Origin of the sequence: Nonomuraea sp. NPDC050383 (assembly GCF_044459125.1) — a bacterium.
In the GTDB taxonomy this organism is placed as follows: domain Bacteria; phylum Actinomycetota; class Actinomycetes; order Streptosporangiales; family Streptosporangiaceae; genus Nonomuraea.
Map to the genome: position 1 here is coordinate 1 of NZ_JBITIP010000008.1, position 55,509 is coordinate 55,509.

The 55,509-nt window shown below is 72.3% G+C and carries 54 protein-coding genes and 1 pseudogene (1 of these 55 only partly in view); 38 read left to right on the plus strand and 17 right to left on the minus strand.

Features of this window, described 5'->3' with window-relative positions:
• Positions 1-90: 90 nt before the first annotated feature.
• Genes ACIBG4_RS20575 through ACIBG4_RS20590 form a run of 4 tightly spaced genes read right to left on the minus strand, consistent with a single transcriptional unit; the run spans position 91 to position 2,795 of the window.
• Positions 91-561 carry a nuclear transport factor 2 family protein gene (locus ACIBG4_RS20575; RefSeq protein WP_397203140.1) on the minus strand — a complete coding sequence of 157 codons (471 nt, stop codon included), beginning with the start codon at positions 559-561 and terminating at the stop codon, positions 91-93.
• Between the two features lie 52 nt (positions 562-613).
• A complete protein-coding gene (locus tag ACIBG4_RS20580; RefSeq protein WP_310707190.1) occupies positions 614-970 on the minus strand; it encodes a VOC family protein in 357 nt (118 codons plus the stop codon).
• Between the two features lie 21 nt (positions 971-991).
• The gene (locus ACIBG4_RS20585; RefSeq protein WP_397203141.1) at positions 992-1,693 is read right to left on the minus strand and encodes a TMEM175 family protein; all 702 of its coding nucleotides are present in this window, start codon (positions 1,691-1,693) and stop codon (positions 992-994) included.
• Between the two features lie 52 nt (positions 1,694-1,745).
• On the minus strand, positions 1,746-2,795 hold the full coding sequence (locus ACIBG4_RS20590; RefSeq protein ID WP_397203142.1) for an ion channel: 1,050 nt from the start codon (positions 2,793-2,795) through the stop codon (positions 1,746-1,748).
• 213 nt (positions 2,796-3,008) lie between these two features.
• On the opposite strand from ACIBG4_RS20590, the gene ACIBG4_RS20595 reads away from it, so the two are divergent.
• Both ACIBG4_RS20595 and ACIBG4_RS20600 read left to right on the plus strand, forming a co-directional pair.
• Positions 3,009-4,106 (plus strand): helix-turn-helix domain-containing protein, encoded by a 1,098-nt coding sequence (locus ACIBG4_RS20595; RefSeq protein ID WP_397203143.1) that lies wholly within the window; start codon positions 3,009-3,011, stop codon positions 4,104-4,106.
• Positions 4,103-4,684: a hypothetical protein gene (locus tag ACIBG4_RS20600; protein ID WP_397203144.1), complete on the plus strand. Its 582-nt coding sequence runs from the start codon at positions 4,103-4,105 to the stop codon at positions 4,682-4,684. Before ACIBG4_RS20595 ends, ACIBG4_RS20600 begins: the two co-directional genes overlap by 4 nt.
• On the opposite strand, the gene ACIBG4_RS20605 is transcribed toward ACIBG4_RS20600, so the two are convergent.
• Positions 4,654-5,232, minus strand: coding sequence for a helix-turn-helix domain-containing protein (locus ACIBG4_RS20605; protein ID WP_310707186.1), 579 nt, complete (start codon positions 5,230-5,232; stop codon positions 4,654-4,656). The two genes, ACIBG4_RS20600 and ACIBG4_RS20605, sit on opposite strands and share 31 nt — an antisense overlap.
• A gap of 80 nt (positions 5,233-5,312) precedes the next feature.
• Between ACIBG4_RS20605 and ACIBG4_RS20610 the strand changes: the two genes are divergently transcribed.
• The gene (locus ACIBG4_RS20610) at positions 5,313-6,752 is read left to right on the plus strand and encodes an alpha/beta hydrolase family protein (protein WP_397203145.1); all 1,440 of its coding nucleotides are present in this window, start codon (positions 5,313-5,315) and stop codon (positions 6,750-6,752) included.
• A 17-nt stretch (positions 6,753-6,769) separates the two neighbouring features.
• On the opposite strand, the gene ACIBG4_RS20615 is transcribed toward ACIBG4_RS20610, so the two are convergent.
• The gene (locus ACIBG4_RS20615; RefSeq protein WP_397203146.1) at positions 6,770-7,762 is read right to left on the minus strand and encodes a hypothetical protein; all 993 of its coding nucleotides are present in this window, start codon (positions 7,760-7,762) and stop codon (positions 6,770-6,772) included.
• Positions 7,763-7,878: 116 nt separating this feature from the next.
• Here ACIBG4_RS20615 and ACIBG4_RS20620 point away from each other — a divergent pair, with 116 nt between their 5' ends.
• From ACIBG4_RS20620 to ACIBG4_RS20645, 6 genes are all read left to right on the plus strand, one after another.
• Positions 7,879-8,235 carry an MmcQ/YjbR family DNA-binding protein gene (locus ACIBG4_RS20620; protein ID WP_310707183.1) on the plus strand — a complete coding sequence of 119 codons (357 nt, stop codon included), beginning with the start codon at positions 7,879-7,881 and terminating at the stop codon, positions 8,233-8,235.
• A 10-nt stretch (positions 8,236-8,245) separates the two neighbouring features.
• The gene (locus tag ACIBG4_RS20625; protein ID WP_310707182.1) at positions 8,246-8,737 is read left to right on the plus strand and encodes a GNAT family protein; all 492 of its coding nucleotides are present in this window, start codon (positions 8,246-8,248) and stop codon (positions 8,735-8,737) included.
• Between the two features lie 127 nt (positions 8,738-8,864).
• A complete protein-coding gene (locus ACIBG4_RS20630; protein WP_397203147.1) occupies positions 8,865-9,242 on the plus strand; it encodes a hypothetical protein in 378 nt (125 codons plus the stop codon).
• Between the two features lie 53 nt (positions 9,243-9,295).
• Complete coding sequence (locus ACIBG4_RS20635) at positions 9,296-10,198, plus strand: DMT family transporter (RefSeq protein WP_397203148.1); 903 nt, start codon at positions 9,296-9,298, stop codon at positions 10,196-10,198.
• A 10-nt stretch (positions 10,199-10,208) separates the two neighbouring features.
• Positions 10,209-10,859 (plus strand): GntR family transcriptional regulator, encoded by a 651-nt coding sequence (locus ACIBG4_RS20640; RefSeq protein WP_397203149.1) that lies wholly within the window; start codon positions 10,209-10,211, stop codon positions 10,857-10,859.
• Between the two features lie 53 nt (positions 10,860-10,912).
• Positions 10,913-11,263 carry a hypothetical protein gene (locus ACIBG4_RS20645; protein WP_397203150.1) on the plus strand — a complete coding sequence of 117 codons (351 nt, stop codon included), beginning with the start codon at positions 10,913-10,915 and terminating at the stop codon, positions 11,261-11,263.
• On the opposite strand, the gene ACIBG4_RS20650 is transcribed toward ACIBG4_RS20645, so the two are convergent.
• Complete coding sequence (locus ACIBG4_RS20650; protein ID WP_397203151.1) at positions 11,260-14,802, minus strand: protein kinase; 3,543 nt, start codon at positions 14,800-14,802, stop codon at positions 11,260-11,262. The two genes, ACIBG4_RS20645 and ACIBG4_RS20650, sit on opposite strands and share 4 nt — an antisense overlap.
• Before the next feature lie 347 nt (positions 14,803-15,149).
• Between ACIBG4_RS20650 and ACIBG4_RS20655 the strand changes: the two genes are divergently transcribed.
• From ACIBG4_RS20655 to rfbD, 4 genes are read left to right on the plus strand one after another with little or no spacing between them, the layout of a single operon-like run.
• Positions 15,150-16,604, plus strand: coding sequence for a sugar transferase (locus ACIBG4_RS20655; protein ID WP_397203152.1), 1,455 nt, complete (start codon positions 15,150-15,152; stop codon positions 16,602-16,604).
• A gap of 2 nt (positions 16,605-16,606) precedes the next feature.
• Complete coding sequence (locus ACIBG4_RS20660; protein WP_397203153.1) at positions 16,607-17,674, plus strand: glucose-1-phosphate thymidylyltransferase; 1,068 nt, start codon at positions 16,607-16,609, stop codon at positions 17,672-17,674.
• Positions 17,671-18,615: a dTDP-glucose 4,6-dehydratase gene (gene rfbB / locus ACIBG4_RS20665; protein ID WP_397203154.1), complete on the plus strand. Its 945-nt coding sequence runs from the start codon at positions 17,671-17,673 to the stop codon at positions 18,613-18,615. Before ACIBG4_RS20660 ends, rfbB begins: the two co-directional genes overlap by 4 nt.
• Complete coding sequence (gene rfbD / locus ACIBG4_RS20670) at positions 18,612-19,496, plus strand: dTDP-4-dehydrorhamnose reductase (protein WP_397203155.1); 885 nt, start codon at positions 18,612-18,614, stop codon at positions 19,494-19,496. The genes rfbB and rfbD overlap by 4 nt, the downstream gene beginning before the upstream one ends.
• Here rfbD and ACIBG4_RS20675 read toward each other — a convergent pair.
• On the minus strand, positions 19,478-20,056 hold the full coding sequence (locus ACIBG4_RS20675; protein WP_397203156.1) for a dTDP-4-dehydrorhamnose 3,5-epimerase family protein: 579 nt from the start codon (positions 20,054-20,056) through the stop codon (positions 19,478-19,480). The two genes, rfbD and ACIBG4_RS20675, sit on opposite strands and share 19 nt — an antisense overlap.
• A 59-nt stretch (positions 20,057-20,115) precedes the next feature.
• Between ACIBG4_RS20675 and ACIBG4_RS20680 the strand changes: the two genes are divergently transcribed.
• From ACIBG4_RS20680 to ACIBG4_RS20720, 9 genes are read left to right on the plus strand one after another with little or no spacing between them, the layout of a single operon-like run.
• Positions 20,116-21,024 (plus strand): hypothetical protein, encoded by a 909-nt coding sequence (locus tag ACIBG4_RS20680; protein WP_310707171.1) that lies wholly within the window; start codon positions 20,116-20,118, stop codon positions 21,022-21,024.
• Position 21,025: 1 nt separating this feature from the next.
• Positions 21,026-22,240: a methyltransferase domain-containing protein gene (locus tag ACIBG4_RS20685; protein WP_397203157.1), complete on the plus strand. Its 1,215-nt coding sequence runs from the start codon at positions 21,026-21,028 to the stop codon at positions 22,238-22,240.
• Entirely contained in the window at positions 22,237-23,013 is a 777-nt protein-coding gene (locus ACIBG4_RS20690; RefSeq protein WP_310707169.1) for a glucose-1-phosphate cytidylyltransferase, read from the plus strand. The genes ACIBG4_RS20685 and ACIBG4_RS20690 overlap by 4 nt, the downstream gene beginning before the upstream one ends.
• Positions 23,010-23,666 carry a PIG-L deacetylase family protein gene (locus ACIBG4_RS20695; RefSeq protein WP_355437667.1) on the plus strand — a complete coding sequence of 219 codons (657 nt, stop codon included), beginning with the start codon at positions 23,010-23,012 and terminating at the stop codon, positions 23,664-23,666. The genes ACIBG4_RS20690 and ACIBG4_RS20695 overlap by 4 nt, the downstream gene beginning before the upstream one ends.
• A gap of 2 nt (positions 23,667-23,668) precedes the next feature.
• Positions 23,669-24,688, plus strand: a complete 1,020-nt coding sequence (locus ACIBG4_RS20700) for an NAD-dependent epimerase/dehydratase family protein (protein WP_397203158.1) — start codon at positions 23,669-23,671, stop codon at positions 24,686-24,688.
• Positions 24,685-25,956 (plus strand): DUF4910 domain-containing protein, encoded by a 1,272-nt coding sequence (locus ACIBG4_RS20705; protein WP_397203159.1) that lies wholly within the window; start codon positions 24,685-24,687, stop codon positions 25,954-25,956. The genes ACIBG4_RS20700 and ACIBG4_RS20705 overlap by 4 nt, the downstream gene beginning before the upstream one ends.
• Complete coding sequence (locus ACIBG4_RS20710; RefSeq protein WP_397203160.1) at positions 25,953-26,918, plus strand: hypothetical protein; 966 nt, start codon at positions 25,953-25,955, stop codon at positions 26,916-26,918. The genes ACIBG4_RS20705 and ACIBG4_RS20710 overlap by 4 nt, the downstream gene beginning before the upstream one ends.
• 24 nt (positions 26,919-26,942) lie before the next feature.
• The gene (locus tag ACIBG4_RS20715) at positions 26,943-28,391 is read left to right on the plus strand and encodes an oligosaccharide flippase family protein (protein WP_397203161.1); all 1,449 of its coding nucleotides are present in this window, start codon (positions 26,943-26,945) and stop codon (positions 28,389-28,391) included.
• Positions 28,391-29,281: a glycosyltransferase family 2 protein gene (locus ACIBG4_RS20720; RefSeq protein WP_397203162.1), complete on the plus strand. Its 891-nt coding sequence runs from the start codon at positions 28,391-28,393 to the stop codon at positions 29,279-29,281. The genes ACIBG4_RS20715 and ACIBG4_RS20720 overlap by 1 nt, the downstream gene beginning before the upstream one ends.
• Before the next feature lie 6 nt (positions 29,282-29,287).
• Here the strand turns inward: ACIBG4_RS20720 and ACIBG4_RS20725 are convergent, their stop codons facing one another.
• On the minus strand, positions 29,288-30,454 hold the full coding sequence (locus ACIBG4_RS20725; protein WP_397203163.1) for an acyltransferase family protein: 1,167 nt from the start codon (positions 30,452-30,454) through the stop codon (positions 29,288-29,290).
• 172 nt (positions 30,455-30,626) lie between these two features.
• Between ACIBG4_RS20725 and ACIBG4_RS20730 the strand changes: the two genes are divergently transcribed.
• Positions 30,627-31,421, plus strand: coding sequence for a hypothetical protein (locus ACIBG4_RS20730; protein WP_397203164.1), 795 nt, complete (start codon positions 30,627-30,629; stop codon positions 31,419-31,421).
• Between the two features lie 18 nt (positions 31,422-31,439).
• Here the strand turns inward: ACIBG4_RS20730 and ACIBG4_RS20735 are convergent, their stop codons facing one another.
• On the minus strand, positions 31,440-32,243 hold the full coding sequence (locus tag ACIBG4_RS20735) for a 2OG-Fe(II) oxygenase (RefSeq protein WP_397203165.1): 804 nt from the start codon (positions 32,241-32,243) through the stop codon (positions 31,440-31,442).
• A 156-nt stretch (positions 32,244-32,399) separates the two neighbouring features.
• On the opposite strand from ACIBG4_RS20735, the gene ACIBG4_RS20740 reads away from it, so the two are divergent.
• Both ACIBG4_RS20740 and ACIBG4_RS20745 read left to right on the plus strand, forming a co-directional pair.
• On the plus strand, positions 32,400-33,062 hold the full coding sequence (locus ACIBG4_RS20740; RefSeq protein ID WP_397203166.1) for a hypothetical protein: 663 nt from the start codon (positions 32,400-32,402) through the stop codon (positions 33,060-33,062).
• A complete protein-coding gene (locus ACIBG4_RS20745) occupies positions 33,059-34,489 on the plus strand; it encodes an O-antigen ligase family protein (RefSeq protein ID WP_397203167.1) in 1,431 nt (476 codons plus the stop codon). Before ACIBG4_RS20740 ends, ACIBG4_RS20745 begins: the two co-directional genes overlap by 4 nt.
• Here the strand turns inward: ACIBG4_RS20745 and ACIBG4_RS20750 are convergent.
• Positions 34,428-34,976 carry a dTDP-4-dehydrorhamnose 3,5-epimerase family protein gene (locus ACIBG4_RS20750; protein ID WP_310707157.1) on the minus strand — a complete coding sequence of 183 codons (549 nt, stop codon included), beginning with the start codon at positions 34,974-34,976 and terminating at the stop codon, positions 34,428-34,430. The two genes, ACIBG4_RS20745 and ACIBG4_RS20750, sit on opposite strands and share 62 nt — an antisense overlap.
• 228 nt (positions 34,977-35,204) lie before the next feature.
• Here ACIBG4_RS20750 and ACIBG4_RS20755 point away from each other — a divergent pair, with 228 nt between their 5' ends.
• The 3 genes from ACIBG4_RS20755 to ACIBG4_RS20765 are packed head-to-tail and all read left to right on the plus strand — an operon-like array spanning position 35,205 to position 39,370.
• The gene (locus ACIBG4_RS20755; protein ID WP_355437686.1) at positions 35,205-35,957 is read left to right on the plus strand and encodes a WecB/TagA/CpsF family glycosyltransferase; all 753 of its coding nucleotides are present in this window, start codon (positions 35,205-35,207) and stop codon (positions 35,955-35,957) included.
• Positions 35,958-35,999: 42 nt separating this feature from the next.
• Positions 36,000-38,042 carry a glycosyltransferase gene (locus ACIBG4_RS20760; protein ID WP_397203168.1) on the plus strand — a complete coding sequence of 681 codons (2,043 nt, stop codon included), beginning with the start codon at positions 36,000-36,002 and terminating at the stop codon, positions 38,040-38,042.
• Entirely contained in the window at positions 38,042-39,370 is a 1,329-nt protein-coding gene (locus ACIBG4_RS20765; protein ID WP_397203169.1) for a hypothetical protein, read from the plus strand. Before ACIBG4_RS20760 ends, ACIBG4_RS20765 begins: the two co-directional genes overlap by 1 nt.
• Here the strand turns inward: ACIBG4_RS20765 and ACIBG4_RS20770 are convergent.
• The 5 genes from ACIBG4_RS20770 to ACIBG4_RS20790 form a co-directional block, all read right to left on the minus strand.
• Positions 39,352-40,248 (minus strand): NAD-dependent epimerase/dehydratase family protein, encoded by an 897-nt coding sequence (locus ACIBG4_RS20770; RefSeq protein WP_397203170.1) that lies wholly within the window; start codon positions 40,246-40,248, stop codon positions 39,352-39,354. The genes ACIBG4_RS20765 and ACIBG4_RS20770 overlap by 19 nt on opposite strands.
• 64 nt (positions 40,249-40,312) lie before the next feature.
• The gene (locus tag ACIBG4_RS20775; protein WP_310707152.1) at positions 40,313-41,359 is read right to left on the minus strand and encodes a 2-oxoacid:ferredoxin oxidoreductase subunit beta; all 1,047 of its coding nucleotides are present in this window, start codon (positions 41,357-41,359) and stop codon (positions 40,313-40,315) included.
• Positions 41,352-43,196: a 2-oxoacid:acceptor oxidoreductase subunit alpha gene (locus ACIBG4_RS20780; protein WP_397203171.1), complete on the minus strand. Its 1,845-nt coding sequence runs from the start codon at positions 43,194-43,196 to the stop codon at positions 41,352-41,354. Before ACIBG4_RS20780 ends, ACIBG4_RS20775 begins: the two co-directional genes overlap by 8 nt.
• A gap of 144 nt (positions 43,197-43,340) precedes the next feature.
• The gene (locus ACIBG4_RS20785; protein ID WP_355437855.1) at positions 43,341-43,415 is read right to left on the minus strand and encodes a putative leader peptide; all 75 of its coding nucleotides are present in this window, start codon (positions 43,413-43,415) and stop codon (positions 43,341-43,343) included.
• Positions 43,416-43,453: 38 nt separating this feature from the next.
• The gene (locus ACIBG4_RS20790) at positions 43,454-45,097 is read right to left on the minus strand and encodes a polysaccharide deacetylase family protein (RefSeq protein ID WP_397203172.1); all 1,644 of its coding nucleotides are present in this window, start codon (positions 45,095-45,097) and stop codon (positions 43,454-43,456) included.
• Between the two features lie 85 nt (positions 45,098-45,182).
• Here ACIBG4_RS20790 and ACIBG4_RS20795 point away from each other — a divergent pair, with 85 nt between their 5' ends.
• The 6 genes from ACIBG4_RS20795 to ACIBG4_RS20820 all read left to right on the plus strand — a co-directional run bounded on the left by ACIBG4_RS20795 (position 45,183) and on the right by ACIBG4_RS20820 (position 49,794).
• On the plus strand, positions 45,183-45,554 hold the full coding sequence (locus ACIBG4_RS20795) for an NADH-quinone oxidoreductase subunit A (RefSeq protein ID WP_355437698.1): 372 nt from the start codon (positions 45,183-45,185) through the stop codon (positions 45,552-45,554).
• An 85-nt stretch (positions 45,555-45,639) separates the two neighbouring features.
• The gene (locus tag ACIBG4_RS20800; RefSeq protein ID WP_310707525.1) at positions 45,640-46,158 is read left to right on the plus strand and encodes an NADH-quinone oxidoreductase subunit B family protein; all 519 of its coding nucleotides are present in this window, start codon (positions 45,640-45,642) and stop codon (positions 46,156-46,158) included.
• A complete protein-coding gene (locus ACIBG4_RS20805; protein WP_397203173.1) occupies positions 46,155-46,709 on the plus strand; it encodes an NADH-quinone oxidoreductase subunit C in 555 nt (184 codons plus the stop codon). Before ACIBG4_RS20800 ends, ACIBG4_RS20805 begins: the two co-directional genes overlap by 4 nt.
• Entirely contained in the window at positions 46,702-47,643 is a 942-nt protein-coding gene (nuoH, locus tag ACIBG4_RS20810) for an NADH-quinone oxidoreductase subunit NuoH (protein WP_310707147.1), read from the plus strand. Before ACIBG4_RS20805 ends, nuoH begins: the two co-directional genes overlap by 8 nt.
• Positions 47,644-47,734: 91 nt before the next feature.
• Positions 47,735-48,742, plus strand: coding sequence for a hypothetical protein (locus ACIBG4_RS20815; protein WP_397203174.1), 1,008 nt, complete (start codon positions 47,735-47,737; stop codon positions 48,740-48,742).
• A gap of 68 nt (positions 48,743-48,810) precedes the next feature.
• Positions 48,811-49,794, plus strand: a complete 984-nt coding sequence (locus tag ACIBG4_RS20820) for a GNAT family N-acetyltransferase (protein ID WP_397203175.1) — start codon at positions 48,811-48,813, stop codon at positions 49,792-49,794.
• Positions 49,795-49,861: 67 nt separating this feature from the next.
• Here ACIBG4_RS20820 and ACIBG4_RS20825 read toward each other — a convergent pair whose 3' ends face one another.
• Positions 49,862-51,052 carry a serine/threonine-protein kinase gene (locus ACIBG4_RS20825; RefSeq protein ID WP_397203176.1) on the minus strand — a complete coding sequence of 397 codons (1,191 nt, stop codon included), beginning with the start codon at positions 51,050-51,052 and terminating at the stop codon, positions 49,862-49,864.
• A 208-nt stretch (positions 51,053-51,260) separates the two neighbouring features.
• Between ACIBG4_RS20825 and ACIBG4_RS20830 the strand changes: the two genes are divergently transcribed.
• From ACIBG4_RS20830 to ACIBG4_RS20845, 4 genes and pseudogenes are all read left to right on the plus strand, one after another.
• A complete protein-coding gene (locus ACIBG4_RS20830) occupies positions 51,261-52,631 on the plus strand; it encodes a 4Fe-4S binding protein (RefSeq protein ID WP_397203177.1) in 1,371 nt (456 codons plus the stop codon).
• Positions 52,631-53,320, plus strand: a complete 690-nt coding sequence (locus tag ACIBG4_RS20835; protein ID WP_397203178.1) for an NADH-quinone oxidoreductase subunit J — start codon at positions 52,631-52,633, stop codon at positions 53,318-53,320. Before ACIBG4_RS20830 ends, ACIBG4_RS20835 begins: the two co-directional genes overlap by 1 nt.
• A pseudogene (nuoK, locus tag ACIBG4_RS20840) lies at positions 53,320-53,622 on the plus strand (NADH-quinone oxidoreductase subunit NuoK); the annotation flags it as partial. The gene ACIBG4_RS20835 and the pseudogene nuoK, both read left to right, overlap by 1 nt.
• Positions 53,623-53,732: 110 nt before the next feature.
• Positions 53,733-55,509, plus strand: the 5' portion of a protein-coding gene (locus ACIBG4_RS20845; protein WP_397203179.1) for an NADH-quinone oxidoreductase subunit L. It continues 143 nt past the right edge of the window; only the first 1,777 of its 1,920 coding nucleotides appear in the window; its start codon is at positions 53,733-53,735; its stop codon lies beyond the right edge, outside the window.

The window sequence follows — 55,509 nt, forward strand, 5'->3', positions numbered from 1 at the left end:
TGTACCCATCGAGCCACGCCCGAGCTCACCGCGCTGCCCGAATCGGCGAATCAGGCGGCTAAACACTCCTTCTGATCCACAAAACACTGCCTAGGCCGAGGTGGACGACGGGGGAGTGCACGCCCGGGTGACGGCCGACGGGTCCCAGTAGAAGGGACGGCATTCGAGCATGCGCCCGTCCCGTACCCGGATGAGCTGCAGGATCTCCGTCTCCACGTCCTGGCCGGTGGCGCGGGCACGGAACCGCACCCGGTTGCGCACCACGACCGTGTCCCCGTCGCCCCAGTGCTCCTGCTCCAGGAACTCCATCGACTCCCAGACGTCGCTGAAGGCCGCCAGGAACCGCTCCATGCCGTCATGGCCGCGCCACGTCCCCGTCCCCGTGAAGGGCAGACCGGGCGCCTGGTGCAGGACGACCTCGGGGTCCAGGTGGGCGGCGACCTCGTCGTAACGGGCCTTGCCGTACCCGCCGGCCGCCACGTACGCGGTCTCCGCGGCGTAGAAGCGCTCCATCACCGCCCAGGCGCCGTCTTTGGTCACATCGTTCACCGAAAGCGTCATGGGCGCCATCCTCACAGGGGCGCCGGCTCCTGGCTGGCGGGATTCGGACGCGTCACGGGCCGAGGGGCTCCAGGAACTCCAGGCGGTTGCCGTGCGGGTCCTCGCTGTAGAAGCGCCGCATGCCGGGGAAGTCGTCGTCGAACGTGACCGGGTACCCGGCCCGGCGCAGGCGGCCGGCCCACTCGTCGAGGCCTGAGACGAGCAGGCCGGGGTGGGCCTTGCGGGCCGGCCGGAAGTCGGTCTCGACGCCGAGGTGCAGCTCGATGCCGTGGCCGCGGAACCAGCAGCCGCCGCGCGCCGCCAGGACCGGGGGCTTGGGGATCTCGGTCAGGCCGAGGACACCCTCGTAGAAGTCGCGCAGCGCCTGCTCGCTTCCGGGCGGGCAGGCGAGCTGGACGTGGTGGATCATGTCGCTCCTCTCGGGAGGGTGTCAGGCCGTACCGGCGGGCTCCGGGACGAGGCGGCGGCCTACGCGGACGGCGGCCACCGCCACCGCCGGGGTCAGCAGCCAGAGCAGCGGCACGTTCTCCATCACCCATGTCAGAGCCGCCGTGAGCAGCCAGAACCCGCCGACCGCCCACAGGGAGACCGCGAGGACGCGGAGCCGCCGTATGTCCGTGCCGGCCTTGATGGGGCCGCGCAGCGCCGAGGTGATCAGGGCGGCCTGGCACAGCAGCAGGACCGCCTCGGAGCCGGCGAAGAGGGTGACGGACAGCGGGTTGGCGGAGTTGTCGCCGATGAGCGCGGTCGGGTACGGCAGCAGGGCCACGAAGATCAGCATCGGCAGGTGGAGCAGCATCATGCCGCGCGACAGGTACGTGATCCGGTCGAACAGCCGGTGGTGCTGCCGCCAGGCCGTCCACAACATCATGAACGCGATGAAGAACGCCAGGAACGTCCCGGAATGCTGGCTTAGGTACTGCCAGAGCTCGGCGGCCATGGCCAGCCGGTCCCCGTGGGGCTCCGCGGCCTCGCCCTCGGGGCGGGGGAGCTCGATGGCGAGCAGCGTCATGGCGATGGCGAAGACCGCGTCGGTGAACATCCCCACGCGCTCGTGCGTCAGGCCCGCGGGCGGAGCCGCCTCGTGAGCGTCCTGGCCGCCGTGCTTGCCGGATGGGTCGTCGATGGCCACGTATCCTCCGCCGGGGGGTTACCTGAAAAGGTGCAGATCGGGCCGATCATACTCATCTGTCCGTACGCGAATCCTCCGCGTGCAGGGCGGCGGTGAGCTCCTCGGGGGTGAGGCGGTGGGAGCCCACGTAGTACAGCACGGAGCCCGCCGGCAGCTGGGTCTGCCAGCCGGGGTTCACCAGCAGCTCGTCACCGGTCCGGGCGGCGAGCAGCGTGGCGCCGCACCGGCGGCCGAGCGAGGTCTGGCAGCGGTCCACCAGCACCGGCCCGAGGGCCTCGGGCAGCCGCACGGAGTACGTCTCGGCGTCGCCGTGCGTCATGAGCTGCGTGTAGACCTCGCTGATGCCCGGGTCGCGCAGCTCCTCGGTGATCATGTACGGGCTGTGCCACTGGACGCAGCGCAGCGTCTCCCGGACGTACCGCAGCTGCCGGACCCTGCCGACGTCCCGCAGCGCGACGACGAGGTGCGCCCCGTGCGCGACGTGGTCGGCGGTGATCGCGATCGCCAGCGCCTCGTTGTCGTCGCGCGCGTCCACGAGCACGCTGTACGCCCGGTCGACGCCGGCCCGGCGCAGCACGCCGTCGTCGGTCAGGTCGCCGCGCACGAACGTCACCTCGCGGTCCGGCATCGGATGCGTCGGGACGTCGTCCCACGCGCACAGCACGATGCGGCTCGAACCGTCGGCCGTCAGCTCGTCCACCATCTGCTCGGTACGGCCGGGGGTGTAGCCGAGCAGCACGATGTGGCCGGACATGTCCACGGTGACGGCACCTCGCATCCTTCGTCCCTTGGCCCGTTCCAGAGCCGCCGCGAACCTGGTGAAGACGGTCGTCAAGGTCGCGATGCCGCCGGCGATGACGTACACGCCCACCGCGTGGCCGCCGGCCGTCTCCGGGTACAGGTCGCCGTAGCCCACGGTCGAGGCGGTGACGACGAAGTACCACCAGTAGTTGGCCGGCGCAACGATCTCGCTGCCCGCCGGCTCCGCGAGCGCCATCAGCGGCCAGCTCGTCAGGAACACCGCCGCGAAGACGAGCACCGGGGTCCACCAGGTCCCGAGCATGCCGAGCCGGGCCAGCAGGCGGGCCAGGAAGATGGGCACGCTTGTCCTCCCGCCTGACGCCGCCTGTACTGCGGTCACCATAACTGGACAAACGCCACAAAGCATCCCCCTATCTCTGGGGTATCAGGGGCAATGCGTCATGGCGGGACAGCACGGCGACATCCGGTAAAGGCGCTTTCCTGAGAGGTAACGATTACTTCCAGATGCGCCGGAGGTCTCCCTTGGCCGCTACGGGTGTGCGATTATCGCACCATGAAGGATCCAGGAGGCTGGGCCGAGATAGGGGAACGCGTGCGCGAATGTCGCATCGCGGCCAATATGTCACAGGAACAGCTGGCATCGGCACTTCGCCTGGACCGCACCATGATCGCCAAGATCGAGATGGGCGTGCGCCGCGTCGACGCGCTGGAATTGGCCAAACTGTCCACGGTGCTCAAAGTCCCGTTGAGCCATTTCCTGACCCCTGCTCCCGCCGTGGTGTCCCGCCGTGCCGAACTGGCCGAGGACGGCGCCGCCGACGGCACGCGGCAGTCGTATCGAATGGAGTTCGCGCTCACGACCTGGCTCGCCGATGTCCGCCAGCTCATGGAGAGCGGAGAATTCACACCGCCTCCGATAGCGCGATTTCCGGGCCGGATCACCGATATCGCAGACGCGCGCAAGGCCGCCTTGTGGGCCCGGCAGAAGATCGATCTGGGTGCTGAGCCGATCAGTTCCCTGATGAGCGTGTGCGAAGCGCTCGGACAGCTCGTGGCGGTCGTCGAGGTGCCGGGCGAGGGCGCCTCGCTGGTCGAGGACGAGATCGCTGTGGCGGTCGTCAGCGACCAGGGAGATCCCGGGCGCCGTCGCGCCACGGCCGCGCACGAGCTCGGACACCTCGTCGTGGGTGACGAGTACTCCAGTGACGTGAGCGTCCACACCTCCCGTGGCGACAGGGAGCTCGTGGTCGAGGCGTTCGCGGCGGAGCTGTTGCTGCCGGCCCAGGCGTTGCTGGCGCGTTTCGAGGCACGGGAGGGAGCTCCCCGGGAGCGGCTGGTCGTACTGGCCGCCCATTACCGGACCTCCTGGTCGCTCACGCTGAGGCAGGCGGTCGCGGCCGGTGTCATCGACAAGGCGACGGCCAAGGAGTTGCGCCAGCGCAATCCCACGCGTGCCGAGTTGATGGAGGCGGTCGGGTGGGCGCCGCAGCCGGACCTGGAGAGGGTCCGCGTTCCTCCCGCGTACGCGCACGCGGTGGTCCAGGCCTATCTCAAGGGCGGCATCACGGTCTCGCGCGCCGTCGAGCTGATGCGCGGCCAGATCGAGCCGGCGGACCTGCCCGCGCGTGACGACACGGAGCCCGAGCTTTGAGCGATGTCGGCGGTGACCCCGGCCGCGGTCCCGTCTATGTGTTCGACGCCATGTGCCTCAACCATTTCTGCCGCGCCGAGCGCCTCGACGTGCTCCGTGATCTGCTGGTCGGAGTCACCTGCCAGACGACGCACGTGGTGCGGGAAGAGATACGCGCCGGTGTGCGGGACCACCCGTGCCTGCTGGGGGTGCTCGACGCGGACTGGCTGGAAGTCGCGCGCCTGGACACTCTGGAAGAGATCGGCTGCTTCACGAAGTGGACGCAGCGCATCGGCTCGGAGAGCCGGAATCTGGGGGAAGCCAGCGTCTTCTCCGCGGCCGAGCTGTCCGGCGGGATCGCGATCACGGACGACCGTGAAGCCGTCACCGTGGGCCGGCACTACGGGCTGGAGGTACACGGCACGATATGGCTCCTCGCCATCGCGTGCCGTGACGGGAAGTTGAGCGAGGTCGCCGCGGGCAACATCGTGGACTCGCTCATCGAGACGGGGATGCGGTTACCCTGCACCGGCTCGACGTTCGGATCGTACGCGCGGCGCAGCAGGATCTACTCGGGGTCGTCGGCGGGGAAGGCGTAGAGGCGGAGGTACATGGGGCGGGCGCCGGGTGGGGCCTCGGTCCGGGGGCGGCTGTGCTGGAGCAGCAGCCGCATGTACGCCTCGAAGAACGCCTCGAACTCCTCGTCCGTCATCCAGCCCAGCCCTCGTGACGACTTCACGTGCTCCGGGTCGCGCTCGTACAGGTGGGGGAGACCTTCCAGGAGGCGCAGGTCCTCCTCCAGGCCGAGGCGGTGGAACTCGGCCAGGATCGGGCGGTCCTCCGGCGCCAGCCGGTCGGGCGTGGGCAGGCGCATGTCGCGCGGCGCCGGGGCCTTGCGCCACCAGCGCTCCCTGCCGGTCGAGCGCTCCGGGATCTCCTCGATGAAGCCGTACTTCTCCAGCTGGCGCAGGTGGTAGCTGGTCGTGCCGGTCTTGGCGCCGAGCAGCTCGCCGAGCGTGGTCGAGGTGGCCGGGCCGTGGACGCCGAGGTGGCGCAGCATGAGGCGGCGCATGGGGTGGGCCAGGGCCTTGAGCCGGGCCGGGTCGTCGAGGAGGAAGGACTCGGGGGTCGCGGCCTCATCCGTCATGAGGACGAGTCTAGTCCTGCAGAGGGATTTCTGCCGAGATCTGTTTGCCGAGAACTCTCTGCAGAGTATGGTCGGCGGACATGAGACGAGTTCTGGTGGCCGGGTTGGCCGCCCTCCTGTGGTGTCTGCTCGCCGCTCCCGGTGCGTGGGCGGCGACCGTACGCGACGACGAGCCCGCGCCGGTCGTGCCGGGGGATCTGAAGGCGGTGGAGGTGAGCTTCCGCGGTGACGGGGGGCTGGTCATGCACGGCACCGTCCTGTCACCCGCCAAGGGCGGCGACGGGCGGCCGGGCATCGTGCTGATTCACGGAGCCGGCACGGGGACGCCGCGGACCAAGCTCATGGGCGAGGCCGTCGAGTTCGCCCGCAGGGGGCTGTCGGTGCTGGTCTACGACAAGCGGTCCGTGGGCTACTCGCTGTTCGAGCGCTCGTACGCGCAGCTCGCCCGGGACGCGCTGGGGGGCGTGGCGGAGCTGCGCCGGCAGCCGGGCGTCGATCCGGCGAAGGTGGGTGTCTGGGGCCTCAGCGAGGGCGGCTGGGTGGCGCCGATGGCCGCCGCCCGCTCCCGGGACGTCGCGTTCGTCGTGGTCGTCGGCGGCAACAGCCAGCAGCCGCTGGTCCAGCAGACGTGGGCGGTGCACGCGGGCATGAGGGCCGCCGGGATGTCGGGACGGCTGGTGGACCGCACGGAGCCCGATCTGTACCGGGTGCTGGCCGACGGCGACCTGTTCCCCGAGCCGTACTACGACCCGGCTCCGACCATCGCCGCGGTGCGCCGGCCGGTGCTCGCCGTCTGGGGCGTCCACGACCTGCTGACCCCGGCCCGGGAGAGCGCGCGGGGCTTCGCCGAGGCGCTGCGGCGCGGCGGCAACGACCACGTCACGGTCCGGTACTTCGCCGACGCCGACCACGCCGCCCACCGGACCCCCGACCGCGGCGTCACCCGGCTGCCCGAGCTGGCCCCCGGCTACGCGGACCTGGTCGGCGCCTGGGTGGCCGACGCGACCTCCGGCCGGGCGCCCGCCACGAGCACGTCGGGTCCGGAGCCGGTGCAGGCCGTGCCGACCGTGCCGGTCCCGCCGGTGGACTGGTGGGAGTCGGCCGATGTGCAGCTCGCGGCGCTGGTGGTGATGCTGGTGGCGTTCGCCGGGTATCCGGTGGTGGCGCTGGTCCGGCGGGTCCGGGGACGAACCGGCACACCGGTGAGCGCGGCGGCGCGGGTGCTCAGTGCGGGCGGGCTGACGGTGGTGCTGGGGTCGTTCGGGTACCTGATGTACGCGGTGATGACGGGGGCCAAGCTGGCGAGCCCGGGGCCGCTCCTGGCGGGCCGGCCGGTGGCGTGGCTGGCGCTCCAGGCACTCGCGGTGGCCTGCGTGGTGGCCGCCGCCGTCACCGGGCTGGCGTGGTGGCGGGGACGCGGGGACGTCGCGGGAGGCGAGCGGGTACGGCTGGCGGTGCTGCTGGCCGGTGGCCTGGTGCTCGTTCCGTGGGGGCTGTACTGGGGGCTGCTGCTGCCGTGACGCGCAGGCCGCCCACGTCATCGGGTGGCGGCGACCGGTGTACGGGCCGGCGCGCGGCGCGACGCGGCGAGGAGGACACCGGCGGCGGCCAGCGCCACCGCCCCGAGCAGGGTCGCGGCAGCGGTCAGCGTCGTCGCGTCCGGGCTGGTCAGCGGCTGGCCGCGCTGCGCCTGCCAGACCAGCAGCAAGGTGAGCCCGCCGTACCCGATGGCCGCCACGACGACCAGCGCCGTCCGTACGGTGAGGTCGCGCAGGACGGACACCCGGCGGGCGAGCAGGCGCAGGCCCACCGCGACCAGCGGCAGCGCCTGGAGGGCGTGCAGGCCGACGAAGTGGCCCACCCGCAGGTCGCCGGCTCCCGTCTCCCAGCCGGTCAGCGGCATCCCGGCGCTCGCGTCGGGGGCGCCCACGCTGTGCGCGCCGATCGTGGCCAGCTTGAGGCCGGCGTCCAGGGCCTGGGCCTGCTCCGGGGTCGGGGCGGTCATGAGGTAGCCGACGGACATGCCGGCCAGGGACACGGCGATCCCGAGCGGCACCGCCCAGGCCATCGGCCGCTCCAGGGTCCGCTTCTGCCACAGCAGGAACACGCCCATGGCGAACGTCATCAGCCAGCCCAGGTAGGCCGCCCCGCCCATGACGGCGAAGACGGTCGAGTCGAGCCCCGTCTCGAAGTTGAAGTGGCTGCGCACCCCCCGCCCCGCCTGGAACGTGATGGCCGAGATCTCGGGCAGCACGAACCCGGCGGCGGCCACCGTGCCGAGCCACCAGAGGGTCCGCCGCCACCGCCGGGCCTGGCCGATCATCCAGGACAGCGTCCCGGCGTACAGGGCGAACGACAGCGCGAACTTGAACGGCTTGAGCCAGACCGGCTCGCCCAGCACGGTCCGCCCGTCGACGGCCAGTCCGGTGGCGGCGGCCAGCGCGAGGACGGCCATGGCGGCGGCGCACAGGGCGAGCGGGAGGTGGGCGCCGGGCGTCCCGCCCGGACGGCGGGTGAAGGGGTTCGTCATGCCCTCTACCCTGCCGACCTGGGGAAACGCGGACCAGAGAGTGGATCACCTGTCCGATGTGATCTCGTCATGAACCGGACACCCGTTCTGTCGGTGGCGGCTGGTACACAGGGGCCATGGGTGTGAGCGTCGAAGAGTTCCTCAAGCTGGTGGAGGGTCTGCCCGAGGTCCGCATGGACCGCATGGCCACCTGGGTCAGCCTCAAGGTCCGGGGCAAGGGCTTCGGCTACCTGTGGGAGGAGACCGAGACCGTGGGCGTCAAGGCGACCGTCGAGGAGCAGATCGCGCTGGTGACCGAGCGGCCCGAGGTGTTCGAGCCGCAGTTCACCGCCGGGCGGTTCGGGTGGGTGGTGATCCGGCTGGACCGGATCGACTACGACGAGCTGTTCGAGCTGGTCGCCGAGGCGTGGTGCCTGACCGCTCCCAAGCAGCTCGTGACGGCCTTCGAGGACGCCCACCAGATCGGGCGATAATCTGGCATCAATGCTGATAACGAACATCCGGCTGCGCGAGTGGCGTGCGGACGACGCCCCGGCCGTGCTGGCCGCCTTCCAGGACCCCGAGCTGTCCCGGCAGGCGCCCTGGCCGGTCGTCACGGTGCGGGACGCGCTCGGGTGGATCGCGGCGTGGGACGGGGTGGGGCACGCGTTCGCGGTGACGCTCGACGGGCGCGTCGTCGGCAACGTGGCCGTCGCCCGCATCGACGACCACGCCAACGGCTGGGTCTCCTACTGGACGGTGCGCGAGGCGCGCGGCCGGGGCGTCGCGTCGGCGGCGGTGGAGGAGCTGGCGCGGTGGGCGTTCCGGGAGCGGGGGCTCTTCCGGCTGGAGCTGGGGCATCGCGTCGACAACCCCGCCTCGTGCCGGGTGGCGACCAAGGCCGGCTTCCTCGCCGAGGGGATCGAGCGGGGCAAGCTCCGCTACGACGGGGTCCGCTACGACGTCGAGCGCCACGCGCGCCTGGCCACCGACTGAGACGCCGACTGAGACACCGACTGAGACACCGACTGGGACAGCGACTGAGACGGCTACTGAGACAGCCGGGACAGGTGCGGCGGAAGGCGGCTGGCGGGTGGTCGTGAGGGTGATCTACCCTCGGGGTGTGGACAGCGAGAGCCTGGCGGCGGCCGGTCTGCTGGCGGCCATGAGCCGGGCGGCGGTGAGCCTCGCCGAGTTACATCACCCCTTCGTCCGCAGCGTGCCCTTCTCCTACTTCTTCCCGCCCGCCGGCGCCCGCGCGGGCACCGCGTTCACCCTGCCCGACGGCCGCGAGGTGAGCTTCACGGTCTCCATCGCCGCCGCCGACGGGGCGTTCCGGGTGGACGGCGCCGCCTCGGTCGAGGGCGAGGCGCTGCTCACCCTGTCGCCCCGTACGGCCGAGAGCATCGGCGACGGCGTCGCCGTCCTGGACGACTACGCGGCGGAGCTGGTCTCCTGCGCCGCCCGGCTCATCGACCGGCTCCTGGACGAGCTCGTGTGACGCCCGGCTGATCCAACTGGACGAGATTGTCTGATTGTCAGACAATGACGTCCATGAAGAACGGACCTCTGGCAGTCGTGGGCGCCTCCGTGCTCTGGGGCACGGCCGGCACCGCGGGCCTGCTCGTCTCCGCCGACTCGGTCGCCCTGGCCGCGGCCCGCCTGGTCATCGGCGGCGCCGTCCTCGCGCTCTTCGCGGGCAAGGGCCTGCGGCGGGCGGTGAGCCCCGGCACGCTGCTCGCGGCCGCCGCGGTGGCCGCGTACCAGCTCTGCTTCTTCGCGGCGGTCGGCCGCACGGGCGTGGCCGTCGGCACGGTGGTGGCGATCGGCAGCGGCCCGGTCTTCACCGGGCTGCTGTCGTGGGCGCTGCACCGCGAACGGCCGAGCGGGCGCTGGGCGGTGGCCACGGCGGCGGCGATCGCCGGGTGCGCCGCGCTGATCGTCGGCGGCGGCGCGGAAGCCGGCGGGCACGGCGGCCAGATGGTGTCCGGGGTCCTGATCGCGCTGCTGGGCGGCCTCATCTATGCCTTCTACGCCGTCACCGCGGCCCGCGCCATCTCCGGGGGCGCGCCGTCCGGGGCGGTGATGGGCGTGCTCTTCGGCGGCGCGGCCGTGATCATGCTGCCGGTGCTGGTCTGGCGCGGCGTGGAGTGGCTGGCCGAGCCGCGCGCCCTGCTCGCCGCCCTCTACCTGGGGCTCGCCTCCACGGCGCTGTCCTACTTCCTGTACGGCAGGGGCCTGCGGACCACGCCGGTGGCCACGGCCGCCACGCTGGCCCTGGCCGAGCCCGCGGTCGCCGCCCTGCTCGGCCTCGTGGTGCTGCACGAGCGGCTGGCCCCGGTGTCGGTGGCGGGGCTCGCCCTGCTGGCGGTCAGCCTGGCCGTCGTGGCCGTTCCGGAGCGCCCTCCCGCGCCCGGCCCGGCCGAGCGGGCCGTCCCCGAGAGGGCGGGGCGTTAGAGTCTCAGCCGTGACATCGCCCCTCAGACCCGTGTCCGCCGTCGACGCCCTGGCCGGCGAGCTGCGCCGCCGGGTGCTGTCCGGTGAGGTCGCACCGGGCACGCCCCTGCCCGAGCAGGAGATCGCCGCCACCTACGGCGTGGCCAGGCCCACGGTCCGCGAGGCGCTGGCCACGCTCGTCCACGAGGGTCTGCTGCGCCGCGAGCGCAACCGCAGCGCGTACGTCCCCGAGGTGACGCCGGCCGACCTCGACGACCTCATGTACGTGCGCCGCCCGCTGGAGGACCTGATGGCCACGGCCGTGGCCGGGCGGCGGGTCCCGGAGGCCGACGCGGCGCTGGCCCGCCTGGAGGCGCTGCCCGCCGAGGCGCCCTGGTCCGACACCGTGGCCGAGCACATGGCGTTGCACGGGGCGCTGATCGTGGCGGTGGGCAGCCCGCGCCTGGAGCGTCTGTACGGCGTGCTGGCCGCGGAGACCAGGCTCGGGCTGGTCCGGCTGCGCGAGGTCTACGAGGACCGCGAGGTGCTCGTGCGCGAGCACCGGGAGCTGCTGGACACGATCGCGGACGGCCCGGTGGAGGCGGCACGGGCCGCGGTGGCCGCCCATCTCGGGCACACCTGGGGCGTCGATCCCGCCGAACGAGGACCGTCCCGAAGCTGAGGCCGGGCACGAGCCCTTGCGGTACGCCCCTCCGACTCGCGAGAATCGCGGCCATGCACGGCAACGCGATGCCGGACTCCTACGTGTACGTCACGGAGGAGGGCGTGACCCGTCACTACGCCGACGGAAGCGTCGAAGCTCTCGCCTGGGAGGACGTCGTCGAGGTCCGCGTCGCAGCCGAGACGGACGCCGAGGTCCTGTACATCCTGCTCGCCCGCGACGGCGAGGGCTGTGTGGTGCCGAGGTCGGCCACCGACGCGACGTTCCTCGCCCGCCTGCGTTACCTGCCGGACTTCGACCTGGAGCGGCTCCAGCACGCCGGCGAGTCGGCGCGGGACGGGGCCGTGGTCGTCTGGCGCAGCCCCGACCCGCCGTCCACGCTGCCGGACCTGGAGTACGACTAACGCGCCCCGCAGACCTGGACCGGCGGGACGTCCGGAAGGCTGGCCGTCCACTCCTGCTCGGTGAGCGTCCGGTCGAAGCGGGCGCACAGTGCCTCCGCCACGGCCAAGGGCGCGACGGGATACTCGTGCCGGAGGCCGTCCTGGTCGAAGGTGATCAGACGGGCGCCGTCGGGGGTGAAGGCCACCTGCTGGATGCTCCCTCGATCGTCGTCCAGCAGCGCGCCGACGGACTGGCCGCGAGCCAGGTCGTAGAGGCGCGCCTTGCCGTCGGCGCCCACCACGGCGGCGAGATCCTCCTTCGGCGACACCGCGAGCTGCGCCCCAGGCTTGCCGGCCGTGCCTCTGATGACCGTCCGGGGCGAGCCGTCCCCGTTCCAGACCGTGAGGCGCCCGTGGTTGTCCGCCGTGACGAGGTCTCCGGCCCGGGTGAACGCGGCGTAGGCCAGGCTGGTCGTGCGACCGCCGGCGCGCAGGCCGGCGCCGGCGGGCTTGCCGGTGGCGGTGTCCAGCAGGCCGGGCTCCTGCGCCAGCACGGCGAGCCGGGATCCGTCGGGGCTGAAGGCGACGTTCGTCAGCCTGGTCAGCTTGGCCGACCACAGGGCGCGGCCCGCCTTCCAGTCCCACAGCTGGAGCGTGGACTTCGTCGAGTCGTCAGACAGGGAGAGCTGTACCGCGACCTTGCTGCCGTCGGGGCTGAAGCCCAGCAGGAACCCTTCGCCGACGTCACTCAGGGTGATCCGTTTGATCTCCTTCCGGGTGGCGGTGTCGTGGATCCGCAGGCGGGTCGTGTTCGTGACGTCGTCGGCCCCCTCTTCGGAGATCTCGAAACTGCTCAGGGCGATCATCTTGCCGTCCGGGCTGAAGGCAGCACCGGTGAGGTCGAACTGACCGTCGAGACCGCCGCGCAGCAGCAGGTCGCGCCCCTTGGCACCGCGCACGTAGGCGTTGTAGCCCCGTTCGCCGCCGCGGTTCTCCACGCTCAGCGTGCCGTCCGGGCTGATCGCCATCGTGGTGGCCTCGGCGTCGGCCGGTCCGGTGAGCGCCGAGATGTCGAGGGAGAACACGCGGTCCTCACTGAGGTAGCGCAGCACCTTCCCGCCGGGGTCGAATCTCGGCTGCGGCGACATCGCCTCGGCCGCCCACTCGGTGACGTCGGACGCGGAGCCGACGGTGAGCGTGGTCAGGAGCGTTCCGCCGCCCCAGAGCTGGATCCGCTTCTCCGTCGCCGAGGCGAGCAGCTTGTCGTCGTGGCTGAGGACCACGCGTCCCTGGTTCCAGGCGGTGGGGCCGATGTCGATCACTGCGGTGGTGGTGAAGTTCTCCTGGTCCGCCAGATCGGCCGCGCCGAGTCGCCAGCCCGGCAGCACCTCCAGCAGCCAGCCCTTCTTGGTGACCGCGAGCGGACCGGGGCAGTACTTGCACGGTTCCTGCGCCGGTCTCGTACCGGTGAGCTTCAGACCGGGCAGCGCGAATCTGCCGATCGTCTTGGTGTCGCGGTACTGCATGAAGATCGCCGACCCGTCGGGCGTCATCGCGCCGCCCCAGACACCGGGGATCTTCGCGTCCCGGCCGGTCTTCAGGTCCCAGAGGGTGTCGTCGGCGCTCGCCCCGCGCACCATGACATAGCGGTCGACCGTGCCGAACCTGATGGCCGCCCCGTCGGAATCGTCGCCGCCGATGGGCTTGTCGAACCGCCAGGCGCCCCTCGCCTTGCCGGTCTTCACGTCCCAGGCGTACGCGCCCTTGCCGGTCAGGATCGCGAGCACCGCGCCGGACGGGCTCAGCGCCACGTCGATCGGCGTGCCCGTGACGTCCAGCTTCAGCTTCCCGACCTGGGCGCGGCGGACCACGTCCCACAGCCGGGCCTCGCCGTCGCCGACGCTGACCAGGATCCTGCTGTCGGCGCTGAGCGTGCGGAGCGTGTCCGGGCCGGTCACCGGGTCCTGGAACACGGCGGTCTCGCGCTTGGCGAGGGAGTCGTTCATGGCCTTGCGGGTCTGCGGGGTCGGGTCGAGCCGCCAGGCGGCGACGCTGAGCAGGTCGCCGAGGCGCGGGTCGGTGGCGCGGATGGTCCCGGCGGCGGCCGCGATCCTGGCCGCCTCGGACATGCGGAACCGGTCGTTGGCCACCCGGCTCTGCCAGACCGCCACCCCCGTCGCGGCCAGCGAGACCACCAGGAGCACGGCCATGGCCAGCGACACCATCCGGGTCCTGCGGGCCCTGCGGCGGCCCAGCGCGGCCCCCGCGTCCAGGAAGTCGCGCTCGAAGCGGACCAGCGTGATGTCCCGCCGGCCGGTGGCCGCCCACTGCAGCGCGTTCTCCAGCGAGCGCCCGGCGAGCAGGTCGCCGTCCCGCCGGCCGCCGTCGTCCCACCGCCGGGCGGCGCTCAGGATGTCGCGGTGGACGGCCAGGCCGTCCCGGTTGGCCTCGATCCAGTCGCGCAGCCGGGGCCAGGCGTGGGGCAGGGCCGGACGGGTCAGCCGCACCTCGTCGCCGTCGACCTCCAGGAGGTAGGCGAACACCCGCAGCACGCCCCGCGCCTCCGGGAACTCGCTCAGGCGGGCCCGCCGCAGGGACAGCTCGCCGTCCTCGTCCACCGTGACCAGGCGCAGGAACACCTGCGCGGCCAGCTCCCGATCGGCGGGGCTGAGCAGGCCGTAGGCCTCCTCGGCGAGCGGGCCGAGGCCGGGGTCGTGCGCCTGCGTGGCGAGATGCGACGCCCGGCCGCCCTCCGCGAGCAGCCGGGCCGTGTCGAGCCGCCCGTCGCCGCGGATCAGCGCCAGCAGCAGGGCGCGGGCCGTCGGCCTCTGCAGGGGGTCCTTGCGCAGCGCGGCGTGGACCAGCGGGCGGAGCTGCTCCGGCAGGCAGGTGAGGTCGGGCTCGACCGACATGACCTGGTGCATGACCGCGCCGAGCGTCTCGGCCTTGAACGGGTCCTTGCCGGTCGCGGCGAACAGCATGATCCCGCCCCACGCGAACACGTCCGCGGGAGCCCCCGCCCGCTCGCCCGTGAACACCTCGGGCGCCATGTACGTGGGAGTCCCGGAGATCAGCCCGGTCGCGGTCAGCGACATCTCCAGTGTCCGCGCGAGGCCGAAGTCGATCACCCGGGGCCCGTCGGGGCCGAGCAGCACGTTGTCCGGCTTCATGTCGCGATGGATCACGCCCGCGTCGTGGATCGCGGTCAGCGCGGTGGCGACGCCGGTCGCGAGCCGGTGCAGGTCGCCCGGGGTGAACACCCTGCCCTCGCGCACGGCCGCGCCCAGGCTGGGCCCTTCCACGTACTCGCTGACCAGGTACGGCCGGGGCCCGGTGAGGTCCGCGTCGATCAGGCGTGCCGTGCAGAAGGAGGAGATCCGCTGGGCGGCGGTGGCCTCGCGCTGCAGGAGACCCACGTCGGAGCCGTGCAGCATCTTGATGGCCACCCGGAGTCCGGCGCTGTCGTATGCCTCGTAGACCACGCCCTGGCCGCCCGCGCCCAGTCGCCCGGCCAGCCAGTAGTCCCCGATCCGCGGCGGATCACCCGCAACAAGAGTCACAGCAGCTTGGATGTGCAACATCGCCGCGAAGTTCGCGGATGTTCCGATCTCCTCCCAGACCACCCATCTCTGCCCGGCCCGTAATTCCGTCGTAATTGCCGTTTTAAACCGCTGACCGGCGTAATTCACGTACGACGCACGAACACGGACTGATCGCTCCGTCAACCCCTCGAACACCTCGACCGGCGTCCACTTGTGGACATATGTCGTTATTCCCCGCTAAGGAATTGATCTTTACTCTTTAGTGGGGGTCGCCGCCCTTTGATCTGTCCAACGAGACATGTCATCAGGAAGCGTTCGGAGAACGTTCAGGCAAATGCGGTGCACAGAGTTGCCAGGGTGGTGTTATGAGGGTGGGGGTTGGGGAGTCCGATGTCGCGCTCCTCGAGGCCGTTCCACACCACGCGTCGAGCATCTGGACGCGGGCGTACCTGCGGGTCCTGTGGGGTGGTGACGCCGCGTGCGCGCTGGTCGCGTGCGTCTGCGTGCTGGGTGTCCGGCTGCTGTACGGCGCGTTCGTCCCGGTCGTCGAGTACGCGCTCGGCGCCGGGCTGGTCGTGGTCTGGCCTGTCGTGCTGCTGATGGGCGGCGCGTACCGGGAGCGCGCGCACGGCGAGGGAATGGAGGAGTTCAGGGCGGTATTCAACGGCGGCGCCACTTTGATGGCGTCCGTGGCCATCGGGGCCTACGCCACGCAAACGGTGGTCGCGCGGAGTTTCGTCATGGCGATGCTGCCGCTCGCGCTGCTGTCCACGCTTTACTTCCGCTACAGAATGCGCAAACGTTTGCACCGTCGTCGCGCGGTCGGCGAATACCTGCGCCAGGTCGTCGCGGTCGGTCACCGTGAAGCGATTCTCGACCTGGTGATGCAGTTCAGGGGCCAGCCGTACCATGGCATGCGGGTCGTTGGAGCGTGCCTACCGCTCGACCGCATGGACGACGACCTCGAAGGGATTCCCGTGCTGGGGTCCTTCGGCGAGGTGTCGCAGGCCGCGGCGCGGGTGCGGGCCGACGCGGTGGCGGTGCTGGCGTGCCCCGAGATGGACGGCGTGGCGCTGCGCAGGCTGGCGTGGAGCCTGGAGGCCGAGCGCACCGACCTGTTCGTGGCGCCGGCGCTGATGGACGTGGCCGGGCCGCGCATCAGCATCAGGCCCGTGGCCGGGATGCCGCTGCTGCACGTGGAGCACCCCGAGTTCGACGGGGCCAAGCAGGTGGTCAAGAGCGTGTTCGACCGGTGCGTGGCGGGGTTGGCGCTGCTGCTCATGGCGGTGCCGCTGTGGGCCGTCGTGCTGCTGGTCCGCGTCACGAGCCCCGGGCCGGCGCTGTTCTACCAGACCCGCGTCGGCAGAGGCGGCCAAGAGTTCCAGGTCGTGAAATTTCGGACGATGGTGGTGGATGCGGAGCGACTCAAGGACACCCTCATCCAGGACAACGAGCTGGACGGCGTGCTGTTCAAGATGCGGAACGATCCAAGGATCACCCGCGTGGGCGCCTTCCTGCGCCGATACTCCATCGACGAGCTGCCGCAACTGGTCAACGTGGTCCGCGGGGAGATGTCCCTCGTCGGCCCGCGCCCGCCGCTGCCCGAGGAGGTCGCGCAGTACGGCGCGGACGTGCGCCGCCGCCTCGTCGTCAAGCCCGGCATGACCGGGCTCTGGCAGGTCAGCGGACGTTCCGACCTGACCTGGGAGGAATCCGTCCGCCTCGATCTGCGCTACGTGGAGAACTGGTCACTCGTCCTCGACCTGCAGATCCTGTGGAAGACATGGTCCGTCGTCACCCGCGGAGAAGGGGCTTACTAGAGGTGAAAGCACTCGTGCTCGCCGGAGGGGCGGGCACCCGGCTCAGGCCCATCACCCACACCTCCGCCAAGCAGCTCGTCCCCGTCGCCAACAAGCCCGTGCTCTTCTACGGCCTGGAGGCGATCGCGGACACCGGCATCCGGGAGGTGGGCCTGGTCGTCGGCGACACCCAGGCGGAGATCGAGGCGGCCGTCGGCGACGGCTCGGCGTTCGGGCTGGAGGTGACCTACCTGCGCCAGGAGGCGCCGCTCGGCCTGGCCCACGGCGTGCTCGTCGCCCGCGACTACCTGGGCGACGACGACTTCGTCATGTACCTCGGCGACAACTTCATCGTCGGCGGCATCGACGGCATCGTGCGCCGGTTCGCCCGCGAGCGGCCCGCCGCCCAGATCATGCTCACCAAGGTCAGCGACCCACGCCAGTTCGGCGTCGCCGAGCTGGACGAGCGGGGCCGCGTCGTCGGGCTGGAGGAGAAGCCCGTCCGGCCCAAGAGCGACCTCGCGCTGGTCGGCGTCTACCTGTTCACCCCGGCCGTCCACGAGGCGGTGGCGGAGCTCAAGCCGTCCTGGCGGGGCGAGCTGGAGATCACCGACGCGATCCAGTGGCTGATCGAGGCCGGCCTGCCCGTGGAGTCCTCGGTGATCTCCGGCTACTGGAAGGACACCGGCAACGTCGTGGACATGCTGGAGGTCAACCGCCTGGTCCTGGAGTCGCTGGAGCCGCGGGTGAGCGGCTCGGTGGACGAGGCCAGCGAGCTGATCGGCCGGGTCGTCGTCGAGCCGGGCGCCGTGGTGACACGCTCCCGCGTCGTGGGCCCCGCCGTCATCGGGCCGGGCGCCCGCGTCGAGGACGGCTACGTCGGCCCGTTCACCTCCATCGGGGCGGACTGCGTGATCGCGCGCGCCGAGATCGAGTACTCGATCGTGCTGCCCCGCAGCTCCATCCGGGGCGTCAGCCGCATCGAGTCGTCGCTCATCGGCCATGACGTCGAGGTGACACCGGCGTCCGCCTCTCCCCGAGCCCACCGCCTCGTGCTGGGCGATCACAGCAAGGTGCAGATCAGCCAATGAGAATCCTCGTCACCGGCGGCGCCGGTTTCATCGGCTCGCACTTCGTCCGGTCGCACGACCGGGACGACGTGACCGTGCTGGACAAGCTCACCTACGCGGGCCGCCGCGCCAACCTCGACGGCGTCCGGCACACGTTCGTCCACGGCGACGTGTGCGACGCGGGGCTGCTCGCCGAGGTGGTGCCGGGCCACGACCTGGTGGTGAACTTCGCCGCCGAGTCGCACGTGGACCGCTCGATCGAGGGCGCCGCCGAGTTCGTCCGCACCAACGTGCTCGGCACGCAGACGCTCATGCAGGCGTGCCTCGACGCCGGGGTCCCCCGGGTCGTGCAGGTCTCGACCGACGAGGTGTACGGCACCATCGACGCCGGCTCCTGGGACGAGTCCGCGCCGCTCCAGCCGCGCTCCCCGTACGCGGCGTCCAAGGCGGGCGGCGACCTGATCGCCCGCTCGTACGCGGTCACCCACGGCCTGCACGTGTCGATCACCCGGTGCGGCAACAACTACGGCCCCCGGCAGTACCCCGAGAAGATCATCCCGCTGTTCGTCACGAACCTGCTGCGCTGCCGGAAGGTCCCGCTGTACGGCGACGGCCTGAACGTCCGCGACTGGATCCACGCCGACGACCACTGCGCGGGGATCGACGTCGTGGCCGCGAAGGGCGAGCCGGGCGAGGTCTACCACATCGCGGGCACCGCCGAGCTGACCAACCGGGAGCTGACCGGGCGCCTGCTGGAGGCGTGCGGCGCCGGCTGGGACCTGGTCGAGCACGTCGAGGACCGCAAGGGCCACGACCGCCGCTACTCCCTGGACGACACGCGGCTGCGGGCCCTCGGCTACCGCCCGCGCGTCCCGTTCGACCAGGGGCTCAAGGACACCGTCGCGTGGTACGCCGCCCACCGCGACTGGTGGGAGCCGATCCTGCGGGGGGAGAGCGCGTGAGGTGGCTGATCACGGGCGGTGGCATGCTGGCCGCCGACGTGCTGCGCGCCGTCGTGGCGTCGGGCGAGCCGGCGCTGCTGCTGGGCCGCTCCGAGCTGGACGTGACCGACCGGCGCGCGGTGCGGGACACGGTGGCGGCCCGCCGCCCCGGCGTGGTGGTCAACTGCGCGGGGTGGACCGCCGTGGACGACGCCGAGACGCGCGAGGCCGAGGCGCTGGAGGTCAACGGCCACGCGGTGGCCACGCTCGCCGAGGCGTGCTCGGCGGCCGGGGCGCGGCTGGTGCAGATCTCCACCGACTACGTCTTCGACGGCACCAGCCGCGAGCCGTACCGGGAGGACGCCCCGACGCGTCCGCTGAACGCCTACGGCCGCACGAAGCTCGCCGGGGAGCTGGCCGCGCTGGAGCACGGCCACCACGTCGTGCGCACCGCCTGGCTGTACGGCGCCGCCGGCCCCAACTTCGTGCGCACCATGACCCGGCTGGCCCGCGCGGGCACGGCCGCCGACGTGGTGGACGACCAGCGCGGCCAGCCCACGTGGGCCGCCGACCTGGCCGCCTTCGTGCTGCGGCTCGTCCGGTCCGGCCTGCCTCCGGGCGTCTACCACGGCACCAGCGCGGGCGAGACCACCTGGTGGGGCCTGGCCCGTGAGGTCTACGCCCTGTGCGGGGCCGATCCCGGTCTGGTGCGCCCCGTCCCGAGCAGCGCGTACCGGCGTCCGGCGGCGCGGCCGGGCAACAGCGTGCTCGCCCACACCAGGTGCGCGCCGATCCGCCCGTGGCGGGAGGCGCTGCGCGCGGCGTGGCCCGCGCTGGCCGGGGAGCCGCCGCGGCTCCCGGCCGGGGTGGGGGAGGCGGGGCCTCAGTGCGGCGCGGCGTAGAACTTCACGCACTCCTCGTAGCCCGGCAGCAGCCCCGCCGCGCGCGCCTCGCCGAGGGTGGGCGCCGCCGCGTCCTTGTCCGACAGCACCGGCTCCACGCCCTCCGGCCAGGCGATCCCCAGCGCGGGGTCGAACGGGTGGACGCCGTGCTCGCCGCCCGGGTTGTACGGCTGCGAGCACAGGTAGACGACCGTGGCCCGCTCGCTCAGCGCCATGAACGCGTGGCCGAGCCCCTCGGCGATGAGCATGGCCCGCGGCGTCTCGTCGTCCATCCGCACCGCGTCCCAGCGGCCGAACCCGGGCGAGCCGACCCGAAGGTCCACCACCACGTCCAGCACGGCGCCCGCCACGCACATCACGTACTTGGCCTGGCCCGGCGGCACGGCCGCGAAGTGCACGCCACGGACCACGCCGCGGTGCGAGACCGAGCAGTTGACCTGCGCGGCCTCCATGGGGTGCGGCAGCCCGGCCGTACGGAAAGCCTCGAAGAACGAGCCGCGGAGGTCGGCGTGGACACGTGGCGTGTGCAGCCACGCCCCTTCGACCGAGAGGGCATCCATGATCGCAGGATGCCACGGTCCGAACCCCGCACCTATACCTCGAGAAAGGGATCTTCCACATGACGGCCGTCCTCTCCAACAGCACGGTGACCGACGACCGGCGGCGCGACATGCTGTTCCGGGGTGACCTGTTCGTCCACTCCGCCTCGCCGGCGGCCACGGAGCTGGTGCGCTTCGCCCGGGAGCTGGTCGCCGACGCGTTCGGCGCGCGCGACCCGGAGACCGCGCAGCACGACATGCCCGTGGAGGACTTCGCCCGGCTGCTGGCCGAGCTGAAGCCACGCTTCATCCACCATCCGAGGTGCAAGGAGCTGGTGCCGGCGCTCATCGAGGAGCGCGGCTGCGACCCGTCGCTGACCTACTTCGACGTGCCCCGCTTACGCACCTCCACCTCGCACGACTACCTGGTCTCGGGCATCTCGTACGCCTTCCACCCGCACCGCGACTGCTGGTACTCGGCCCCCTTCAACCAGGTCAACTGGTGGGTCCCGGTCTTCGAGGTGGTGCCGGAGAACGTGATGGCCTTCCATCCCGGCTACTTCGACACGCCCGTGCGCAACGGCAGCGCCGGCTACGACTACGCGGAGTGGAACCGGACGAGCAGGCGGACCGCCGCCCGGCACGTCCACGGCGACACCCGGTCCCAGCCGAGGCCGGAGGAGGAGATCGACCTCGACCCGCAGATCCGGGTCGTGCCCGAGCCGGGCGGGGTGCTGATGTTCTCCGGGGCCCACCTGCACTCGACGGTGCCCAACACCTCCGGCCGGACCCGCTTCAGCATCGACTTCCGGACCGTGCACCTCGCCGACGTGCGCGAGCGCAGGGGCGCGCCCAACGTCGACGCCCGCTGCACGGGCACCACGCTGCGCGACTTCGTCCGGTGCCGCGACCTCGCGCCGATGCCCGAGGAGCTCGCTGCGGCCTACGAGGCCGAGGCCGAGGCCCTGGCGCCGGCCGGGGTGCGCTGACGTGGCCGCCGCCTGCCGGCTGTGCGGCTCCACCGGCCTGGCCGGGGTGGTGGATCTCGGCGCGACGCCGCCGTGCGAGTCGTTCCTCCCCGCGGACCGGCTCGACGAGCCCGAGACGACCTACCCGCTGCACCTGCGCGTCTGCACGGAGTGCTGGCTGGCCCAGCTGCCGCCGCTCATCACCCCCGAGCAGACCTTCACCGAGTACGCCTACTTCTCCTCGTACTCGACGTCGTGGGTGGAGCACGCGCGGCGCTTCGTCGAGGAGCAGGACCTCTCGCCCGGCGCGTTCGTGGTGGAGGTGGCCAGCAACGACGGCTACCTGCTCCAGCACGTGGTGGAGCGCGGCGTGCGCTGCCTCGGCATCGAGCCGTCGGCCAACGTCGGCCAGGCCGCCCGGGACCGCGGCGTGCCCACGCTCACCGCGTTCCTCACCCCGGAGACCGCCCGCCTCGTCCGCGAGGAGCACGGGCCGGCCGACCTGGTCGTCGCCAACAACGTGTACGCGCACATCCCCGACGTCACCGGCTTCACCCGCGGGCTGCGCGCCCTGGTGGCCGACGACGGGCGGGTCTCCATCGAGGTGCAGCACCTGCTGACGCTCATGGAGCTCAACCAGTGGGACACGATCTACCACGAGCACTTCCAGTACTACACGGTGGCCTCGGCGCGGCGGGCGCTGGCGAGCGGCGGCCTGAGGCTGGTGGACGTGGAGCTGCTGCCCACGCACGGCGGCTCCATCCGGCTGTGGGCGGTGCCGGACCCGACGGCCTCGCCGTCCTACCGGGTGGCCGACGTGCTGGCCATGGAGAAGGCGGCGGGGCTGCACGAGCTGTCCGGCTACCACGACTTCGCGGCGCGGGTGGCGAAAGTCCGGCGCGACCTGCTGCGCTTCCTCGTCGACGCGGCGGACGCGGGCCGCACGGTCGCCGGCTACGGCGCCCCGGGCAAGGGCAACACGCTGCTCAACTACTGCGGCATCCGCCCCGACCTGCTGCCGTACACCGTGGACCGCAACCCGTACAAGCACGGCCGGTTCACGCCCGGCTCGCGCATCCCCGTGCTGCCGCCGGAGCGGATCGCCGCCGACCGGCCGGACTACGTGCTGGTGCTGCCGTGGAACCTGCGTGACGAGCTGGTCGAGCAGCTCTCCTACGTCCGCGAGTGGGGCGGCCGGCTGGTCTTCCCGATCCCCGAGCTGGAGGTGGTGTCGTGAAGGTCGTCCTGTTCTGCGGCGGGCGGGGCACCCGGATGCGCAGCGAGATGCCGGGCGGGGACCTGCCCAAGCCCATGCAGTTCGTCGGGCCGCGCCCCCTGCTCTGGCATGTGATGCGCTACTACGCGCACTTCGGGCACAAGGAGTTCGTCCTCTGCCTCGGCTACGGGGCGCAGCACATCAAGGACTTCTTCCTCGGCTACCGCGAGACGGTCTCGAACGACTTCGTGCTCCGAGACGGGCGCGTGGAGCTGCTGTCCAGCGACATCTCCGGCTGGTCGGTCTCCCTGGTGGACACCGGCGTGGACTCGCCCATCGGGGAGCGCCTGCGCCGGGTGCGCGACCACCTCGACGGCGAGGAGATGTTCCTGGCCAACTACGCCGACGTGCTGACCGACGCGCCGCTGACCGACATGATCCGCCGCTTCACGGCCACCGACGCGGGCGCGTCCATGATGGTGGTGCCGCCCACCAACACCTTCCACGTGGTGGACGTCAGCGAGGCGAACGTCGTCGGCGGCATCACCCCGGTCAGCGCGATGCCGCTCTGGGTCAACGGCGGCTTCTTCGTGCTGCGCCAGGAGATCTTCGACCACATCCCGGAGAACGGCGACCTGGTGGCCGACGGCTGCGCCGAGCTGGCCAAGCGCGGCCGGCTGCTCGCCTACCGGCACCGCGGCTACTGGCGGCCCAGCGACACCGTCAACCAGCGGCTGGAGCTGGACCGCTCCTGGGAGCGCGGCGACCGGCCGTGGGCCCTGTGGGAGGCATGACGGTGAGAGGACTCCGGCCGGGCGCGCTGACCCGGGTCGTCGCGCTGGGCGCGCACTGCGACGACATCCCCATCGGCGCCGGCGGCACCCTGCTGACGCTCTGCGCGGGGCGGCCCGGCGTGCGGGTGGACGCGCTCGTGCTGTCGGGCGGCGGCACCGGGCGGGAGGACGAGGAGCGGGCCGCGCTGGCCGCCTTCTGCCCCGGCGCGGACCTGGCCGTCACGGTGCTGAAGCTGCCCGACGGGCGGCTGCCGTCCCACTGGGAGCAGGCCAAGGACGCGCTGGAGGACCTGCGCGCCGAGACCAGCCCCGACCTCGTCCTCGCCCCCTGGCACGGCGACGCGCACCAGGACCACCGCGGCCTGGCCGAGCTGGTCCCCACCGTCTTCCGCGACCACCTCACGCTCGGCTACGAGATCGTCAAGTGGGACGGCGACCTCGGCCGCCCCTCGGTCTACCAGCCGCTGACCCCCGGGACGGCCGAGGCCAAGGCCGGCCTGCTGGAGCGCCACTACCCGTCGCAGCAAGGGCGGTCCTGGTACGACCGGGAGGCGTTCCTGGGGCTGGCCCGCGTCCGCGGCGTCGAGTGCGGCGCCCGCTACGCCGAGGCGTTCCACACCCGCAAGCTCACCATCGACCTGGCTGGAGACTGAACGTGCGGATCCTTCTGACCGGGCACCAGGGCTACCTGGGCACCGTGATGGCCCCCGTGCTGAGAGACGCGGGCCACCAGGTGGTCGGCCTCGACTCGGGGCTGTTCGCCGACTGCGTGCTCGGGCCCGTGCCCGACGACCCGCCCGCCCACGCGACGGACCTGCGGGACGTGACCCCCGACGTGCTCGACGGCGTGGACGCCGTCGTCCACCTGGCGGCGCTGTCGAACGACCCGCTCGGGTCGCTGGCGCCCGAGCTGACCCACGCCATCAACCACCACGCCTCCGTACGGCTGGCCCGCCTGGCCAGGGACGCCGGGGTGAGCCGCTTCCTGTACGCCTCCACCTGCTCGGTCTACGGCGCCTCCGGCGGCGACGGCCTCGTGGACGAGGACGCGCCGCTGCGGCCCGTCACGCCGTACGCGGAGTCGAAGGTGCGCGTGGAGGACGACCTGGCGGAGCTGGCCGACGCCGACTTCTCGCCGGTGTTCCTGCGCAACGCCACCGCGTTCGGCTTCTCGCCCCGGCTGCGTGCCGACATCGTGCTGAACAACCTGGTGGGGCACGCCCACCTGACCGGCGAGGTGCGGGTGCTGTCCGACGGCACCCCGTGGCGTCCGCTGGTGCACGCCCGGGACATCGCCGAGGCGTTCCTGCGCGCCCTCACCGCGTCCCGCGAGGCCGTCCACGGCCGGGCCTTCAACGTGGGCACGGAGCGCAACAACGTGACGGTCGCCGAGATCGCCGCCGAGGTCGCCGAGGCCGTGCCCGGCTCCACGCTGGTCATCACCGGCGAGACGGGGAGCGACCCGCGCTCGTACCGGGTGGACTTCTCCCGCGTGCGGCAGGCGCTGCCCGGCTACGAGGCCCGCTGGACGGTCAAGGAGGGCGCGGCGGAGCTGGTGGACGCCTACCGTGCGTACGGGCTGACCAGGCACGACTTCGAGCGCCGTTACACGCGCCTGGCCAGGCTGTCGGACCGGCGCGCCGCGGGCGAGATCACCGCCGAGCTGCGGCCATGACGCCTGACGAGATGCACGCCCTGGTCGAGCGGCTGTACCCGATCTGCCGGAGCATCACCGGCGACGGGGTCCGCCGCACCCTCGACGTGGTCGGCGAGCGGCTGCCGCTCACCGTGACCGAGGTGCCGACGGGCACGCAGGTGCTCGACTGGACGGTGCCGAAGGAATGGAACATCCGCGACGCCTACGTCAAGGACCTCTCGGGCCGGCGGGTCGTCGACTTCCGCGCCTCGAACCTGCACGTGGTCGGCTACAGCGTGCCCGTCTCCGGCGTGTTCACGCTGGAGGAGCTGCGCCCGCGCCTGCACACGCTGCCGGAGCAGCCGTCCCTGGTCCCCTACCGGACCGGCTACTACGCCGAGACGTGGGGGTTCTGCCTCAGCCAGGACGTCCTGGACGGGCTCGGCGAGGGGCCGTACGAGGTGCTGGTCGACTCGACGCTCGCCGACGGGTCGCTGACCATCGCCGAGCACGTGCTGCCGGGCGAGCTGCCGGACGAGGTCGTCGTCTCCTGCCACGTGTGCCACCCGTCGCTGGCCAACGACAACCTCGCCGGGATCGCGGTCGCCACGGCCCTGGCGACCCGGCTGGCCGCGATGCCGGGGCGGCGGTACACGTACCGGTTCCTGTTCATGCCGGGCACCATCGGCGCGATCACCTGGCTGGCGCTCAACCGGGACCGCGTCGGCCTCGTCCGGCACGGGCTCACCCTGGCCTGCGCGGGCGACCGGGGGCAGCTCACCTACAAGCGCAGCAGGCGCGGCGACGCCGGCATCGACCGGGCCGTCACGCACGTGCTCAGGGACCGGCCGCACACGGTGCTCGACTTCTCGCCGTACGGCTACGACGAGCGGCAGTTCTGCTCGCCCGGCTTCGACCTGCCGTTCGGCGGCCTCACCAGGACGCCGTACGCGGGCTACCCGGAGTACCACACCTCGGCCGACGACCCCGGATTCGTCACGCCGGAGGCCATGGCCGACACCCTGGACGCGCTGTGGCGGGTCGTCGGGGTGCTGGAGGGGGAGCGCACCTACCTCAACCTCAGCCCGTACGGCGAGCCGCAGCTGGGGCGGCGCGGCCTCTACGGATCTCTCGGCGGGAGAAGTGACACGAAACAGGCGCAGATGGCGATGTTATGGGTGTTGAACCTGTCCGACGGGGACCACAGCCTGCTTGACGTCGCCGAACGCTCGGGACTGCCCTTCGAGGCGGTCGAGGACGCCGCGCGGGCGCTGGCCGCCGCGGGACTGGTGAAGGAGATCGCTTGAACCTCAGGGTCGGAGACGTGGTGGAGGTGCGCGGCGAAGCCGAGATCCTCGCCACGCTGGACGAGCGCGGCGAGCTCGACGGGCTGCCGTTCATGCCGGAGATGCTGGCGTTCTGCGGTCGCCGGATGACCGTCCACAAGGTCGCGCACAAGCTGTGTGACACGCAGACCCGCAGCGGACTGCGCCGGATGGAGCGCGCGGTCCACCTGACCGGGGCGCGCTGCGACGGCTCGGCGCACGGCGGCTGCCAGACGGCCTGCTCCCTGTACTGGAAGGAGGCGTGGCTGAAGCGGGCGGGGGACGGCGGCGAGGCGTCCCCGGCCGTGCCCGAGGGGCGGCTTCTGCCGTTGCTGGAGGTCAACACCCGCAAGCCGCCCGGGGCGGACGGCGAGGAGCGCTACTCCTGCCAGGCGACGGAGCTGCTGCGCGCGGCCCCGGTCTGCCTGCCGGTCCGCAGCGTCGGCCAGTACGTCACCGACGTGCGCTCCGGCAACGTCGGGCCGGTCCGCACGGTCCACGCGCTGCTCATCGGGGTCTTCAACCGGCTCCAGGCGGTCAGCAGGCGGGTCCTGCCGAAGCGGCTGTGGTTCAGGGAGGGGCTGCGCTGGGGGTTCCTGCGCCCGGGGCTGCGCGGCCGGACGCCCACCGGCTCGCTGGACCTGGAACCGGGCGAGCTGGTCCGGGTCAAGCCGCAGGCGGAGATCCTGGCCACGCTCAACCAGGACATGCTCAACCGCGGGCTCGGCTTCGAGGAGGAGATGGCGCGCTACTGCGGCAAGGTGGTCCGCGTCCAGGCCCGCGTCGAGCGGTGCATCGACGAGCGCTCCGGCCGCCTGCTCACGATGAAGTCCCCCTGCATCACGTTGGAGAGCGTGGTGTGCCAGGGGGTGCACAGCCTCAACTGCCCGCGCGAGTTCGTGCCGTTCTGGCGCGAGATCTGGCTCGAACGGGTCACCCCCTAGCAGGCATGGCCGGGAAAGGCACGGATGGACGAGACGGAGCGCGTCGAGGAGATCGGCGCCCGGGCGGGCCGAGGGCTGCGCTGGAGCATTCTCGGCAACCTCGTCACGAGGGCCGGCTCGTTCGCGATGGGGCTGGTGCTGGCGCGCGTGCTCGCGCCCGAGGACTTCGGCACGTACGCGGTGGCGCTGGCGGCGACGCAGCTCGTCATGCACATCAAGGACGTGGGCATCCAGGCGGCGACCGTGCAGTGGCGGGGCCGCCTGGAGGAGATCGCGCCCACGGCCACGGTGCTGAGCTTCCTGTTCGCCACCGGGCTGTACGGGATCTTCTGGGCGTTCGCCCCGGTCTTCGCCCGGATGGCCGGTGACGAGGAGGCCACGGGCGTCGTCAGGCTGCTCACCTCGATCATCCTCATCGAGGCGTTCACCGCGGTCCGCAGCGCCGCCCTGCTGCGCCGCTTCGACCAGGACAAGCTGACGCTCGCCATCATGGTCGGGTTCGTGGCGAACGCCGCCGTGGCGATTACGCTGGCGTTCGGCGGCGCGGGCGCCTACAGCTTCGCATGGGGGCAGGTCGCCGCGTCGGTGGTCACCGGGGTGCTGATCTTCGTCTGGGGCTGGGTGCCGGTCAGGATCGCGCTGGACCGGGAGGTCGCGGGCAGGCTGCTGCGCTTCGGCATCCCGTCGGCCCTCGGGTTCGGGCTCGAAGCGGTGCTGATGAACGCCGACTACGTCGTGGTCGGGGACGTGCTCGGGTCCGAGCAGCTCGGCTACTACCTGCTGGCGTTCAACGTGTCGAGCTGGGTGCCGGGCATCATCGGCACCGCCCTGCGCTACGTCTCCCTGCCGAGCTTCTCCCGCCTGGCGGAGGACCCGGCGGCGCTGGCGGAGGGGGTGCGCAGGTCCGTGCCGGTGATGGTGGCCTTCGTGCTGCCGCCCGCGCTGGTCATGGGCGTCCTCGCGCACCCCCTGGTCACCTTTCTGTACGGCGAGCGGTGGGACTTCTCCGCGGGCGTGCTGCGCTGGCTGGCCGTGCTCATGGTGGTGCGGATGCTGATCTCGTTCCTGGCCGTGGACATCCTGACCGGGCTGGGCGCCACCAGGACCACCGTGTGGCTCAACCTCGTGTGGGCCGCCGCGCTGCTGCCCGCGCTGGTGGCCGGGGCGCACCTGGGCGGCATCAGGGGCGCGGCCGTCGCGCACGCGCTGGTGGCCGTGGTCGTCGCGTTCCCCGTCGCCCTGCTCCTCCTGCGCCGCGTCGGCGTGCGGGTCACGCCCGCGCTGCCCGCCCTTGTCCGGCCCGCGGCGGGAGCGGTCGCCGCGGGCGCGCTGATGCTCGTCCTGGACTCGCTGACCTCCGGCGGGCCCGCGCTCGTGCGGCTCGCCGTCGCCGGCGGCGCCGGGCTGCTGCTCTTCGTCCTGGTCGTGGTGCCCGGCGCCGCGCTGCACAAGCTCGTCAGAAGGAGCGCCTGATGGCATTCGACGACACGCTGGTCTCCGTGGGGCTGCCCGTCTACAACGGCGCCGACCGCGTGGAGAAGGCGATCACCTCGGTCCTGGCGCAGGACCATCGCGCGATCGAGCTGGTCATCTGCGACAACGCCTCGACCGACCGCACCGAGGAGGTGTGCCGTGACTGGGCCGCGACCGACCCGCGGATCGTCTACCACCGGCAGCCGGAGAACATCGGGCAGCTGCGCAACTTCAGCGACGCGATCCGCCGCTCCCGGGGGGAGTTCTACCGGTGGGCCGGCGACGACAACTGGCTGGCGCCGGACTACGTCTCCCGTTGCCTGGAGGTCTTCGCCCGGGACGAGCGGCTGCTCCTGGTGACCACCCAGCAGGCGTACACCGGCCCGGACGGCACGACGCGGACCGCGCCGTACACGGGGACCGGCTACCTGTCCGACGACCCCGTGGACCGGTTCGCCGAGTCGCTGCGGATGCTCAACGAGGACCCGTTCGCCATGGACCCGCTGTACGCGCTGATGCGCCGCACCCGCGTCATGGCCGTCAACCGGGGCCCCGTCCTGCTGCGCGAGGACGAGATCTTCGCCGCCCGGATGGCGCTGGCCGGCCCGTGGGGGCACGTGCCCGAGATCCTCGCTGGCCGTGACTGGGAGGCGCAGCGCATGGCCGACATCGCCCGCAAGCTGGGCGCCCCGGCCTGGCACGTGCGCGTCCCCACGCTGCTCCAGTGCAGGGAGCTGCTGCGGGCGCTCGGCGAGGTCGGGCTGAGCCCCGCCCAGCGCCGGAGGGGCCGGGCGATCGTGGCCCGCATGTACGTGCGCAGGCACGGCACGGCCGCCGTCCGCCGGGGCCGCCGGCTCGCCGGCCTGGGCGCCGCGCTGGTCGGCCGGTAGCCCCGGTCACTCCCCGGGCGCCTCGGGGACGGGCCGCGCCCGCGAGAGCCGCTCCCGTACGGCCGCCCGCAGCGCCGCCGTCCCCCGGTGGCGCTGGAACGGCAGCTCGAACAGCGCGGCGAACCCCCGGGCGAACACCACCGAGACCGGCACGGCCAGCGCCAGCAGCACCAGGAACCCGGTCACGCCCGGCTCGAAGCGCGGCGCGACGACGAAGTGGTGCAGCACGACCACCACCGGCGCGTGCACCAGGTACAGGCTGTAGGAGAACGAGCCGAGCGAGCGGATCGGGCGGCTGTCGAGCAGCCGCACCAGCGGCCTCGGCCGCCCGCCCGCCACGGCCGCCAGCAGCAGCCCGGCCGCGGGCGCGAGCGCCAGGTCCACCCAGAAGAAGTGCGCGACCGTCCAGACCGGGCCCTGGACGGCGACGAGGGCGACCACGGGGACGACCGCGCCGAGCGCCGCCCAGGGCAGCGCCGCCCGGACCGGTCCCCGTACCGGCGCGCGCAGCACCCCGGCCGCCAGCACCCCGGCCGCGAACAGCACGGCGAACTGCGGCGTCAGCCGCATCAGCATCCCCACCGCGGGCACCCCGCCCGCGAGCAGGCCCACCGCCACCACGACGACGGTGACGGCCGCCACCATCGCGACCGCGCCGAGCCGCCGCACCACCAGCAGCAGGAGCGGGAGGGCGAAGTAGAGCTGCGCCTCGATCGCGATCGACCAGAACGCCCCGTTGGGGCTCGGCGAGCCGAACAGGTCCTGCACGAGCAGCCCGTGGAAGACCACGCTCTTCGCCGTGGGCGCTCCCTGGCCCGGCTGCGGCACCAGCGCCCACGCGACCGCGAGGCTGAACACCAGCGCCGCCCAGTACGGCGGCAGGATGCGCCACGCGCGGCGGCGCGCGAACCGGCCCAGCCCGCCGAGCCGCCAGCCGGACCGGGCGGGGGAGACGGCCAGCGAGAAGCCGGACAGCGTGATGAAGACGACGACGGCGAAGTGGCCGTACAGCAGCCAGCTCGCCCAGGCGGGGCCCGTGTCGGCGGGGAAGCCGGGGAAGGAGAGGAGCCGGCAGTGGTGCAGCACCACGAACAGCGCGGCCAGGCCACGGATGCCGTCCAGCCCGCTCAGCCTTCCGGGCTGCTCGGACGGCGCAGTCTCCCCCGACGTCATGCCCACCCCCGCACCGGCCGGTTTCCGGCCACCGTGCAGTTCATCGCGTCAGAACAGGCCGGCGTAACAAAGCGGATGTAACGGGCGTACGGGAAATTGCGATGTTCGCCTTGGAACGGTCTTTCGGGGGTTTATGGCGCCCCCGTTGCCGCGCGTATCGGGCAGGGGATAAATGGAATTCTGGACGACCATTCTCGGCCTCGCCCGGCAGAAGTTCATCGCCATCCCGGTCGCCGTCCTCGCCGTCGCATTGGCGTTCACCGGATATCTGGTGATCCCCGAGCGGTACGTGACCAGTGCCTCCATGGTCCTCGTCACCCCGTCCGGCGGCGGCTCCATCGACGGCACCAAGCCCGTCGCGCAGACCAACCCCCTGCTCCAGTTCACCGACGACCTGCGGACCACCGCCAGCATCCTCATCCTGGCCATGAACACCTCTGACGTGTTCGCGTCCGTCGGCGTCACCGAGGACGGGCCGACCGAGCTGACCGTCGACGACGGCCGCAGCAACCCGACGCTGCTGGGCGTGGGCACCACCGGCCCGTTCATCTACGTCCAGGTCGAGAGCGACTCGCCCGCCACGGCCGCCAAGGTCCTGGCGGCGACGCAGGAGCGGCTGCGGCAGGAGCTGGAGGACCGGCAGAACGAGCTGAAGGCGCACCCGATCACCTTCGTGCAGGCCGAGGACGTCGTACGGCTCCCGCCGGAGGCGGACGGCTCGGCCAGGCTCCAGGGCGCCGTCGGCGGGCTGCTGCTCGGCCTGGTGGCCGGGTTCGGGGCGGCGTACGCGGTCGTGCGCCGGAGGCTGTTCCCGCGCACCCCGGTCCCCTCCGAGGAGAGCGAGCCCGAGGGGGCGCCGCCGGAGGACCTGGCGCCGGAGCCGGCCGGTGACGGGCCGGAGCCCGCCCCGTCCGGCGATCTGGACGAGACGGGCCCCATCGACGTCGTGCGTCTCAACGGCCGCTGACCCCGCGCGGGACCGCGGCTACTTGCGGCGGGCGGCCAGGTCCGCCAGCGCGGGTGGCACCCACCGCCTGGCCGTCTGCCGGAGGCTGCTCTTCCACTCCTCGCCCGGCCGCTGCTTGAACTGGGTGTCGTGCTCGTCCAGCCGCTCCTGGTCCGGGCGGCCGTTGGTGTAGTAGTACAGCGCCATCGAGCGGCGTGCCCGGTCGTCCGGGCAGGTCAGCGGCTCCGGGTGGCCGTGGTTGGCGTCGTCGGTGGTGGCGAACAGGACGAACCGGTTGAACACCGGCAGGATGCGGTGCTCGCAGGTGGTCATGTCCTTGTCCCAGAGCTGGAGGTGGCCGCCGTACGACTCCTCCCAGTCCTTGTTGAGGTAGAGCAGCCCGTTCAGCCGGCGGTCGAGGTCGAGCCTGCGGTGCCGGTTGAAGTCGACGTGCACCTTCAGGAACCCGCCGGGCCGGATCTGGTGCAGCCCGCCGCCGTCGTAGTGGGGGTCGGACACGAGGTGCTCGATGCCGGTGAGCCGCTCCAGGAAGTCGACGAACACCTGGCCGTTGAACTCGGCCAGCAGATGGCGGGTGGCGGGGCCCATGCGCTCGGTGTCGGCGAGCGCGAGCTTGATCTCCCTGGCGTTGTCGAAGCGCTGCCACTCGGGGTCGCGGGGCTCGGGGAACTCGGCGAGCACCGGCTCCAGGACCTCGGCGGGCAGGAAGTCGTCGATGACGACATGCCGGAACGGGCTGGCCTTGAGAAAGCTTTCCCGAAGGCCGTCGGCGAGCGGAAGGAGTTCGTCGCGGCGGAAGGTAAAGCTCTGCACGTGCTGCATCGGTGCTCCCCACCCCTGAATGGACGCGAAATGCCCCGGCAGTGACATCGCGATGCACCGTTGTCTCGTTACAAATTCCCCGGTAACGCCGCATGCCGGATTAAACGATGACTTGGTGGGAGAACATGGGTTTTCCGGCACGGGGGAGGAAGCGCCTTGGACTTCTGGGGGACGGTCCTGGTCGTGTTCCGGCGCTGGTACGTCACGCTGCCCGCGTTCCTGCTCTCCCTCGGGGTGGCGTTCGCCGTCTACCGGACGGTCCCGGCCGTCTACCAGTCGAGCGCGGTGCTGGTCCTGACCGTGCCCGTCACGGGCGGGAGCGTTCCAGCCAACCCCGACTACCCGAACCCCCGCGTCAACCCGCTGCTCAACTACGACGGCGCGCTCAACGTCTCCGCCTCGATCCTGCTCCAGGCGCTCAGCGCCCCCGAGACCGCGGCGAGACTCGGCGCGCCGCCGGGCGGCGACACCACGTACGTGGTCCACAACGGCAGCGCCAACCCCGAGCTGCTGGCCAACGGCCCCTTCGTGATCATCGAGGCGAAGAGCCCGTCGGCGCAGGTCGCGCACGCCCTCGTCGTCAAGCTGGTGCAGCAGGCCAAGATCGAGATGGTCGCCCGCCAGCAGGTGCTCCAGGCGCCGCCGAGCACGTACATCAAGCTCACCGAGATGGTGACGCCGACCAGCCCGCTGGAGCAGCGCGGCGGCAAGAGCCGGACGGCGGCGGCCGTGCTGGCGCTCGGCCTGTTCGCGGGCCTCACCGCCGGCTTCGCCGCGGAGAGCGTCGCCGCGGCGCTGGACCGGCGGCGGCCGGCATGACCACCCCGGCCACCTCGGCCACCGCCGCCCCGGCCGGGACCCGGACTCCGCCGGAGGCGTCCGCGCCGCCGGGGCCGCACCGGGCCGACGGCGCCACGCTCGGCGTCGTGTTCGCCGTCATCCTCATGATCGTCCCGGCCCGGCTGGTGTACCGGGGCCTGTCCTTCGCGATCACCCCGGCCGAGTCCGTCGGCCTGTTCGCGCTGGTGTGGTGGCTGTGCGCGCACTTCACCGGCACGCTCGGCGCCGCCAAGGGCCGCACGCTCGTCCGCTCCGCCGTGTTCGTGTACGCCGCCGCGCTGCTGGCCTCGTACGCCTACGCGACGGCCGGCGCGCTGCCCCGGGACGAGGTGGAGCTGGCCGACCACATGCTGATCACCGCGTTCGCCATGATCGGTGTCGTGCTGCTCGTCGTGGACGGGGTGCGCGGGCGGGACCGGCTCGACCTGGTGCTGAAGACGGTCGCCGTGATGGGCGCCGTCCTCGGGGTGGTGGGGGCGGTGCAGTTCCTGTTCGCCTTCGACCCGACGAAGTACATGGTGCTGCCCGGCCTGCGCTTCACCCAGCAGGAGCTGTTCATCCTGGAGCGCAACGGGCTGAGCAGGGTGGCGGCGACCACCGGGCACCCCATCGAGTTCGCGGTCATGTGCGCGATGATCCTGCCGATCGCCCTGCACTTCGCGTTCCAGGCGCGCGAGCGGGGCCGGCCGTCGCTGCGGTGGTGGGTGTGCGCGGCGCTGATCGCGGCCGGGATGGTGTTCTCGGTGTCGCGCTCGGCCTTCGTCGGGCTGGCGGGCGCCGCCGTGGTGCTCCTCATCGGCTGGCCGAAGGTGCGGCGACTGCTCGCGGCCGGGGCCGCGCTGCTCTTCCTCGCCGGGGTGAAGCTCGTGGTGCCGGGCGTGCTGGGGGCCATCGTCGCGCTGTTCACCAACATCTCCAACGACTCCAGCCTGCGCTGGCGGACCATGGACTACGCCACCGCCGCCACCGAGATCGGCCGGCACCCCTGGCTGGGCCGGGGGCTGGGCACCTGGTACGCCCCGAAGTACCTGGTCTTCGACAACCAGTACATCCTCACGACCGTCGAGACCGGGATCATCGGCGTGCTGGCCTTCGCCGGGCTGTTCGCGGCGGGCATCTGGTCCGCGCTGCGCGCCAGGCGCCTGCTGGCCGACCCGGCGGGCCGCGACCTCGGCCTGACGCTGGCGGCCTGCCTGGTGGTGCCGCTGATCGGCTCGGCCACCTTCGACCTGCGCGCGTATGCGGTGATCACCGGGCTGTCGTTCCTGCTGGTGGGGGCGGCGGGAGCCCTCCTGCGCGAGGCCCGCGCCGCGCGGGCGGCGACCCCCGCCGCGCAGGGCGGACTCAGCCGAGCAGGCGCTCCCGCGCCTCCTTCCACGAGCCCGCCGCGAGATCCCGCGCGCTGATGGCGGTGACCGGGAGCGGCCAGCCGATGGCGAGGTCCGGGTCGTCGTAGCGCACCGTCAGGTCCTCGGCCGGGTCGTGCTCCCTGTCGATCCGGTAGCACACGTCGGCCTGCTCGGTCAGCGCCTGGTAGCCGTGGAAGAGGCCCGGCGGCACGTACAGGTGGGCGAACTCCTTGTCGTCGAGCACCACGCTCCAGCTCTCGCCGAACGTCGGTGAGCCGGGTCTCGCGTCCACCAGCACGTCGTGGATCGCCCCGCGGGCGCACCTGACCAGCTTGGCCTCGCCCCGCCCGAGCCGGCAGTGCATCCCGCGCAGGGTGCCGAGCCGCGACCGGGACTGGCTGTCCTGGACGAACGCGGCCGGGTCGAGCCCGTGCTCGGCGGCCATGGCCGTGTCGAAGGTGCGGGTGAAGAAGCCCCTGTCGTCGTGGTGGGGGGTCGGGACGAAGATCAGGACCCCGTCGAACGCGCCTCGCTCCACTCTCATGCGCCCATGATCGCCGCCCGCCCGCCGCATCGGAAGCCCTCGCCCGACCTGGTCGAGCGATCCTCGACCGGCGCGCCGGAATCGCAGGTCGAGCGAGCCTCGACCGCCTTAGGTAACGACTGTGTCTCTTATGCCGATTATGTCGTGAAAGGTCGTGATGTTAGGTCGGCTGCGCGAAGGAGCGACACCATTCCGGCGGATCCCTTCCTCACGACCCCACCGGCGCGCGTGCGCGTCGGAGCGGTCCACATCCTGGCCCTCACCGAGACGGCGGTCGCCGAGCACGTCTCCCGGTCCTGGGCGGACGGCCGGGGCGGCGCGATCGTCACCGCGAACGTGGACATCGTCAGAGCCGCCACCCGCGACCCCGCCCTGGCCGCGCTGGTCGCCCGAGCCGAGCTGGTCGTCGCCGACGGCATGCCGGTCGTGTGGGCGGGCCGCCTGGCCGGGGCCGCGATCCCGGAGCGGGTGACCGGCGCCTCGCTCGTCCACTCCCTGTCCGAGCGGGCCGCGGCGGACGGCCGCTCCGTCTACCTGCTGGGCGGCGACCCCGGCGTGCCCGAGGCCGCCGCGGCGGCGCTCGTGGCACGCAGCCCCGCGCTGCGGATCGCGGGCACCCACTCGCCGCCGTACGGGTTCGACACCGACGCCGAGGGCCGGCGCGAGGTGGCGGAGCGGGTGCTCGCGGCCCGCCCCGACCTCGTGCTGGTCGGTCTGGGCTTCCCCAAGCAGGAGCGGGTCATCGAGGGCCTGCGGGCCGCGCTGCCCGCCGCCTGGTTCCTCGGGTGCGGCGCGGCCATCCCGATGGCCGCCGGCCGGTTCAGCCGGGCCCCGCGCGCCCTGCAGAGCGTGGGCGGCGAGTGGCTGCACCGGCTCGCCCTGGAGCCGCGCCGCCTGGCCCGCCGCTACCTGCGGGAGGACGCCCCCTTCGCCGTCGCGCTGCTCGCCGGCGCCCTCCTCGGCCGCTTCCGACGCCCTTGACCCGACAAGCTCGACCCGACGCTCCTGAGAGGCCACGCCCGCATGCTCGCGATAGTGATCGTCACCTACTTCAGTGAGCGGGTCGTCGGCGACTGCCTGCGCTCCCTGGCCGCCGCCGGAGCGGGCGACGCCCGGGTGATCGTGGTGGACAACGACTCGGCCGACGCGACCCTGGCGCGGGCGCGGGAGGCGCTGCCCGCCGTCGAGGTCGTCTCCACGGGCCGCAACGCCGGCTTCGGCGCCGCCGTGAACGCCGGGATCGCCGCGGCCCCCGGCTGTGACGTACTCGTGCTCAATCCCGACATCCGGCTCGACCCCGGCGCGATCACGGCGCTGCGGGAGGCGCTGGCCGAGCCGGGCACGGGCATCACGGTCCCGCGCCTCACCGACGACTCCGGCCACCGGCACCTCTCGCTGCGGCGCCGCCCCACCGTGCTGCGGGCGTTCGGCGAGGCGCTGCTGGGCGGCCACCGGGCGGGCCGCGTCCCCGCGCTGGGCGAGCTGGTCGTGGCCGAGCAGGCGTACGAGCGGCCGGGCACCGCCGACTGGGCGACCGGCGCGGCCTGGCTGGTCTCCCGGCGCTGCCTCGACGCGACCGGCCCCCTCGACGAGCGGTACTTCCTGTACTCGGAGGAGACCGAGTACATGCTGCGCGCCGGGGACCGCGGCTTCGCCGTCCGGTACGTGCCGGCCGCCCGCGCGGTCCACCTGGGCGGCGAGCAGGCCACCTCCAGCCGGCTGTGGGCGTTGTCCGCGGCGAACCGGGTCAGGCTCCACCGGCAGCGTCACGGCCGGCCGCGCGCCCTGCTCATGCGCCTGGCCGTCGCGCTCAACGAGGCGCTGCGCGCCGCCACCCGGGGCGCGAGCGGCGGGGCACGCCACCGGGCCGCCCTGCGCGCCCTGTGGCGCATGCCGCGCTGGCCCCGGGAGACACCCGAGCCGCCCGGCTACGTCTGCTTCTCCGCCCAGGACTGGTGGTACCACAACCAGGCGCACTCCGACTTCCAGCTCATGCGCTCGATCGCCGCCCACCGCGAGGTGCTGATCGTCAACAGCATCGGCATGCGCATGCCCACCCCCGGCAGATCCACCCAGGTCCTCCGGCGGATCACCCGCAAGCTGCGCAGCGTCGCCAAGCTCGTGCGCGAGCCGCTGCCCGGCTTCCACGTGATGTCGCCGCTGCCGCTGCCGTTCTACGGCTCGCCCCTGCTGCGCCGCCTGAACGCGGTGCTGGTCCGGGCCCAGGTGGCGGCCGTGTGCCGGGCGCTCGGCATGCGCCGCCCGGTCGTCGTGGTCACCATCCCCACGGCCTGGGACGTGGTGCGCCCCATGGCCAGGAGGTCGCTGGTGTTCAACCGCTCCGACAGGCACTCGGCGTTCCCCGAGGCCGACGCCGCCGCCATCGGCGCGCTGGAGCGCGCGCTGCTGGCCCGCGCCGACCGCGTCGTCTACGCCAGCCGGGCCCTCATGGCGGACGAGCGCCCCCTCACCGGCGACCGGGCGCACTTCCTCGACCACGGCGTGGACCTCGGCCACTTCACCCGCACCGCCGCGCTCCCGCCCGACCTGGCCGCCGTCCCCGGGCCGCGGATCGGCTTCTTCGGCGCGCTGGACGACTTCGTCGTGGACTTCGACCTGCTCGAACGCGTCGCCGTCGAGCTGCCGCACGCGTCGCTGGTGCTCATCGGCGACGCCACCGCGCCGATGGAGCGGCTGACGAAGTATCCCAACGTCCACTGGCTCGGTTTCCGCCCGTACGAGCGGATACCCGGGTACGGGTCGGGCTTCGACGTGGCCATCATGCCGTGGCAGGACAACGCCTGGATCCGGCACGCCAACCCGATCAAGCTCAAGGAGTACCTGGCGCTCGGCCTGCCCGTCGTCAGCACGGAGTTCGCCGAGCTGGCCGCCTACACCGGCCGGGTCAGGGTCGCCGCCGGCCATGCCGCGTTCGTCGAGGCGGTGAAGCTCACGCTCGACACTGGCGGCCCGGCGACGGCGGGGGAGCTGCGCGCTTCCGTGCTGGACGCGTCCTGGTCCACGCGGGCCCGCGAGCTCATGGCGCTGGCCGAGGGGGAGCGCTGATGCGGGTCCCCCGCCCGCTCCTCGCCCTGTCGGCCGTCCTCGTCGCGGCGGTCCTGGTCTGGGCCGTGCTCAACCTGCGCCCGGCCGGGCCCGGCGCCGAGAACCCGCCGCCGACCGGCCCGGCCTCTGCCGCGCCCGCGCTCAAGCCCGTCGACTGGGAGGGCGGCCCCGCCTACTACGGTCGCTTCCCGGCCACCGCCGCCGCCGGCTGGACCGACCCCTCCTTCTTCCCCGTCGGCGTCTGGTACGAGTCCGTCATCACCCAGGACGACGTGGACAAGGACCGCGAGGCCGGCATCAACACGTACGTCGAGCTGACCGAGACCAGCGACATGGCGCTCATCAGGAAGAACGGCATGTTCGCCATCACCGGCAAGCCGATCGGTGGCTACGGCGCCGAGACCGTCGCCTGGCTCATCACCGACGAGGCCGACATGTGGGCCGGCCCCGGAGACGACGGCTGGACCGGCAACTTCCCCGGCCAGGGGCCGCTGTGCGTCCCCGACGACCCGCACAAGGAGCGCTGCGGCTACACGGTGATGAAGACGCTCAAGGACCGCCTGCCCAAGAACGACGGCCGGCCGCACTACGCCAACTACGGCAAGGGCGTCATGATCTGGCAGAACGACCGGCAGGCCGGCCGGTTCGTCAACGACTACACCGACCTCGTCTCCCTCGACGTCTACTGGTACACCAGCTACTACGCCTGCCTGGACGCCCAGAACTCGCTGAAGTTCCGGGCCGGCCAGTGCGCCAGGGCCGCCAACTACGGCCTGCTCATCGACCGCCAGCGCAGGCTCGACGCCCTCGACGGCAAGCGGCAGCCCATCTACGCCTTCGTCGAGGTCGGCCGGCCCGCGCCCGAGGACAAGCGGCCGATCGAGCCGGCCGAGCTCAAGGGCGCCGTCATGAGCTCCCTCATCCACGGCGCCCGCGGCGTCGTCTACTTCAACCACAGCTTCGGCGGGCCGTGCCAGAGCCAGCACGTCCTGCGCGACGCGTGCGGCGTGCGGACCAGGCCCGCCGTCATCGAGGTGAACAGGCAGATCAAGGAGCTGGCCCCCGTCCTCAACACCCAGTCGCTCGCCCACGACTTCGGCAAGGGCGTCGACACGATGCTCAAGCGCTACGGCGGCTCCTACTACCTGTTCGCCATGCCCGGCCTGGACGGCGGGCCGGGGACGCGCACGTTCACACTGCCGCCCGGCCTCCCGGCGGGCCAGGTCGAGGTGCTCTTCGAGAACCGGCGCGTCCCCGTGAGCGGCGGCTCGTTCACCGACGCCTTCGCCACGGAGAGCACCTACCACATCTACCGGATCACACCCTGACGGGCCGCGTACCAGGCGACCGTCCGGCGCAGGCCCTCCTCCAGCCCGACGCCCGCCTCCCAGCCGAGCAGCTCCCGCGCCGGCCCGGTGTCGGCGGCCTGCGGGACGTCCAGCGGCCGGTCCGACACCGCGCCGAAACGCGGCCCGCGGCCGCTCCCCACGATCCGGTGGAGCAGCTCCACCACCTCGCGGACCGACGCCCGCACCCCGGTGCCCACGTCGAACGCCCGCCCCACGGCCCGCCCGCTCACGCCCGCCGCGGCGAAGGCCGCCACCACGTCGTCGACGTACACCCAGTCCGCCACCTTCGCGCCGCTGGTCAGCCGCGGCTCCTCGCCCCGCAGCAGCGACAGCGTCACGTACGGCACCAGCTTCGTCCCGTCACGCTGCCCCGGCCCGTACACCATGGTGGGCCGCACGATCGTGTACGGAACGCCCCACAGCCGGTGGAACAGGTCCGCGTACCCCGAGGCCGCGGCCTTGGCCATCGCGTACGGCGAGGGCGGCGCCGCGTGCCCGTTGCCCGGCCGCGGCTCCTCGCTCGACCCCGCCAGCACCACCCGGCTGCCCGACCGGGCCGCGGCCGCCAGCACGTTGACCGTGCTCGTCAGGTTGCCCTGCAGCGTGGGCAGCACGGTCCCGGTCTCGCGGGCGCCGTCCACCTCGCCCGCCAGGTGGTACACCACGTCGGGCCGCACCGCGGCGAGCAGGCCCTCCACCGCGGCTGCGTCACGCAGGTCGGCCCGGTGCCACGTCACCCCCGGCACGGCCGGCGGCTCCGAGCGGCTCACCCCGTGCGTCTCGCCCGACAGCCCCAGCCGCCGGACCAGGTGCGAGCCGATGAAGCCGGTGGCGCCCGTCACCAGCGACCCGGGCATGTGTCCCCCCAGACATGACAGAGGGGACGGCTGTTCGCCGTCCCCTCATCCTCGGTCCATCGCCTCAGCTGATGCGCCAGGTGTCGCCGCCCATCAGCAGGTCCGTGAGGTCGCCCTGGCCCTGCTGCGCCACGGCCTCGTCGAGCTGCTCGGCCATCAGCACGTCGTACGCCGGCCGGTCCACCTGGCGGAAGATGCCGATCGGCACGTGCTCGAACGCCGGCTCGTCCAGCCGCGACAGCGCGAACGCCACCGACGGGTCGGGCGAGTGCGCGTCGTGGACCACGATCCGCTCCGCCGGGGCCTCCGCGAGCGGCACCACCTGGATGCCGCCGTTGTCGCCCCGCACGACCGCCTTGGACGCCGACACGATCGGCTGCCCGTGCTCCAGCCGCAGCGTGATGTCGTCGCGGACCTCGGGGTCCTTGAGCGGCTCGAAGGCGTTGTCGTTGAAGATGTTGCAGTTCTGGTAGATCTCCACCAGCGACGTGCCGCGGTGGGCGGTCGCCTCGCGCAGCACCGACTGCAGGTGCTTGCGGTCGGAGTCGATGGTGCGGGCCACGAACGACGCCTCCGCGCCGAGGGCCAGCGAGATCGGGTTGAACGGCTTGTCCAGCGACCCCATCGGCGTCGACTTGGTGATCTTGCCGACCTCGGAGGTCGGGGAGTACTGCCCCTTCGTCAGGCCGTAGATCCTGTTGTTGAACAGCAGGATGTTGAGGTTGACGTTGCGGCGCAGCGCGTGGATCAGGTGGTTGCCGCCGATCGACAGCGCGTCGCCGTCACCCGTGATCACCCACACGCTGAGGTCCGGCCGGCTCGCGGCCAGGCCCGTCGCGATCGCCGGCGCGCGGCCGTGGATCGAGTGGAAGCCGTAGGTGTTGAGGTAGTACGGGAAGCGCGAGGAGCAGCCGATGCCCGAGACGAACACGATGTTCTCGCGCCGCAACCCCAGCTCCGGCAGGAAGCTCTGCACCGCGGCCAGGATCGCGTAGTCGCCGCAGCCGGGGCACCAGCGGACCTCCTGGTCGGACTTGAAGTCCTTCAGGGTCTGCTTGGCATCCGTCTTGGGAATGAGGGACAGGCCCTTCCCGTTGAGCAGCTCAGTCACTGTCGATCACGTCCTGGATCACTCCGGCCAGCTCCTCGGCCTTGAACGGCAGGCCGCGCACCCGGTTGTAGCTGATGATGTCGACGAGGTAGCGGGCCCGCAGCAGCAGCGCGAGCTGCCCGAGGTTGATCTCCGGCAGCAGCACCTTGTCGTAGCCCTTGAGGACCTCGCCGGTGTTGGCGGGCAGCGGGTTGAGGTGGCGCAGGTGGGCCTGCGCGACCTTGCCGCCGCTCTTCCTGATGCGCCGCACCGCCGCGGCGATCGGCCCGTACGTCGAGCCCCACCCGAGCACGAGCACCCGGGCGTCGCCGTCGGGGTCGTCCACCTCCAGGTCGGGCACGTCGATCCCGGCGATCTTGGCGGCGCGCACCCTGACCATGTGGTCGTGGTTGTTCGGGTCGTAGGAGATGTTGCCCGTGCCGTCGGCCTTCTCGATGCCGCCGATGCGGTGCTCCAGGCCCGCCGTGCCGGGGATCGCCCACGGGCGCGCCAGCGTCTCGGTGTCCCGCTTGAACGGCAGGAACTCGCCGTCGTCGCCGTTGGGCGCGGTGGTGAACTCCTGCGAGATGTCCGGCAGGTCGGACACCTCCGGCAGCCGCCACGGCTCGGAGCCGTTGGCGAGGTAGCCGTCGGACAGCAGCATGACCGGCGTGCGGTACTTCACCGCGATCCGGGCCGCCTCGATCGCCGCGTCGAAGCAGTCGCTCGGCGACATCGGCGCCACGATCGGCACCGGCGACTCGCCGTTGCGGCCGAACATGGCCATCAGCAGGTCGGTCTGCTCCGTCTTGGTCGGCATGCCGGTGCTCGGCCCGGCCCGTTGCACGTCCACGACGATCAGCGGCAGCTCGGTGGTGACCGCGAGGCCCACGGTCTCCGCCTTGAGCGCCACTCCCGGACCGGAGGTCGTCGTCACGCCCAGCGCGCCGCCGAACGCCGCGCCCAGTGCCGCGCCGACGCCCGCGATCTCGTCCTCCGCCTGGAACGTGCGGATGCCGAACCGCTTGTGCTTCGACAGCTCGTGCAGGATGTCGCTGGCCGGGGTGATCGGGTACGAGCCCAGGAACAGCGGGAGCTTCGACTGCACCGAGGCGGCGATCAGGCCGTAGGCGAGCGCCTGGTTGCCGGAGATGTTGCGGTAGACGCCCGGGGCCAGCCGGGCCGGCTTGACCTCGTACGACACCGAGAACGACTCGGTCGTCTCGCCGTAGTTCCAGCCCGCCTGGAAGGCCGCGATGTTGGCCTTGGCGATCTCCGGCTTCTTGGCGAACTTCTGCTGGAGGAACGTGATCGTGTGCTCGATCGGCCGGTGGTAGAGCCACGACAGCAGGCCGAGGGCGAACATGTTCTTCGAGCGCTCGGCGTCCTTCTTCGACAGGTCGAAGCCTTCGAGGGCCTTGACCGTCAGCGAGGTCAGCGGCACCGCGTGGACCCGCCACTCGGCGAGCGCGTCGTCCTCCAGCGGGTTGGTCTCGTAGCCGACCTTCTGCAGGTTGCGCTTGGTGAACTCGTCGGTGTTGACGATGATGTCCGCACCGCGCGGCAGGTCGCCGAGGTTGGCCTTCAGCGCCGCCGGGTTCATCGCCACGAGCACGTTCGGCGCGTCGCCGGGCGTGAGGATGTCGTGGTCGGCGAAGTGCAGCTGGAAGCTGGAGACGCCCGGCAGGGTGCCGGCGGGCGCGCGGATCTCGGCCGGGAAGTTGGGCAGCGTGGACAGGTCGTTGCCGAACTCCGCCGTGCCGGCGGTGAAGCGGTCACCGGTGAGCTGCATGCCGTCGCCGGAGTCGCCGGCGAAGCGGATGATCACGCGGTCGAGTTGCTGGACCTGCTTCGTCACAGCTCAGTCCTCCTCGACGCGCCTATGCGCGGTCGCTTGGGGCGCGTTCTCAGTTCCATGCTAGATCCTCGCGAGGTTCAACACGTTTCCTCTGCGCATAGCGCGGGTAAACGCGGTGGGAGTCAGGGGGAGGCCGGAGAACCGCTAGGGGTGACACAGCGCCGACGCGAGCCTGCCGAGGTCGACATGCAGGCGGGCGAAGAGGACGGTTCGGGTCACGAGGGCCAACTATACGTCCCCCTAAGGGGTGCGCCATCTCAGGGGCGGTCCGCCTCGACGGTGATTCCCGAGCGGTAGAAGTGCCCGGCCTCCATACCTGCCGAGCCGTACAACTCCGGAACGGTGACGAAGGTGTAGCCCTTCCGGCGCAGCTCCTTGAGGATGCCGGGGACCGCGTCCACGGTCGCGCTGTTGGTGTCGTGCATGAGGACGATCGCGTCGTCGTGGGCGCCGCCGACGACACGCCGGGTGATCTCCCCGGCCTCCTGCCTCGTGCCGGGGCGGTCGAAAGCGTCGCGCGCGTCCACGTCCCAGCCGACCAGCGCCACGCCCACCCGGCGCGCCGCGTCCAGCACCGTCGTGCTCGCCGCGCCGTACGGCGGGCGGGCCAGCGCCGGCACCCGTCCCGTGCCTGCCGTGATGGCGTCCTGGGCGCGGGTGAGCCCGTCGACGACCCTGTTCACCGGCATCTTCGTCAGGTCGCGGTGACCCCAGCTGTGGTTGGCGACGAGGTGACCTTCGTCATGCATGCGGCGCAGCACCGACGGATCGGCCACGGCGTTGACGCCGACGGCGAAGAACGTGGCGCGCGCGTCGGCGGCGCGCAGCGCGTCGAGCAGGCGCGGCGTGTCGGGGCCCGGCCCGTCGTCGAACGTGAGCGCCACGCACTTCGTCTCGGCGCAGCTCACGCGCTCGGCCGCCGGGCCGGCGGGGACCGCGGCCTCCACGCCCGCCCCGGCCCGCGTCCCGGCCCCGACCCCCGGCCCCGCGCCCCGCCGCGGGGTGATGCCGCTGGTCATCGGAGAGCCGCCCGGCTCTTCCTCGGGGTCGGACGGGATGGGGTTCGCCGTCCTGGGCGCCGACATGGCGGCGGCCTGCGCGAGCCGGCCCGTCGCCGACAGCAGCGGCGCGACCTGCCACGCCGGCACGGCCACCGCGACCCGGCCCAGCGAGCAGGACCCGATCTCGCAGTCGTCGAACTCCACGACCAGGTCGCCCGCCCGGTTGAACGCCATCGAGTCGAGCCGTTCGTCGGTCGCCTTGACCGAGCTCAGGTCCACGGTCGAGCCGCGCGGCTCCAGGCCCTGCCGGACCAGCCGGGCCGTCTCCCCGAGCGCCGCCTTGCCCGCGAGCAGCCCGGCCGAGCCGACCGCCCGGTCACGCCGCCGGTCGTACCAGAGGGTCCTGGTGGAGCGGGCCCAGCCGACCCCGAGGAACTCGCCGGTGCGCAGCCGTACCCCCACGACGTCGGGGGAGGCGGCGGTGAGGTCCCACTGGACGTTCAGCTCGGGACGGCGCAGGGACGCGCCGACGTGGGCGCTCGCGCGGGACGTGACGGCCCGCGCGCCGCCTGCGCGGGGGCGGAGGGCGTCGGAGGAGGCGGCGTCCACGGCGGCGCTGAAGGCGTGCAGCTGCCGCTCGGCCTCCTTGTTCAGCGCCTGGTCGAGCTTGGGCGTGCCCTCGACCCGCGGATAGCTGATGTGCACGTACCGGCGCGCGCTCTCGCCCCCGCTCAACGTCTGGGGGACGAGTCCGCCCACCGTCGCCGGGTCGACGTAGTGGAGCAGGGTCGGGTCCGAGGGCACGACGATGTTGCGCTCATGGGACCCCGAGCCGAGGCCGCAGCCGCCGGCCATGAGGCCGAGCAGCGCGAGTCCACCAACATGGCGCAATTTGTGCATACGTGTCAGGTTATGTGGGTGATCTTCCCTTTTACCCCGATTTGAGACGATAGGGCCAGAGGTTTGACTGGGTTACGATCGGGAGGTGGACGGTTACTTCGAGTCCTATGCGCTGGTCGCCGTGCTGTTCGCGACAGGCGTCGCGATCGTGGCCGGCGCCCTCATGGCCAACCGCCTGCTCCGCCCCACCCGGCCGACCCCCGAGAAGCTGACCACGTACGAGTGCGGCGTCGACCCCGTGGGCGAGGGCTGGGCCCAGTCGCAGGTCCGCTACTACGTCTTCACGTACCTGTACGTGGTGTTCGCCGTGGACGCGGTGTTCCTGTTCCCGTGGGCGACGGTGTTCGACGCGCCCGGGTACGGCGTGACCACACTCGTGGAGATGTTCGTCTTCCTGGGCTTCATCGCGCTCGGCATCCTGTACGCCTGGCGCAAGCGCGTCCTCACCTGGACCTGAGTCTCCTCTGCCGGGGATCGGCCCGCCTCTACTCCTTACGCCGATCAGGCGGGACAATGGAGACATGGCAGCGACGGATCTCCCGATGCCCACCGTGGGGCCGGTCTCCCGGCTGGCGCCCAAGCCGATGCGGTTCGTCCTCAACTGGGGGCGGCGGTATTCGCTGTGGGTGTTCAACTTCGGGCTGGCGTGCTGCGCCATCGAGTTCATCGCCACGTCGATGAGCCGGCACGACTTCATCAGGTTCGGGGTGATCCCGTTCGCCAACGGGCCGCGGCAGGCCGACCTCATGATCGTCTCAGGCACCGTGACCGACAAGATGGCCCCCGCCGTCAAGCGCCTGTACGAGCAGATGCCCGACCCCAAGTACGTCATCTCGTTCGGCGCCTGCTCCAACAGCGGCGGCCCGTACTGGGACTCCTACTGCGTCACGAACGGCGTGGACCAGATCATCCCCGTGGACGTGTACGTGCCCGGCTGCCCGCCCAGGCCGGAGGCGCTGCTGTACGGGATCATGAAGCTCCAGGAGAAGATCGCCGGCGAGAAGCTCGGCGACCGCTACCTCCTGTCCCGCGCCCACGGCGAACCCGGCGGTGACGTGTGACTCCCGTCCCCGAGGACACCGCAGGGCGCTTCGGCGACCGCGTCCGGATCTCGGAGTCGTACGGCGAGACGACCCTCGACGTCGCGGACCCCGGCGACTGGATCGACGTCCTGACCGCGCTCAGGGACTCCGGCTACGTGTTCTTCGACTGGCTGACCGGGGTGGACGAGCCGCCCGAGACGTTCACGGTCGTCGCGCACCTGTACGACCCGGCCGCCTGCCGCCGGCTGCTCGTGCGCGTGAGTGTGCCGCGCGCGGACCCGCGCCTGCCCTCCGCCGTCGGCGTGTACCGGGGCGCCGACTGGCACGAGCGGGAGACGTACGAGATGTTCGGCGTCGTCTTCGACGGCCACCCGAACCTGGTGCCGCTGCTCCTGCCGGACGGGTTCGAGGGACATCCGCTGCGCAAGGACTTCGTTCTCGCCGCCCGCGTCGCCAAGGCGTGGCCGGGCGCGAAGGAGCCCGGCGAGTCCGGGCACGGCTCGCCGAGCCGCCGCAAGACCCTTCCGCCTGGAGTTCCCGCCGACTGGGGGGCAGCGCCCGATGCTTGACGTGGTGATCAGCTTCGTCGTCATCCTCGCCGTGTTCCTGGTGCTGCCCCTGATCGTGGGGCAGACCGAGCACAAGGTCATGGCGCACATGCAGTCGCGCCTCGGGCCGATGTACGCGGGGGGCTTCCACGGGTGGGCGCAGCTGATCGCCGACGGGGTGAAGTTCGCGCAGAAGGAGGACGTCATCCCGGCCGCCGCGGACCGGCGCATCTTCATGATCGCGCCCGGGGTGGCGCTGGTCCCGTACCTCGTCGTGATGATCGCCATCCCGATCGACCAGGGCCGCGTCGCGGTGAACCTCGACCTGGGGCTGTTCTTCGTGCTCGCGGTGATGGGCATCGGCGTGCTCGGCTCGATCATGGCCGGGTGGGCCTCGGCCAACAAGTACTCCGTGCTCGGCGGCATGCGCGCGGCCGCCCAGCTCATGTCGTACGAGCTGCCGCTGGTGCTGGCCGCCTCCTCGGTGGCGATGGCCGCGGGCACGCTGTCCATCCCGGGGATCGTCGAGGCGTGGCAGTGGTGGTGGCTGCCCTGGCAGGCGATCGGCGGCGTGGTCTTCTTCCTCGCCGGGCTCGCCGAGCTGCGCAGGCCGCCGTTCGACATGCCGATCGCCGAGTCCGAGATCATCATGGGCCCCATGACCGAGTACACCGGCATGCGCTTCGCCCTGTTCATGCTGGCGGAGTACGTCGGGATCGTGGTGCTGTCGTTCCTCACCACGGTGCTGTTCCTCGGCGGCTGGCACGGCCCGTTCCTGCCGGGCTGGCTGTGGACGCTGGTCAAGGTGTTCGCGCTGGCGTTCGTGGTGATCTGGCTGCGGGTGAGCTTCCCACGGCTGCGCGAGGACCAGCTCCAGAAGCTGGCCTGGGCGGGGCTGGTGCCGCTGGCCCTGGTCCAGCTCGCCCTGACGGGCGTGGTGAAGGTCCTCACCTGACCGGATCCCACCAAACGGCCCCGGCACCGCGAAACTCCACCCATCCGCCGGTCGTCTGTTCCTTGGGGACCGGAGAATCAGGGGTGACCTCATGAACGCGCAGCCCGCGTCAGCCGGGGACGAACCGGCCGGCACCGTCCACAGTGTGACCTGCCTGGAGACGACGCTCTCCTGGGACGGCCACACCCTGACCGCGACAGACGCCGTGACGGGCCACGCACCGCCCACCGCGTTCCGATCGACCGCCGCCCCCACGCGCCTGTACCACTACCGCCACGACCAGCCGGCGACCCGCGCCAAGGACGCCGAGCGGCAGACCTGTTCCGGTCTCGCGGTCCTGGACGCCGACGGTCTCGTCCTCCTGGACCTCCCGGGCCCCTGGCATGCCCCCGACGTCCACACGTTCGCCGTCGCGGCCGGCATCCCGGTCGTGAACGCCCGCACCCGCCCCTCCCGCGAGGTCCGCACCGCCCTCGCCGCCCGAGCCCCCGGCTGGCGCCGCCTGCACGGCGTCCGCCCGACCTTTCTCGCCAGGTGGCGCAAGCCGGTCACCATCGGGACCGGAGTCGCGGGCCTGGCCGTGATGACGTACTTGGCCATGATCGGGCTGTGGCCCGCCTGGCGGGGCCTGTCCACGCTCGGCAGGGGGCTGGCGTACGTCCTGGAGGCCAAGTGGCTCCTGGTCGGCTTCAGCCCGGCACTCCTGGTGCTGCGCCCCCTGTCGGCCCGCATGCACAGACGCCGCGCCGCCCGAGGCGAGATCCTCGGCCTGCCGGGCGGCCTCACCGTCACCACCCGGCGAGACCGCCACCGCGGCCCCCGGATGGAGATCCGCCGCGGCGGCACCCTCGTCGCCGACCTCGCCTTCCGCCGCCGGCCCCGTCATGCCTGCGCCTTCCTCCTGTACGGCTACGAGGACCGCACGGGCCTGTTCGTCCTCGACTCCGACGGCGCCCCGCTCCACCACCTGCCCGGCCCCTGGCCGCCGGAGGACGTCAACCGCTTCGCCCAGCACCACGACATGTACCTGGAGGCCCGCCGCCTCACCCACGCCGATTACCTCGCCCTCACCCGAACCTGCCCCGAAGCCACCCCCTGACCACGCCACCCCCGCGTCCAGCAGAAAATCCGTCGCCGTGTCGGCCGCGATCCTGATTACCTGGCCGCGTGACGACGATCGACGAGAACACGCTCACCTCTCTCCACGACGCCTACCTCCGGGCCCACGCCCACCAGCGGGGACCGCTCATGGGCCGGCGGCGCTTCGAGTGGCAGCTCACCCACGACTCCTCCGGGCAGCGACAGGAGGTTCGGGTGGTCAAGGAGGGCGGCGAGGCCGTCGCGGGCTACCGGCTGGGGCTTCCCCAGCATGACAACACGCACACCGCCTGGCTGGACCCGCTGTTCGTCCGGCCCGACCGGTGGGGGCGCGGCATCGGCGCGGACCTGCTGGAGGAAGCGGCCGGACGGGCCCGCGCCCTCGGCCGTGGCCTGCTGTTCACCGAGACCCCCGTCGAGGGGCCGGGCACGAGGTTCGCCCGGGCGCACGGCTTCACCGTGTCGGTGGCGGAGGCTCGTCGCACCCTCGACCTGCGTACGGCCGACTGGGCGGCGTTCCGGCGGATGTGGCCGCGCGCGGAGGGCTACGAGCTGGAACTGTGGAGCGGCCCGGCCACGCAGGAGCTGCCGGGGGAGCGGGCCACAGCGGAGCGGCTGGCCGACCTGGCCGCGGTGATGGCCGGCATGAACGACGCCCCAGCGGACGCGGCCATGGAGGACGCCCGCTTCGACGCCGACCGCGTGCGCGCGCGGGAGGAGGAGATGGTGCCGGGTGGGCTCGACTGCTACACCGCGCTCGCCCGGCGCATCAGCGATGGCGCCCCGGCCGGGTTCACCCGCATCTTCCTGGAGGTGGACCGCCAGGACGGCTGGGCGTTCCAGACGGACACCGCCGTGCTCGGGCCGCACCGCGGTCACCGGCTCGGCCTGCTCCTCAAGCTCGCCAACCTGCTACGGCTGCACGAGCGTGAGCCGCGGGTCCAGCGGCTCATCACGTGGAACGCCACGTCCAACGCGCACATGCTGGCCATCAACGAGGCGATGGGCTTCACGTTGCTGGACGAGTGGAACACCTGGCGGCTGGTGCTCTGAGCGTGCGAATCGCCATACCCCCGCAGCACGCCGGAGGCACCCGAATCCCCGCGGCACCGCCGGCCCATCAGTGGATGATGGCGAGCATCACGTCCGCGGCCGCCGGCCGATCCTCCGGGCTCTTGTGGAGACACGTCCCGACGATCTTCCGCAGACCCGGCGGCAAGGGTGACAGGTCCGGGTGGACCGTCAGCACCCTGTGGAAAACCGCCGGGACCGTGTCCTCCCCGAACGCCGGCCGTCCCGTGGCCGCGAACATCATCGTCACCCCCCAGCTGAACACGTCCGACGGCGGCCCCACCGGCGCCCCCGTCAACTGCTCGGGCGACATGTACGGCGGAGTGCCGACCATCTTCCCCGACGTCACCGTCATCTGGTCGAGCGCGCGGGCGATGCCGAAGTCGATCACCCGCGGCCCGTCGTTGCCGATCAGCACGTTGCTCGGCTTGAAGTCACGATGCACGATCCCGGCCTTGTGGATGGCCGCGAGCGCCCCGGCCGTGGACAACGCCAGCCGGGTGAGGCTGTCCTCGTCCCGCGGACCATGGTTGCGGACGAGCTGCTCCAGCGACGGTCCCTCGACGTACTCACTGACGATGTACGCGTGCTGCCCGCTGATGCTCACGTCCAGCACCCGGGCTGTGGAAAACGTCGCGACCCTGCGCGCCGTGTCCACCTCACGGGCGAAGCGGGCACGGGCCGTCTCGTCGACCAGGTCGTGCAGGACCTTCACCGCCACCCGCGCACCGTTGGGCGCCTGCGCGAGGTAGACGGCCCCCTGCCCGCCCCTGCCCAGGGACCGCAGCACCCGGTAGTGCCCGACCCACTCCGGCGCGCCGGAGGGCCGCTGGAAGGTCGGAGCGGTGGTGCGCTGGTGGATGTTCACCGGAGGCACGAACGGGCGGGGCGTGAACGGCGGAGCGCCGCGGTGACGCCGCTTGACCATGGCCGGAACCAGGATGCCGGAGTGGATGACACCGCCCAACCAGGTCACGACCAGGGCGAGGGATATCAGCGAGGACATCGGCTCCGGGATGTCCTCGAACTGGTCGTACGCGAACACCACGATCAGGAACGAACCCAGGCACACGGTGTAGACCGCGGCGGCGATCAGCTGCCACACGCTGCGCAGCCAGAACGCCGCGAAGCCGATCGTGAACGGCGTCAGCATCCCGCACGTGAACAGCGGCAGCGCCGCCCACGCCACCCCGGCGGTCCATGCCAGACCACTGGGACCGCGCGGCCGGCTGTTCGACATGCCGGAAGGCTATCGCCACACCGTGGTACATAACGGCCGCGGAGCCATCTTGTGGATAACCTCCCGATAACCTGTGGATAACTGTGGAAAAACTGGGGACAACGCGACGAGCGCATTCACGCGCGCGGACAAGTGCGCAATGATGATGACCATGGCGCGGATACCGGGAGTGGGGTTGGCGAAGGGGCTCTCCGTCACCCTCCGCCACATGCTGCGCAAATCCGTCACCCAGCAGTATCCCGAGGTCAAGCCCGCTCTCCCGCCCCGCAGCCGCGGCGTCATCGCCCTGGTCGAGGAGAACTGCACCTCCTGCATGCTCTGCGCCCGCGAGTGCCCCGACTGGTGCATCTACATCGACTCGCACAAGGAGACCCTCCCGGCGCCGGAGGGCGGACGCCCGCGTCAGCGCAACGTCCTCGACCGGTTCGCCATCGACTTCTCCCTGTGCATGTACTGCGGGATCTGCATCGAGGTCTGCCCGTTCGACGCGCTGTTCTGGTCTCCGGAGTTCGAGTACGCCGAGGGCGACATCCGCAACCTGCTGCACGAGAAGGACCGGCTCGCCGCCTGGGTGCCCACGGTCCCGCCGCCTCCGGCCCACGACCCCGGCGCCGAGCCGCCCAAGGAGCTCGCGGCCGCCCCCCGCCGCCCCGCCGGGCCTCGTGCGGGAGGTACACCCGGCCGGCCGCCCGCACGACCGGACGCCGGCACGGACGCACCGCCGGTTCCTCCTTCCACGGGGGACGTCCGCGCACGTACCTCTTCTGGTGAGGACGCTTCGGCACGTCCCGCTTCGGCACGTCCTGCTCCGGCACGTCCCGCTTCCGCGCAGGACGCTTCGACAACCGGGTCGCCCGACGCCCGCTCACCTCAGGATCCCCGCTCCGCACCGGAGGAGCCCCACCCCGCGCCGGATGCTCGTCCTCCGGCCCCGCCCGTTCGCCGATCCGCCGGTGAGCCCGACGCACCGGAAGCCGCCCCGGGGCCCCGCCCGTCCGACCCCACCACCCAGGACGCCCATGGGACCCGGGCCGCAGACCGGTCGGCGACCGGCCCGGACCGGCCCGGCCCATCGGAGCGCAGGGCGCGCATGGCGAACATCCGGGGCATCCGGCCGCCCGGATCCCTCCCCGCGCCCCCTCCTGCCGGCGACAAGCCCGGCACCACGCCGCCCGCGTCGGAAGGCCGGCACCCGAAGACGCCCGAGACCGACACGCGCTCTCCCGAACCACCGCAGCACGGCGTATCTCCGGAGGCGCCATCCCCAGCCCCCGCACCGGACGACGCCGACTCCGCTCCCCGCGAAGCAGCCTCCGCATCGAGCGAAGCAGCCTCCGCATCGAGCGAAGCGGGGTCCGAGTCGAGCGAAGCGGGGGCCGAGTCGGCAGGAGAGTTGTCCACAGGCTCCACATCCGGCGAAGAGTCGTCCACAGCCTCGGGCGAGCCGCGCCCGAACCCCGAAGCGGAAGAGCAGACTTCTGCCCCGAGGCCGCGCAGGCGCCGGATGGCCGATCCTCGCTCCATCCGTCCGCCCGGGCGTCTCGACCCTGCAGACCCAAGGGAGCCTGAGGAGGAGTAGTGACCGAGGCGGTGCCCTCCTATCTGTCGCCCACCGGCCAGGAGATCGTCTTCCTGCTGCTCGGCGCGGCGGCGGTCGGATCGGCGCTGCTCGTCGTCACCACCCGCCAGCTCGTCCACGCCGCCCTGTGGCTCGTGGTCTGCTTCGGCGCGCTCGCCGGTTGCTACCTCGTGCTGACGGCGGAGTTCGTCGCCTGGGTGCAGGTGCTCATCTACGTGGGCGCGGTCGTCGTGCTCATGCTGTTCGGCATCATGCTCACGCGGGCTCCGATCGGCCGCTCCGCCGACCTCGACAGCGGCAACCGGGTGGTCGCCGCGCTGGTGGCCGTGGCGACGGCCGCCCTCCTGGTGACGGTGGTGGTCGACGGCTTCCGTACGGCCTACGCGCCGCTCGATCCCGGCCAGGGCGCGGCCAAGGAGCTCGGCGCCAGCGTGTTCAGCACCTGGGTGCTGCCGTTCGAGGCGCTGTCGGTGCTGCTGCTGGCGGCCCTGATCGGCGCCATCGTCCTGTCCCGCACGGACATCCAGGGCGGCTCCCCACCGAGCCACCGTGAGCAGCCCGCAGACTCACCCCGTACGCCCGACTCACCCCGTACGCCCGACTCACCCCGCACGCCCGACTCACCCCGTCCACCGGACGATCCATTCGCCATGCCCGGCCCGCCCGCTGACCGGCCCGGGGGGTGTTGATGCACATCGTCTACCCGGCCGTCGTGTCGGCGCTCCTCTTCTCCGTCGGCGTGTACGGCGTCCTCGCCCGCCGCAACACGATCCTCGTCCTGATGTCCGTCGAGCTGATGCTCAACGCCGTCAACCTCAACCTCGTCACGTTCGACGTGTGGCTGCGCGACCGGTTGCACAGCGGTCAGGTGCTCACGCTGTTCGTCATCGTGATCGCCGCGGCCGAGGTGGGGCTGGGCCTGGCCATCATCCTGGCCCTTTACCGCAACCGCAGGACCGTCGACATCGACGCCCTCCGCGACCTGTCCGAGCCGCCGACCCACGCCGCGACCCCGCCTGCCCCCACGGAACCGGCCGGTGACGGCCGCGGCGACACCCAGGCCACCCGGCCAGGGGCCGACGCCGAGCGAGGAGGCAACCGGTGACGACCTTCCCGCTGCTCGTCGTACTCCTGCCCTTCGTCGCCGCCGCGGCCGGCCTCCTGCTGACCCGCCGGCCGCACCACCGCACCACCAGCGCCTCCGGTGACACGGGCGACGCCGACGACCGGCGTGCGCGCGGACGGGCGGCCTGGTTCGCCGTCCTGCCGACCGCCGCCTCCGCCGTGCTCGCCACCGCCCTCGCCTGGGCCCCCGGCTTCGCGTACCTCGGAGACGCGGCGCCGGGCCCGCCCGTGGGCCGTACCTACGGCACGATCGTCACCGGCGGCATCCCCATCTCCCTGACCCTCCAGGCCGACGATCTGTCCGCGATCCTCGGCGTCCTCGTGACACTGGTCGCCCTGGCCGTACAGGTCTACTCCGTGGGCTACCTCCACCACGACTCGCGCTACCCGTCCTACAGCGCCTTCGTCAGCCTGTTCACCAGCGCGATGCTGCTGGTCGTGTACGCCGGTGACCTCCTCGTCCTGTACGTCGGCTGGGAGATCATGGGCCTCTGCTCGTACCTGCTCATCGGCCACTGGTGGGAGGACCGCGCCAACTCGCGCGCGGCGGTCAAGGCGTTCCTGGTCACCCGCCTCGGCGACGTCGGATTCCTGTTCGGCCTGTTCACGCTCGGCTTCGCGGCCGGCAGCTTCCGAATCTCCGACGTGCTCTCCAAGGTGCCCGAGATGTCCGCGGCCACCCTCGTGACCGCCACCATGCTGCTGCTCGCCGGAGTGGCGGGCAAGAGCGCGCAGGTGCCGCTGCACACCTGGCTGCCCGACGCCATGGCGGGCCCCACGCCGATCAGCGCGCTGATCCACGCCGCCACCATGGTCGCCGCCGGCATCTTCATCGTGGCGAGGCTCTTCCCGGCGTACGCCGCCGCCGGCCCCACGCTCGACGTGCTGGCCGTCATGGCGGCGCTCGGCATGCTCGGCGCCGCCCTGGCCGCGCTCGCCCAGGACGACCTCAAACGGGTGCTCGCCTACTCCACGATCAGCCAGCTCGCCTACATGGCGGGCGGCCTGGCGGCGGGCTCGGCGAAGGCCGCGATCTTCCACCTGCTCACGCACGGGGCGTTCAAGGCGCTGCTGTTCCTGTGCGCGGGCGTCGTCATCCACCACGTCGGCTCCAACCTGATGAGCCAGATGGGCGGCCTGCGGGGGCCGCTGCCGGTGACGTTCGCGGCGATGACCGTCGGCTTCGCCGCCCTCATGGGCCTGCCACCGGCCAGCGGCTTCTTCAGCAAGGACGCCGTGCTGGCGGCCATGGACGGCGCGCTCGCCGCCGGACGCCTGACCGACGCCGCCGCCCTGCTCCTGTACGGCTGCGCACTCGCGACCGTCGCCGTCACCGGCGCGTACGCCACCAGAGCCTGGCTGCGGACGTTCTTCGGCCAGGCCGCGTCCGTCGCGCTGCCCGAGCCGGAGCCGGGCACGGCCCATGTCATCGACGTGCGGGAGGCGCCGCGGACGATGCTGGTGCCGGTGGCGCTGCTGGTCGTGCCGGCATTGCTGCTCGGGTTCGCGGGCGGCGTTCACGTCGATCTCGGGGTGGCGGCGGTCGGGGTGGTGCTGGCCCTGCTCGGCGCGGGAGTGGTGTACGCGGTCTGGCGGTCCGCGCCGCTCGCCGACCCGGCCCGGCTGCTGGGGCCGCTGCGCCTCCCGTGCGAGCGCGCGTTCTACGTGGACGCCGTCTACGCCGCGGTGTTCGCGCGGCCGGTGCTGGCGCTGGCCCGGCTGGTCGTCAGGACGGACGACGTGGTGGTGGACG

What these genes read in the sequence shown, in the direction of transcription:
- ACIBG4_RS20790 (WP_397203172.1), bottom strand. Translation starts at nt 45,097, where the DNA reads ATGCACAAATTGCGCCATGTTGGTGGACTCGCGCTGCTCGGCCTCATG.
- ACIBG4_RS20760 (WP_397203168.1), top strand. Translation starts at nt 36,000, where the DNA reads ATGCTCGCGATAGTGATCGTCACCTACTTCAGTGAGCGGGTCGTCGGC.
- ACIBG4_RS20615 (WP_397203146.1), bottom strand. Translation starts at nt 7,762, where the DNA reads ATGACGAACCCCTTCACCCGCCGTCCGGGCGGGACGCCCGGCGCCCAC.
- ACIBG4_RS20595 (WP_397203143.1), top strand. Translation starts at nt 3,009, where the DNA reads ATGAAGGATCCAGGAGGCTGGGCCGAGATAGGGGAACGCGTGCGCGAA.
- ACIBG4_RS20675 (WP_397203156.1), bottom strand. Translation starts at nt 20,056, where the DNA reads ATGGATGCCCTCTCGGTCGAAGGGGCGTGGCTGCACACGCCACGTGTC.
- ACIBG4_RS20580 (WP_310707190.1), bottom strand. Translation starts at nt 970, where the DNA reads ATGATCCACCACGTCCAGCTCGCCTGCCCGCCCGGAAGCGAGCAGGCG.
- ACIBG4_RS20620 (WP_310707183.1), top strand. Translation starts at nt 7,879, where the DNA reads ATGGGTGTGAGCGTCGAAGAGTTCCTCAAGCTGGTGGAGGGTCTGCCC.
- ACIBG4_RS20635 (WP_397203148.1), top strand. Translation starts at nt 9,296, where the DNA reads ATGAAGAACGGACCTCTGGCAGTCGTGGGCGCCTCCGTGCTCTGGGGC.
- ACIBG4_RS20625 (WP_310707182.1), top strand. Translation starts at nt 8,246, where the DNA reads ATGCTGATAACGAACATCCGGCTGCGCGAGTGGCGTGCGGACGACGCC.
- ACIBG4_RS20680 (WP_310707171.1), top strand. Translation starts at nt 20,116, where the DNA reads ATGACGGCCGTCCTCTCCAACAGCACGGTGACCGACGACCGGCGGCGC.
- ACIBG4_RS20715 (WP_397203161.1), top strand. Translation starts at nt 26,943, where the DNA reads ATGGACGAGACGGAGCGCGTCGAGGAGATCGGCGCCCGGGCGGGCCGA.
- nuoH (WP_310707147.1), top strand. Translation starts at nt 46,702, where the DNA reads ATGCTTGACGTGGTGATCAGCTTCGTCGTCATCCTCGCCGTGTTCCTG.
- ACIBG4_RS20800 (WP_310707525.1), top strand. Translation starts at nt 45,640, where the DNA reads ATGCCCACCGTGGGGCCGGTCTCCCGGCTGGCGCCCAAGCCGATGCGG.
- ACIBG4_RS20645 (WP_397203150.1), top strand. Translation starts at nt 10,913, where the DNA reads ATGCACGGCAACGCGATGCCGGACTCCTACGTGTACGTCACGGAGGAG.
- ACIBG4_RS20720 (WP_397203162.1), top strand. Translation starts at nt 28,391, where the DNA reads ATGGCATTCGACGACACGCTGGTCTCCGTGGGGCTGCCCGTCTACAAC.
- ACIBG4_RS20735 (WP_397203165.1), bottom strand. Translation starts at nt 32,243, where the DNA reads ATGCAGCACGTGCAGAGCTTTACCTTCCGCCGCGACGAACTCCTTCCG.
- ACIBG4_RS20575 (WP_397203140.1), bottom strand. Translation starts at nt 561, where the DNA reads ATGACGCTTTCGGTGAACGATGTGACCAAAGACGGCGCCTGGGCGGTG.
- ACIBG4_RS20605 (WP_310707186.1), bottom strand. Translation starts at nt 5,232, where the DNA reads ATGACGGATGAGGCCGCGACCCCCGAGTCCTTCCTCCTCGACGACCCG.
- ACIBG4_RS20745 (WP_397203167.1), top strand. Translation starts at nt 33,059, where the DNA reads ATGACCACCCCGGCCACCTCGGCCACCGCCGCCCCGGCCGGGACCCGG.
- ACIBG4_RS20610 (WP_397203145.1), top strand. Translation starts at nt 5,313, where the DNA reads ATGAGACGAGTTCTGGTGGCCGGGTTGGCCGCCCTCCTGTGGTGTCTG.
- ACIBG4_RS20695 (WP_355437667.1), top strand. Translation starts at nt 23,010, where the DNA reads ATGACGGTGAGAGGACTCCGGCCGGGCGCGCTGACCCGGGTCGTCGCG.
- ACIBG4_RS20815 (WP_397203174.1), top strand. Translation starts at nt 47,735, where the DNA reads ATGAACGCGCAGCCCGCGTCAGCCGGGGACGAACCGGCCGGCACCGTC.
- ACIBG4_RS20730 (WP_397203164.1), top strand. Translation starts at nt 30,627, where the DNA reads ATGGAATTCTGGACGACCATTCTCGGCCTCGCCCGGCAGAAGTTCATC.
- ACIBG4_RS20825 (WP_397203176.1), bottom strand. Translation starts at nt 51,052, where the DNA reads ATGTCGAACAGCCGGCCGCGCGGTCCCAGTGGTCTGGCATGGACCGCC.
- ACIBG4_RS20750 (WP_310707157.1), bottom strand. Translation starts at nt 34,976, where the DNA reads ATGAGAGTGGAGCGAGGCGCGTTCGACGGGGTCCTGATCTTCGTCCCG.
- ACIBG4_RS20655 (WP_397203152.1), top strand. Translation starts at nt 15,150, where the DNA reads ATGAGGGTGGGGGTTGGGGAGTCCGATGTCGCGCTCCTCGAGGCCGTT.
- ACIBG4_RS20705 (WP_397203159.1), top strand. Translation starts at nt 24,685, where the DNA reads ATGACGCCTGACGAGATGCACGCCCTGGTCGAGCGGCTGTACCCGATC.
- ACIBG4_RS20830 (WP_397203177.1), top strand. Translation starts at nt 51,261, where the DNA reads ATGCTGCGCAAATCCGTCACCCAGCAGTATCCCGAGGTCAAGCCCGCT.
- ACIBG4_RS20770 (WP_397203170.1), bottom strand. Translation starts at nt 40,248, where the DNA reads ATGCCCGGGTCGCTGGTGACGGGCGCCACCGGCTTCATCGGCTCGCAC.
- ACIBG4_RS20765 (WP_397203169.1), top strand. Translation starts at nt 38,042, where the DNA reads ATGCGGGTCCCCCGCCCGCTCCTCGCCCTGTCGGCCGTCCTCGTCGCG.
- ACIBG4_RS20725 (WP_397203163.1), bottom strand. Translation starts at nt 30,454, where the DNA reads ATGACGTCGGGGGAGACTGCGCCGTCCGAGCAGCCCGGAAGGCTGAGC.
- rfbB (WP_397203154.1), top strand. Translation starts at nt 17,671, where the DNA reads ATGAGAATCCTCGTCACCGGCGGCGCCGGTTTCATCGGCTCGCACTTC.